General features: G+C 55.5%; 48 protein-coding genes. 24 read left to right on the forward strand and 24 right to left on the reverse strand.

Annotated features, from left to right (window positions below):
- Positions 1-1,227: 1,227 nt before the first annotated feature.
- The 5 genes from ACR0IO_RS14760 to ACR0IO_RS14780 form a co-directional block, all read right to left on the reverse strand.
- Positions 1,228-2,082 (reverse strand): glycosyltransferase family 2 protein, encoded by an 855-nt coding sequence (locus tag ACR0IO_RS14760; protein ID WP_480742364.1) that lies wholly within the window; start codon positions 2,080-2,082, stop codon positions 1,228-1,230.
- 207 nt (positions 2,083-2,289) lie between these two features.
- Complete coding sequence (locus tag ACR0IO_RS14765) at positions 2,290-3,675, reverse strand: DUF1501 domain-containing protein (protein WP_480742365.1); 1,386 nt, start codon at positions 3,673-3,675, stop codon at positions 2,290-2,292.
- 3 nt (positions 3,676-3,678) lie between these two features.
- Complete coding sequence (locus ACR0IO_RS14770) at positions 3,679-5,448, reverse strand: DUF1800 domain-containing protein (protein ID WP_480742366.1); 1,770 nt, start codon at positions 5,446-5,448, stop codon at positions 3,679-3,681.
- Positions 5,449-5,844: 396 nt separating this feature from the next.
- Positions 5,845-7,404, reverse strand: coding sequence for a class I adenylate-forming enzyme family protein (locus tag ACR0IO_RS14775; protein WP_480742367.1), 1,560 nt, complete (start codon positions 7,402-7,404; stop codon positions 5,845-5,847).
- Positions 7,405-7,585: 181 nt separating this feature from the next.
- Positions 7,586-8,083 (reverse strand): flavin reductase family protein, encoded by a 498-nt coding sequence (locus tag ACR0IO_RS14780; RefSeq protein WP_480742368.1) that lies wholly within the window; start codon positions 8,081-8,083, stop codon positions 7,586-7,588.
- Positions 8,084-8,264: 181 nt separating this feature from the next.
- On the opposite strand from ACR0IO_RS14780, the gene ACR0IO_RS14785 reads away from it, so the two are divergent.
- Positions 8,265-9,704 (forward strand): coniferyl aldehyde dehydrogenase, encoded by a 1,440-nt coding sequence (locus ACR0IO_RS14785; protein ID WP_480742369.1) that lies wholly within the window; start codon positions 8,265-8,267, stop codon positions 9,702-9,704.
- Between the two features lie 72 nt (positions 9,705-9,776).
- On the opposite strand, the gene ACR0IO_RS14790 is transcribed toward ACR0IO_RS14785, so the two are convergent.
- From ACR0IO_RS14790 to ACR0IO_RS14810, 5 genes are all read right to left on the reverse strand, one after another.
- The gene (locus ACR0IO_RS14790; RefSeq protein WP_170334817.1) at positions 9,777-10,478 is read right to left on the reverse strand and encodes an ABC transporter ATP-binding protein; all 702 of its coding nucleotides are present in this window, start codon (positions 10,476-10,478) and stop codon (positions 9,777-9,779) included.
- Complete coding sequence (locus tag ACR0IO_RS14795) at positions 10,478-11,242, reverse strand: ABC transporter ATP-binding protein (RefSeq protein ID WP_480742370.1); 765 nt, start codon at positions 11,240-11,242, stop codon at positions 10,478-10,480. The genes ACR0IO_RS14790 and ACR0IO_RS14795 overlap by 1 nt, the downstream gene beginning before the upstream one ends.
- Positions 11,239-12,525, reverse strand: coding sequence for a branched-chain amino acid ABC transporter permease (locus ACR0IO_RS14800; RefSeq protein ID WP_480742371.1), 1,287 nt, complete (start codon positions 12,523-12,525; stop codon positions 11,239-11,241). Before ACR0IO_RS14800 ends, ACR0IO_RS14795 begins: the two co-directional genes overlap by 4 nt.
- Entirely contained in the window at positions 12,522-13,478 is a 957-nt protein-coding gene (locus ACR0IO_RS14805) for a branched-chain amino acid ABC transporter permease (RefSeq protein WP_480742372.1), read from the reverse strand. Before ACR0IO_RS14805 ends, ACR0IO_RS14800 begins: the two co-directional genes overlap by 4 nt.
- A gap of 79 nt (positions 13,479-13,557) precedes the next feature.
- Positions 13,558-14,805: a branched-chain amino acid ABC transporter substrate-binding protein gene (locus tag ACR0IO_RS14810; RefSeq protein WP_480742373.1), complete on the reverse strand. Its 1,248-nt coding sequence runs from the start codon at positions 14,803-14,805 to the stop codon at positions 13,558-13,560.
- A gap of 371 nt (positions 14,806-15,176) precedes the next feature.
- On the opposite strand from ACR0IO_RS14810, the gene ACR0IO_RS14815 reads away from it, so the two are divergent.
- From ACR0IO_RS14815 to ACR0IO_RS14865, 11 genes are all read left to right on the forward strand, one after another.
- A complete protein-coding gene (locus ACR0IO_RS14815) occupies positions 15,177-16,019 on the forward strand; it encodes an FAD binding domain-containing protein (protein WP_480742374.1) in 843 nt (280 codons plus the stop codon).
- Positions 16,012-18,762, forward strand: a complete 2,751-nt coding sequence (locus ACR0IO_RS14820; RefSeq protein ID WP_480742375.1) for a molybdopterin-dependent oxidoreductase — start codon at positions 16,012-16,014, stop codon at positions 18,760-18,762. The genes ACR0IO_RS14815 and ACR0IO_RS14820 overlap by 8 nt, the downstream gene beginning before the upstream one ends.
- On the forward strand, positions 18,752-20,251 hold the full coding sequence (locus ACR0IO_RS14825; RefSeq protein ID WP_155149584.1) for a 6-hydroxynicotinate reductase: 1,500 nt from the start codon (positions 18,752-18,754) through the stop codon (positions 20,249-20,251). The genes ACR0IO_RS14820 and ACR0IO_RS14825 overlap by 11 nt, the downstream gene beginning before the upstream one ends.
- Complete coding sequence (locus ACR0IO_RS14830) at positions 20,252-21,115, forward strand: UPF0280 family protein (RefSeq protein WP_480742376.1); 864 nt, start codon at positions 20,252-20,254, stop codon at positions 21,113-21,115.
- Positions 21,108-21,689, forward strand: a complete 582-nt coding sequence (locus ACR0IO_RS14835; RefSeq protein ID WP_480742377.1) for an amino acid synthesis family protein — start codon at positions 21,108-21,110, stop codon at positions 21,687-21,689. The genes ACR0IO_RS14830 and ACR0IO_RS14835 overlap by 8 nt, the downstream gene beginning before the upstream one ends.
- Positions 21,686-22,267, forward strand: a complete 582-nt coding sequence (locus tag ACR0IO_RS14840) for an amino acid synthesis family protein (protein ID WP_480742378.1) — start codon at positions 21,686-21,688, stop codon at positions 22,265-22,267. The genes ACR0IO_RS14835 and ACR0IO_RS14840 overlap by 4 nt, the downstream gene beginning before the upstream one ends.
- An 88-nt stretch (positions 22,268-22,355) precedes the next feature.
- Positions 22,356-23,570, forward strand: a complete 1,215-nt coding sequence (locus ACR0IO_RS14845; RefSeq protein WP_480742379.1) for an ABC transporter substrate-binding protein — start codon at positions 22,356-22,358, stop codon at positions 23,568-23,570.
- Between the two features lie 67 nt (positions 23,571-23,637).
- Positions 23,638-25,482, forward strand: a complete 1,845-nt coding sequence (locus tag ACR0IO_RS14850) for an ABC transporter permease (RefSeq protein WP_155149572.1) — start codon at positions 23,638-23,640, stop codon at positions 25,480-25,482.
- On the forward strand, positions 25,479-26,252 hold the full coding sequence (locus ACR0IO_RS14855) for an ABC transporter ATP-binding protein (RefSeq protein ID WP_480742380.1): 774 nt from the start codon (positions 25,479-25,481) through the stop codon (positions 26,250-26,252). Before ACR0IO_RS14850 ends, ACR0IO_RS14855 begins: the two co-directional genes overlap by 4 nt.
- Complete coding sequence (locus tag ACR0IO_RS14860) at positions 26,245-26,946, forward strand: ABC transporter ATP-binding protein (RefSeq protein WP_480742381.1); 702 nt, start codon at positions 26,245-26,247, stop codon at positions 26,944-26,946. The genes ACR0IO_RS14855 and ACR0IO_RS14860 overlap by 8 nt, the downstream gene beginning before the upstream one ends.
- Positions 26,947-27,016: 70 nt before the next feature.
- Positions 27,017-27,442 carry a MarR family winged helix-turn-helix transcriptional regulator gene (locus ACR0IO_RS14865; protein WP_170334792.1) on the forward strand — a complete coding sequence of 142 codons (426 nt, stop codon included), beginning with the start codon at positions 27,017-27,019 and terminating at the stop codon, positions 27,440-27,442.
- Here the strand turns inward: ACR0IO_RS14865 and ACR0IO_RS14870 are convergent.
- The gene (locus tag ACR0IO_RS14870; protein ID WP_480742382.1) at positions 27,437-28,549 is read right to left on the reverse strand and encodes a CaiB/BaiF CoA transferase family protein; all 1,113 of its coding nucleotides are present in this window, start codon (positions 28,547-28,549) and stop codon (positions 27,437-27,439) included. The two genes, ACR0IO_RS14865 and ACR0IO_RS14870, sit on opposite strands and share 6 nt — an antisense overlap.
- Positions 28,550-28,604: 55 nt before the next feature.
- The gene (locus ACR0IO_RS14875; protein ID WP_170334788.1) at positions 28,605-29,771 is read right to left on the reverse strand and encodes an amidohydrolase family protein; all 1,167 of its coding nucleotides are present in this window, start codon (positions 29,769-29,771) and stop codon (positions 28,605-28,607) included.
- Positions 29,772-29,931: 160 nt separating this feature from the next.
- Here ACR0IO_RS14875 and fdxA point away from each other — a divergent pair, with 160 nt between their 5' ends.
- Positions 29,932-30,264: a ferredoxin FdxA gene (fdxA, locus tag ACR0IO_RS14880; RefSeq protein ID WP_480742383.1), complete on the forward strand. Its 333-nt coding sequence runs from the start codon at positions 29,932-29,934 to the stop codon at positions 30,262-30,264.
- Between the two features lie 9 nt (positions 30,265-30,273).
- A complete protein-coding gene (locus ACR0IO_RS14885; protein WP_480742384.1) occupies positions 30,274-31,080 on the forward strand; it encodes a ferredoxin--NADP reductase in 807 nt (268 codons plus the stop codon).
- Between the two features lie 75 nt (positions 31,081-31,155).
- On the opposite strand, the gene ACR0IO_RS14890 is transcribed toward ACR0IO_RS14885, so the two are convergent.
- On the reverse strand, positions 31,156-31,926 hold the full coding sequence (locus tag ACR0IO_RS14890) for a crotonase/enoyl-CoA hydratase family protein (protein WP_480742385.1): 771 nt from the start codon (positions 31,924-31,926) through the stop codon (positions 31,156-31,158).
- A 10-nt stretch (positions 31,927-31,936) separates the two neighbouring features.
- Positions 31,937-32,698 (reverse strand): SDR family NAD(P)-dependent oxidoreductase, encoded by a 762-nt coding sequence (locus ACR0IO_RS14895; RefSeq protein ID WP_480742386.1) that lies wholly within the window; start codon positions 32,696-32,698, stop codon positions 31,937-31,939.
- Positions 32,699-32,906: 208 nt separating this feature from the next.
- On the opposite strand from ACR0IO_RS14895, the gene ACR0IO_RS14900 reads away from it, so the two are divergent.
- The 4 genes from ACR0IO_RS14900 to ACR0IO_RS14915 are packed head-to-tail and all read left to right on the forward strand — an operon-like array spanning position 32,907 to position 37,966.
- A complete protein-coding gene (locus ACR0IO_RS14900) occupies positions 32,907-34,751 on the forward strand; it encodes a feruloyl-CoA synthase (protein WP_480742387.1) in 1,845 nt (614 codons plus the stop codon).
- A complete protein-coding gene (locus ACR0IO_RS14905) occupies positions 34,748-36,376 on the forward strand; it encodes an acyl-CoA dehydrogenase family protein (protein ID WP_480742388.1) in 1,629 nt (542 codons plus the stop codon). Before ACR0IO_RS14900 ends, ACR0IO_RS14905 begins: the two co-directional genes overlap by 4 nt.
- Positions 36,377-36,391: 15 nt before the next feature.
- Entirely contained in the window at positions 36,392-36,805 is a 414-nt protein-coding gene (locus ACR0IO_RS14910) for a Zn-ribbon domain-containing OB-fold protein (protein ID WP_480742389.1), read from the forward strand.
- A gap of 12 nt (positions 36,806-36,817) precedes the next feature.
- On the forward strand, positions 36,818-37,966 hold the full coding sequence (locus ACR0IO_RS14915; RefSeq protein WP_480742390.1) for an acetyl-CoA acetyltransferase: 1,149 nt from the start codon (positions 36,818-36,820) through the stop codon (positions 37,964-37,966).
- Positions 37,967-38,051: 85 nt separating this feature from the next.
- Here ACR0IO_RS14915 and ACR0IO_RS14920 read toward each other — a convergent pair whose 3' ends face one another.
- The 8 genes from ACR0IO_RS14920 to ACR0IO_RS14955 are packed head-to-tail and all read right to left on the reverse strand — an operon-like array spanning position 38,052 to position 48,676.
- Positions 38,052-39,821, reverse strand: coding sequence for an acyl-CoA dehydrogenase family protein (locus ACR0IO_RS14920; protein WP_480742391.1), 1,770 nt, complete (start codon positions 39,819-39,821; stop codon positions 38,052-38,054).
- A 12-nt stretch (positions 39,822-39,833) separates the two neighbouring features.
- A complete protein-coding gene (locus ACR0IO_RS14925; protein WP_480742392.1) occupies positions 39,834-42,134 on the reverse strand; it encodes a 3-hydroxyacyl-CoA dehydrogenase/enoyl-CoA hydratase family protein in 2,301 nt (766 codons plus the stop codon).
- On the reverse strand, positions 42,135-43,316 hold the full coding sequence (locus tag ACR0IO_RS14930; protein ID WP_480742393.1) for an acetyl-CoA C-acyltransferase: 1,182 nt from the start codon (positions 43,314-43,316) through the stop codon (positions 42,135-42,137).
- 23 nt (positions 43,317-43,339) lie between these two features.
- Positions 43,340-44,986 carry a long-chain-fatty-acid--CoA ligase gene (locus ACR0IO_RS14935; RefSeq protein ID WP_480742394.1) on the reverse strand — a complete coding sequence of 549 codons (1,647 nt, stop codon included), beginning with the start codon at positions 44,984-44,986 and terminating at the stop codon, positions 43,340-43,342.
- 51 nt (positions 44,987-45,037) lie between these two features.
- A complete protein-coding gene (locus ACR0IO_RS14940; RefSeq protein ID WP_480742395.1) occupies positions 45,038-46,426 on the reverse strand; it encodes an amidase family protein in 1,389 nt (462 codons plus the stop codon).
- A 33-nt stretch (positions 46,427-46,459) separates the two neighbouring features.
- Complete coding sequence (locus ACR0IO_RS14945; protein ID WP_480742396.1) at positions 46,460-46,837, reverse strand: nuclear transport factor 2 family protein; 378 nt, start codon at positions 46,835-46,837, stop codon at positions 46,460-46,462.
- 48 nt (positions 46,838-46,885) lie between these two features.
- Entirely contained in the window at positions 46,886-47,533 is a 648-nt protein-coding gene (gene ribB, locus ACR0IO_RS14950) for a 3,4-dihydroxy-2-butanone-4-phosphate synthase (protein ID WP_480742397.1), read from the reverse strand.
- Between the two features lie 9 nt (positions 47,534-47,542).
- Positions 47,543-48,676 carry an LLM class flavin-dependent oxidoreductase gene (locus ACR0IO_RS14955; protein WP_480742398.1) on the reverse strand — a complete coding sequence of 378 codons (1,134 nt, stop codon included), beginning with the start codon at positions 48,674-48,676 and terminating at the stop codon, positions 47,543-47,545.
- 180 nt (positions 48,677-48,856) lie between these two features.
- Here ACR0IO_RS14955 and ACR0IO_RS14960 point away from each other — a divergent pair, with 180 nt between their 5' ends.
- The 3 genes from ACR0IO_RS14960 to ACR0IO_RS14970 all read left to right on the forward strand — a co-directional run bounded on the left by ACR0IO_RS14960 (position 48,857) and on the right by ACR0IO_RS14970 (position 52,631).
- The gene (locus ACR0IO_RS14960) at positions 48,857-49,825 is read left to right on the forward strand and encodes a TetR/AcrR family transcriptional regulator (protein WP_480742399.1); all 969 of its coding nucleotides are present in this window, start codon (positions 48,857-48,859) and stop codon (positions 49,823-49,825) included.
- A 296-nt stretch (positions 49,826-50,121) separates the two neighbouring features.
- Positions 50,122-50,766: a GNAT family N-acetyltransferase gene (locus ACR0IO_RS14965; RefSeq protein ID WP_209016347.1), complete on the forward strand. Its 645-nt coding sequence runs from the start codon at positions 50,122-50,124 to the stop codon at positions 50,764-50,766.
- Positions 50,767-50,858: 92 nt separating this feature from the next.
- Positions 50,859-52,631, forward strand: coding sequence for an adenylate/guanylate cyclase domain-containing protein (locus ACR0IO_RS14970; protein WP_480742400.1), 1,773 nt, complete (start codon positions 50,859-50,861; stop codon positions 52,629-52,631).
- A 116-nt stretch (positions 52,632-52,747) separates the two neighbouring features.
- Here the strand turns inward: ACR0IO_RS14970 and ACR0IO_RS14975 are convergent, their stop codons facing one another.
- Positions 52,748-53,869, reverse strand: a complete 1,122-nt coding sequence (locus ACR0IO_RS14975; protein WP_480742401.1) for a pyridoxal-phosphate dependent enzyme — start codon at positions 53,867-53,869, stop codon at positions 52,748-52,750.
- On the opposite strand from ACR0IO_RS14975, the gene ACR0IO_RS14980 reads away from it, so the two are divergent.
- The gene (locus ACR0IO_RS14980; RefSeq protein WP_480742402.1) at positions 53,858-54,334 is read left to right on the forward strand and encodes an Lrp/AsnC family transcriptional regulator; all 477 of its coding nucleotides are present in this window, start codon (positions 53,858-53,860) and stop codon (positions 54,332-54,334) included. The genes ACR0IO_RS14975 and ACR0IO_RS14980 overlap by 12 nt on opposite strands.
- Before the next feature lie 34 nt (positions 54,335-54,368).
- On the opposite strand, the gene ACR0IO_RS14985 is transcribed toward ACR0IO_RS14980, so the two are convergent.
- Positions 54,369-56,036, reverse strand: coding sequence for a dipeptide ABC transporter ATP-binding protein (locus ACR0IO_RS14985; RefSeq protein ID WP_480742403.1), 1,668 nt, complete (start codon positions 56,034-56,036; stop codon positions 54,369-54,371).
- A 203-nt stretch (positions 56,037-56,239) separates the two neighbouring features.
- Here ACR0IO_RS14985 and ACR0IO_RS14990 point away from each other — a divergent pair, with 203 nt between their 5' ends.
- Complete coding sequence (locus ACR0IO_RS14990) at positions 56,240-56,740, forward strand: hypothetical protein (RefSeq protein ID WP_170334737.1); 501 nt, start codon at positions 56,240-56,242, stop codon at positions 56,738-56,740.
- Between the two features lie 288 nt (positions 56,741-57,028).
- Positions 57,029-57,514, forward strand: coding sequence for a bacterioferritin (gene bfr, locus ACR0IO_RS14995; RefSeq protein ID WP_155149524.1), 486 nt, complete (start codon positions 57,029-57,031; stop codon positions 57,512-57,514).
- Positions 57,515-57,671 lie beyond the last annotated feature (157 nt).

The following is a 57,671-nucleotide window of genomic DNA, read 5'->3' on the forward strand; positions in this document are numbered from 1 at the left end:
AGGTCGACCCTCGGGGCCGACGTTTCAACTCAGGCCCTCTGGGCATCCTATGAGTGGAAGTTCTAGGAAGAAAACTCTCAAGGGCCGCTACAAAGTACCTGCATTGAGGCAAGTTAATAGGACGATCAACTATGAGCAGATCTGCAAATTGGAGAAATGGGGTCATTTCGGCAGCGGCGTTCACCGCATGGGGCGTGTTAGCACCCCATGCCGCTGTGGCTGGAAACGATCCCGCGTGTGTAAGTGGTGATCAGAGTGTATGTGATATGCTTGGCACCATGATCAACGCACGTGGCAAAGGATGTTACCGTATGTTGTCAGTTCGCCCCTTAGGGACGGATGGATACAGGATCACGTGCATCATCAGTTCAGCCAACAATCAGCAGATAATTTATAAGCTGCAATTCTCAGCGGATCGTACTTCTTACACCCTAAATTAAGTAATTGAGGGCTAAACATGCGCAGATTTTCATTCGCGACACTTTTGACGCTCGCTGTATCGGGCTGCCAGTCAACTGTCATTCAAACAGGTGCAAGCTACCCAGCGATCTCGCCCGATTCAGTACAAGTTTCGTTTGCTTCAGCACCTACTTGCTCAGGTTCACAAGAAATCGGCTTAATACCTCAGGTGGGTTCAAACAAGTTCGCACAAGACCGGGCAATAAATGAAATCAAACGGCAGGCCGCGTCTCACGGTGCAAATTTGGTTTTACTTGACACTACAGCAACTAGTCATTTGGGAGACATGCTGATTGATGCCGTAATGTATAGGTGTCCATGACTAAAAACAGTTCGGCTTTTTTGCCGGTCTCATGCCCATCACACATCGCTTAGAACGGTTGATCGCTAGATAGAGCCAGCGATGCCCACGATCTGACTTTGAGAGTTCTTCTAGACTCAAATGGTCCAGAGCACTGCGTTCGGCCAAGGTATTTTGCTGATCAACTAAGTCCAACTAAGAGTAACTGTTCCGGTTTCCAGATCGCGAAGAGTCTCATTAGTTTTCTGTTTAACGTCGATTTGAAGCGCTTGAACCGTCGAAACATTCAAAAAGCACAAAAATCTTAAGGTGTTGAATTCAATGGGAGACGAGTCTCAATAATTCCGTCCCATTATTTACGTACTCCGACAATGGTGGGGTCAGGCGCAAATGTATCGCGTAATTATCATTATGTTAAAATTATGCAGGCCAACTCATACAGGCCCACCGAGACTCCAGTACGACTTTTAGGGTTTGAATAGCACTGGTTGAACATCCCGACTTTGCCAGATACCGCGCAGGAAAGACCACTGCTTGGCGCGTTTTCTCGCCGAAAACAACAAAACCGGAGACAGCATCTGAATTGCGGCAGACGCTATGGCCCGCCCAAGAGCGAAGGGAACGCCATGTTTGCGGGCAACGTACACCCTCGATTGCCCCATATGCCAGGCCTTCAATCCCGCGATGGCGGTGCTGCGCGGAGAGGATTGTCCTCCTGCATGGCTTACCTGAGCTTCATGTATGTAATACAAGGGACCGCATACCGCTTTCAATCGCAGGCTCAGATCATCGTCTTCATGATACATGAAGATTTCCGGATCAAACCCTCCGATCTTTTCGAACGCAACTCGTCGGACCAGCAAAGCAGATCCTACGAGAACAGGTAGCTCAATATCGGAATCGGCCTCCTTCTGGTGCAAGGCTTCACTGCGCGGCAGGATCACGCTGGAACGCCTGAACAGAGGTTTTCCGCGCCCCTTTATAATGCCGGGATTAAATGCAGATGCATCGGGGTGGCGGTCAGCCCCTTTTTGAAGTGCTTCTAGCGCACCGGGCTGAAGGCATGAATCCGGATTCAGAAACAAAAGCAAATCTGTTTGAGCCTGGGCTGCGCCAAGATTGCAGGCCCGTCCGAAACCGGCATTCTCAGAGCTTCTGATCAGAGTCGCACCCCGCGCATCGGCCATTTGCTGAATTGTTTCGACATCATCCGATGCGTTGTCGACCAGTATGACGGGCACGCCTTCGGGGATCGAACCCAGCATCTCCGGCAGAACCCGGCTGCTGTTGTAACAAACGCTTATGACGGTGATCTGCGACAAGATAAGCTTTCCAATCAATCGAATATAGACCTTATCCGTTTCTTTCTCTCAAACGCCGTTAGGGTCAACCCCCCCTTCCCCACATGCGCGATCTCAATGAGACCATTGATTTGAGGCACCCAGATAGGCAAAGCGGACCCCCGGCTTTCCGGCGGAGGTCCGCAGAGCGTTTTATTTCGTTTCTTCTGATGTCGCCAATGTCACTCGCTATCCGAACAGCTTGAGATTGCTGCTCTGCCCGGGCATCGAGAACCAATGCAAGTTCGGAAACAGCATATCCAATTGATCATGTGGCGTGCCGAACCAATGGGCCAATCCAGCATATAGCTGATCTGTCGAGGTCGTCGGGATGAGTACTCCATTTCCGACATCCAACGGATTGTCGCTATCCAGTCCAAGTTCCGGATATTCACCAAAGACCTGCCCACCATTAACCGGCGTTCCCATGACAATCGTGTTGCCGCCCCAGCCATGATCGGTGCCATTGCCATTTGACGTGAGCGTGCGGCCGAAATCCGATCCGGTAAAAGTCACGACTTGGTCGTCCAGTCCCATTTCGACCAGAGCGGCCTGAAACTCACCCAATGCCCGGCTGAGAACTCGCAACATGCCCGCTTGGGTATCCAGAAGTTCATCATGATGATCCCAGCCGATATAGCGCAGGAAGAAGGTTTGCTGCTGCAAGCCCAACTCGCTTGACGCCTTAATGGTTTGAGCAACCTTGCGCAGCTCCTGGCTGAGCGGTGTTTCCGAGAAAGCCGTGGGAACCGAAATATCCTTGGTGCCTGCTTTGAAAACCTCGTGTTGCGCCTGAGCAGTCCGGGTCAGGTTCAGGTAGGTTTCCTTGAACGGATCGCCATCGTAGCTTGCTGACATCAGCTTATCGAAACTTGCCTTGATGGTTTCGTTCAGGATCGACTGCTCTTCGGTTACGTAGAAGCCGGTGCTGCCTTTTTCGGTAATGGCGTAAGGCAGGCTGCCGTTTCCGTTCTGAACGATGTTATTGCCAGCCAGCGAGATGTTCATGGCAATCTCATGCTCGGATTTCGAGGGCTGCAGTGCATCTGCGAAATACCCGAACCAGCCCTTGTTCAGACGCTGATCCGGACGTGAGGTTTGCCAGTGTTTGAACTGATCAGCGTGGGACAACAGCCCAAGAGGAATGCGGGCCGAGCCGTTCAGAAAGCTCTCTTTTGTCACCTGCTCGATCATCGGGCCAACATTGGCAACAAAGCTGAGCTTGCGTTGATCAAACAAATCCCGGACCTCGGGCATTGCCGAATGCAGACCGAAGGTGCGGCCATTGGCATCTGTATAACCCTCAAGCGGCAAGAGTTCTTTCTTGCTGTGAGCAAGATTGGATCTGGTCTCTGCGTATTGGCGATGATGGATATCATCAATGGGCACCAGCATATTGTAGCTGTCGTTGCCGCCATCCAGCATGATGAAAACCAGTGCTTTTCGTGCGGGAGCAATCGACAGGGACGTTCCACCCGGCAGGGCAAAGGACGGCGCAGTCCGGCTCATGGACCACACACCGGCGGCAGCTCCTGTCTGAATGAATTGACGGCGGGAAAGTGCGAATTTTGCCATGGCTCAAGCCTCCTGCACGGTGAATTCGGGTGAAATCGTAATCATGAACAGGATGGTCTGAACGACCCATGCCGGTTCATTGGCATAGAGCCTGAACGCTTCTTTGATCTGCGGTTTGATCGCCAATTCCGGTCGACTGGTCAGCAATTCGGACAGCTGATCAATCAGTGCCTCATGTTGCGCCGGATCCTTTGCAATCTCGATAGCTTCACCGAGATCAAGTTTCAGATGATCCTGAGTTTCTTTCTCCAGTGCTTCGGGCCACATCTCGGGAACCATCTTGCCCTCTTCCGAGGCACCGATCTGTGTCGATACGATGGGCAACCATTCTCCGAAGAACCACTGATACATCTGGTTGATCCAAGCGATCGAAGTCGACGACGTATGCAATTCGAATTCAGGCGCAACCAGCCCCTTGTCTTCTAGCTCTCCGTGAGGAACAAAATCGGCTTTGTAGAAGTTGAACACGGTCGGTGCCGACAAAGGATGCTGCGCCAGCGCATCCTGAATATCATCGCCCAGCAGCCAGTACTTGCCACTTTCATTCCGGGCATTGAACGCCAGCATAAGCTGAGTAATGCGCTGCAGCGGCGATTTGAGCTTCTGGCTTTGCACGTACAGGTCACCATCCTGCCGGCCACCCGGCAAGACGGTGTCTGAAACCGGCGCCGCCAACGGGTAAGCCAGGATCGCATAGACCATCGAGGCCATATCACCGTTTGGTCCAAACGCCTCGGAGACGGTTCTGACATAATCTGGGCTGGGGTTCGATGTAACCAGCCGCGCAATCATGTGGCGGGCAACGAAAGGTGCGGTCGAAGGATGAGCCACAAGGCGCTGAACGACCTCCCAAACTTCTTCTTCGCCGCTTTGTCCGCCCGGCAGATCGATATGCCCATTCAGGAGCTTTTTGGGCCCGCGGTCATGATAGTCTTTGTGAAAAACCATCGGTTGCGTCATCGAGACAAACGGTACGGTCTTGTACGATTTTTCGATACCGTCGTCGAAGCCGACAGGGTAACCGTTGTAGTCATCCTGCCAGAAGCTGGTGGTCCACTCGTACCGGTAGGCTGCCGCTGACAGTCCGGTGAAAACCCGCGCCATTTCGCGGATATCGGCGTTGTCATAGGTTGGGATCGGATTTCCGGCGCTATCCAGTTTTTCACTGCCGTCTGGGTTCAGCTCAAACAGGCCGATGGAAAACAGCTGCATGATCTCACGCGCATAGTTTTCATCAGGATGGATGTGTTTCTCCGGCACTGCCTTCTGATTGTTCATATGACTCAGATAGATGCCCATCGTGGGATGCATCGACACTTCGTAGAGCATATCGGCGTAGGACCCGAACGCATGGCGGTAGAGAATATCATAGTAGCTGGCCATGCCCACCGCATCGAGTTCGAGCGACGAGTTATCCGATATCACCAGAATCTCGGACAATGCCAATGCAACGCGCTGCCGGAGCATGTCCTGTCGCTGAGACAACAAGTGCTGCCACCAAGCCATATGAAAATACCATTTATACGGCAGGGCCGGATTGTTGCCTTCGCCATTCAGCGCGGCTGCTCCGTGTTTTGCCACCATTCTCTGGCGGAAACTCTGCCAGATCTCGCGCGTTCTGGTCTCATACACGTTATTGGCAATCGGAGCGGACTTGAGTTGCTCCATCAGCCAGGGCTCCATGCCTTTGGCTTTGACCTGATCCACGAGTGCTTGATCGGCACCAAGTGTGGCTTGCATCAGAAATCGGCTGACGCGCGCGTTTTGTGACATCAGAATCTCCTGAGTTGGATTATGGGTGATGACCAGGCCCGCGGAGCGGAAATGGCATTAATTATCAATGTTGACAATTTATGTTTCGCAAGTTTATTGTCAATAATGACGATATATTTTTCTGTCGGACAGGATGAATTGTCGCGCCCTGGCAAATCGATGCGCATGTGCGGTCATTCACACGGCGTTTGAACTGGCGCTCCCGATCGGCGCCCATCGATTATGGGCAAACTAAATGATGACCGCCCGGCAGTGCCAGTTCTGCAGACAGGGGCAGCAACTGGCATCACCAAACTGGCGAATTAACAGGTTAGTGGGTGGACAAAGCGCGCAACGCCTGACGGCATCAGCACTTATCTGCTTTTGGAATGCCTCATCGGCACGCCAGATTGAACTTTAGGTATGCCAGGTCATCTCGCGGTTATCCGAACTTCCGCAGATATCGATAATCTTACGCTTCTGAATCTTCCCGGTCGGACCTTTTGGCAACGTCTCCCAAATCTCTATACGCTTGGGAATCTTGAAGTTTGCAATCTTGCCCCGGCAGTACTCGCGCAGATCAGGGCCGCTGGTGGTTTGGTCTGCATGCAGCGTAACCACCGCATGTATGCGATCACCCCATTTGGGATCCGGAAGGCCGAATACGCTGACTTCATCCACCGCGTCATGCTCAGCCAAACAGTTTTCGACTTCAACCGGGAATACGTTGTATCCGCCTGACTTGATCCGGAACTTGGCACGGTCTTTCAGGTGCACATATCCTTCGGCATCAATCAGCGCGATATCACCCGTATGCAACCAGCCGTCGCGCACAGTCTCGGAATACTCAACGGCCTGATTCCAGTAACCGGGGATGACAAAAGGCGAACGGATCAGCAACTCGCCTGCCTCACCCCGAGGCAGCTTCTGCCCGGCATCATCAACCACACGTACATCTACAAAGAACAAAGGTTTACCCGCGCTTTCAAGGCAGTCATGCCCATCCTTCAGCGCGCGCTCGTGGTCCGTGGCTGTGAGCATCATACCCATCCCCATCAGCTCGGTCGTGCCGAACATCTGCAGGAATTCACAGCCAAACGCCTTGAGCGCCTCGCGAACAGTCGCAGGAGGGATCGGTGCCGATCCATAACCAAGCTGTCGGATCGAGGAACAATTGTACCTGGTGATCTGGCCTGAGGTAAGCAATCCATTCAACATGGTCGGAACAAGAACGCAAATGGTGGCCTGTTCACGTTCAATAAGCTTCAACGCGATTTCAGCATCCCACTCGCCAATGATTGCACATTTGGAACCGTGGAACATGTTACGCAGAAGATGCATGATCGGAATACCGGAGGCCGGCATCGCATGCAGCCAAACATCATCCGGAGTAGCACCTTCGGCAAGCGCGATTGCGGCCATGGACTCCATCATCATCTGATGTGGATAGATGGCGCCTTTGGGCAATCCGGTCGATCCGGTCGTATAGCAGATCATAAGTTGATCATGCGGTGTTTGATCCAACGGCCCGGAACCTATCTCAGCACTGAGCAGCACCTCATAGTCCAGATCAAAACCATGATCGCTACCAATTCCAATCAGGATGGGCTGGCGTTTGCTGGCGTTCAGGGCCTCTTTGGCTATATCGACCATAACTGCCTGCACAAACAAAACATCGATGCCGGCGTCGTCGATAAGGGCCCCAATCTCGCACGGCGCCAAACGATAGTTTAAACCCACGCGGATCGCGCCGGTCTTTGCGCAGGCACCGATCGTCTCCACCATCTCGATGCAGTCAGGCAGGATAACACCAACGCGATCCCCTTTTCTCACATTCAAACCCTGCAAGGCGTGGGCCAGGGCATCTGTACGCTTGCCAAGATCGCCCCAACTGCGACGGCGGTCCAGTTCGACATATGCGTCGTGATCACCAAAGCGATCTGCATTTCGATCAATCAACTGGCCAAGCGTCGGCATCCGCACCTCCTATCAATACTTAAGTTAGTGAACGTTCGCTTTTTAACTATCAAGCAAGATACATTGGGCTGTCAACGAAGAACTCTTCAATCTTGGCAGGAGATTCCCAGGCTGGGCTTGACGGCGCTTACGGGAGGCTCCCAACCTCCCGCAAAAACCAACCACGCAAATAATCACTCGATCATTTGCCGAGTGGCGTCAGTTTGTGAAAACCCTTGCGCCCATAGATCAACGCCGACTTATCCGGGTTCAGATAAACCTGCCTGACCAATCCAAAGAACACCGCATGTGTTTTCGTATTGGCCCAACTTTCGACCTCACACTCGAATGAGGCAACGGCCTCTTTCAACACAGGCAGGTCCAAGTCACCCCTGCCCCAGGTTCCGGCCATCTGAAACTGCTGTTCCTTGTCTGCCTTTGAGGAGAAGGCGCCAACCACTTCAGTCATGTCGTCAGGCACGAGGTTCACAGCAAATTTTCGACTATCCATTACGGTACCATATGTGCGGGCGGTGCGATTAATGCACACCAGCAGTGCGGGCGGATCAACCGTCAGCGAACAAACAGCTGTCGCGGCCATACCATCTCTCTCGCCTTGGTATTCTGAGGTCACGATGTTCGTCGAGGCCGCAAGCAATTGCATGCCGGTTTTGAACCTGTCTTCGGTGGTCAGGGTCATTCTGCACTCTTACACTATAGTGTACGTTCACTTACTTTCACATAATTGATCCAATGTCAACGCGGCCATCGCAGCCCGGCATCATCAAATGAAAACCCATGCTGTTGATTCAGGAATTGGAACAGGCGCACCAACCAGCGATAAGGTTAACTACGCCCGCAGGACCAAACAGGAGGCCCAAGTGAACGATCACAACCCCAGCCCCTTCGAACGCCTCTCGACGCTACTGGAAACACAAAAGACCCATCAGGCCATCCATGGCGCGCCAAGCGCGTCCGAGCGGAAAGGTCGTCTGACGCGTCTGATTGATCTGATCGTGGATAGCCAGGATGACATTATCGACGCCATTTCTGCGGACTTTGGGAACCGGTCACGGCATGAGACAATCGCAGCTGATATTGTCGGCACCCTGAAAGAGATTAAGTTTGCACGGAAGAATCTGGACCGCTGGATGCGCCCTGAGAAAGCCTCGCCCGAGTTTCCCTTGGGCCTTTTGGGCGCCCGCGCGCAAATTCACTATCAACCGCTGGGCGTGATTGGCATCATCAGCCCGTGGAACTTCCCCATCATCCTGTCCATCGGACCAATGGCCGAGGCCTTCGCCGCAGGCAACTCGGTCATGCTGAAACCGTCGGAATACACACCCCGGACCTCGGACCTGATGAAATCGCTACTCGAAGCCAAGTTTGCCCCACATGAGGTTGCCATAGCCACTGGGGGCGTCGAAGTGGCTCAGGCCTTTACCGGCCTGCCATTCGATCACCTGCTGTTCACTGGCGCCAGCACCATCGGGCCACATGTCTTGCGCGCTGCGGCCGAGAACATGGTCCCGACCACACTGGAACTGGGCGGCAAGAACCCGGCCTTCATCGCCCCCAGCGCAGATATGGAAATAACAGTCGCCCGGCTGGCAGCAGGCAAGATTTTCAACGCCGGGCAGGTCTGCCTTGCGCCGGACTACATTCTGGTCCCGCGCGCCAGCATGGAGGAGTTCGCGACCGCCTTTGCCACCAAGGTCGCCGAGTCGCTTCCAACCCTGTCCGGCAACCCCGATTGCACCCACATCATCTCGGATCGGCAGTTCGAACGACTCAAAGGGCTGGTCGAACAGGCCCGGTCCGCCGGTGCGCGCATCGTCGAGGTGAATCCGGCAAACGAGGACCTTTCCGCCTCGAACGAGAAAATCCTGCCGCTGACCCTGATCATCGACGCCGACCCGGAACTTGAAGCCATGAAGGACGAGATATTTGGGCCGATCTTGCCCATCCTGCCTTATGACTCGCTGGATGAAGCGATTGCCTTTGCCAATGATCGCGCGCGCCCTCTTGCGACCTATGTGTTCGCCCGGGACAAGGCTGAGCAACAAAAGGTGGTGGAAAACACCATTTCCGGTGGTGCCACAATCAACGACACCATCATGCATATGACTCAGATGTCGCTGCCCTTCGGCGGTGTCGGCGCCAGCGGCATGGGTTCATATCACGGTATCCACGGCTTCAAACGCTTCAGTCATGCAAAAGCTGTTTTCAAGCAGATCAACATTGATGGTGTTTTCAAGGCCCTGCGACCACCCTATGGCAAGAAATTCTTCAAGGTCATAGGTCCGTTCCTGAAGAAATAATCACATGAAACGGAGCCTGGATCAGGCTCCCGTTGACCTTGTCAACTGCTCCGGCACTACAGAGCTAAATCGTCAGACCTCCAACCATTCCTGTCGGATGTCAGCATTTTCCTTCAGATCTTGTGGCGTACCCTCATAGACCATGTGGCCATGACCCATGACATAGACCCGGTTGGTCACGCGCAAGGCAATGGTCAGCTTTTGTTCAACCAACAAGATCGAAACGCCCCGCTCGGCGATCTGCACAAGCAGATCTCCGACTTGCTCAACGATCTTTGGGGCCAGACCTTCGGTTGGCTCATCGATCATGATAAAGTCGGGATCCCCCATGAGCGCGCGACAGATGGTGAGCATTTGCTTTTCACCACCCGACATGACCGATGCATCCACATCTGCGCGGCGGCGCAGGTTGGGGAACATCTCGAACATGTCCTCCATGCGCCATCGACCATCGCCGTCTTTCTGACCCGGTTTCAGGCCCAGCATCAGGTTTTGCCGGGTCGTGAGGCCAGGAAAGATATCCCTGTTTTCAGGTACATAACCGATGCCTGCCTTGGCGATTTCAAAGCTCTTGCGCCCGGCAAGTTCATCCCCGCGAAAGCGGATCGAACCATGTGGCGCGACCTCTCCCATGATGGCCTTGCAGGTGGTCGATCGCCCGACCCCGTTGCGACCCAGCAGCGAGACGATCTCACCCTCGCCCACCTCGAGGTTGACCCCCTGCAAGATGTGGCTCTTACCGTAATAGGCGTGCAAGTCAGTGACCTGAAGCATCACACCGCCTCCTCTTCCAAACTTGCGCCCAGATAGGCCTCTTTCACCTTGGCCGAGGCGCGCACGATGTCCGGCGTTTCAGACTCGATCACCTCGCCGTAGACCAGAACCGAAATCTTGTCGGCCAGATCGAAAATCACGCCCATGTCGTGCTCGACGATCATGAGTGTCTTGCCTTCGGTCACCTTGCGGATCAGGTCGACTATCAAATCGGTCTCCGAATGACTCATACCCGCGCAAGGTTCATCCAGCAGAATGATGTCAGCTCCGCCAGCAATGGTAATCCCAATCTCCAACGCGCGCTGTTCGGCATAGGCCAGCGTTTCCGCCAGTTCATTCCGGCGCTGGGTCAGATTGATCTGCTCAAGGATCTCATCAGCCTTTTCGGTTACATCATGCTGCCGCCCGATCATGTGCCAAAAGGAATAGCGATACCCCATCGTCCACAACAACCCACAGCGGATATTTTCGAATACGGTCATGTTCGGAAAGATGTTGGTGATCTGGAAAGACCGGCTGAGGCCACGGCGATTGATCTCAAACGGCTTCATACCGCTGACCTCTTCACCGTGAAGGAATACCCCACCTGAAGTTGGCGCAAAGCGACCCGTGATCAGATTGAACAGCGTGGATTTCCCGGCCCCATTTGGTCCGATAATCGCGTGCCGCTCACCTTTTGCGATCTGCAGATCCACACCCTGAATGATGCTGGCCAGGCCAAAGCTCTTCTGAAGTTTTTTCAGCTCGATTGCCGGAACGCTCATCCTCGACCTCCTGCGTGGTTTGCTTCTTCCCAGACGGCCCGGATTTCCGGCAGCACACGTGACACGAGAAACAGGGATATGGCAGCGATGAGGCCCGAAAAGGCGATGGCGTGATAGCCGCCGCTGTCAAAAGCGATCCCATACATCTCCATCCCATGATCTCCACCATAGCCGTGGCGCTTGTGAAATAGGATTTCCAGAATGGCCGCCAGCGACAAAACACTGGTGATCGAGGGGATCGCAACTTTGAAATATGGCTTGATCAGCAGGTGCAGTTTACCAAGTGAGAACGGTCGGCGGTGCATCGCGATCAGTCCGGCAAAGCCCGACGGGAAGAACATCACACAGGCAACAAACAGGATACCCAGATAGAGCGCCCAAAGCTCGGTATGCAGCCCCAGAACCGTTTGCAGCAGAGTGAAAACCACGGCACCGATGATCGGCCCGACAAAGAAGCCAGCCCCGCCAATGAACGTCACCAGCAGAATTGAACCAGAGGTGGCAAGATTCAGATTCTCTTCGGTCAGGATCTCGAAATTGATCGCAAACAGGGATCCCGCCACCCCGGCGAAAAAACCCGAAGCACAGAAGGAAATCCAGCGCACATTACGTTGAGAGTAGCCGATGAATTCGGCGCGCTCTTCATTGTCGCGTACTGCGTTGGCGATCCGACCGATAGGCGTACGCGAAAACAGATACATCAACAACGTGGCCAGCAGCAGCCAGAAGATGGTCAGGTAATAGACCTCTTGTTGAGTCAGGAACTCATAGCCAAAGACCGGCGGGCCCATGGTGCGATCACCCGAAATCCCCTCCTCACCACCAAAGAACACGACGATGATGACCGAACAGGCGGCGATCAGTTCGCCGACACCCAGTGAGATCATCGCAAATACGGTTCCGGCACGGCGCGTTGAAAAACTGCCGATGAGGAAGGCAAAGGCCAAGCCAAACAAGCCACCGACAACCGGCAGAAGCGGCAGTGGCAACCACAAACCGTCTTCGACCATGTTCATCACATGCATGGCGAAAAATCCACCAAGGCCCATATAGACCGCGTGGCCAAAGGACAGCATGCCCCCCTGCCCCAGCAACATGTTATAGCTGAGCGCAAAAACGATGGTGATGGCCATCTGGTTCATAATTGTCAGGGCCGAACTGGTCTGAAACACCAGGGGCAGGCACAAAAGAAAAAACACAGCGAAGGCCCAGGGTACCGCTGTCGACAGCGAAATCAGCCGCGTCGTACCCGCTGTCAAAGGGGTTTTACTTGCGATACTCATGACTCGCGGTTCCCCATCAAACCTTGCGGGCGAAAGACAAGTACGATGATCATCAGCAGATAGGGCAGGATGGGCCCCAGTTGTGGCAGTGTCAGGGTCCACAGATCCTGCAGCGGATGATCCCAGATCAATTCAGGCTTGGTAAAGCCAATGGCGGTCAGCACTTGTTCGGCCGTAATGTCATAAGCTGTGGCAAAGGTCTGCATCCAGCCAATAATCAGGGATGCGACCAACGCACCCCAAAGCGACCCGAGCCCGCCGATTACAATAGTGACAAAGACGATTGATCCCAGTTGCACAGCCATCCCGGGGAAAACCCCCAGAACCGGCCCTGCGATGACACCAGCCAAACCTGCCATAGCCGTGCCGACGCCAAAGACACACATGAACACCAGAGGCACGTTGTGCCCGAGATTTTGGACGGTTTCGGGATAGTTGAGCGCAGCCTGAATGGTCATGCCGATCCGGGTCTTGGTTAGGATGTAAAGCAGTGTCAGGAAGATCCCCATCGCGACAAAGATCATGAAGAGTTTGTAGGCTGGGAAAGAATTGCCGGCGATTGAAAAGGCGGCAAAGTCCAGTGCTGCAGGTTCCGAAAACGGAAGCTGGCTTTTACCCCAGAAGAACTGAACCGTCTCTTCGATCAGCAGGGCAAGACCGAAGGTGAATATCAGTTCTGGTACATGGCCATACTTATGCACTCGTCTGAGCCCGTAACGTTCGATGAAGGCTCCGATGACCCCGACAATAAGTGGCGCGATGATCAGGCCGACCCAGAATCCTGTGACCAGACTGATCTGATAGGCGAAATAGGCACCCAGCATGTAAAAACTGGCATGGGCAAAATTCAGAACGCCCATCATGGAAAAGATAAGTGTCAGACCGCTGCATAGCATGAACAGCAGTAGTCCGGTCACAAACCCATCCAACACGTTCACGAGGAACAGCGCCATTGCTTGTCTCCCTGCATTGATAGAGTGGTGACCCAGCAGCCCGCCTGAAAACAAACGGGCCGCCAGAGCGTTGAGTGGGTTAAGGGCGCTTCATCTCGCACGTTGTGGACGAGTCTGCAGAGGCCATCTCGACAACGGTTTCGGCAACCATGCCGCGGCCCGATTTGTCATATTCGAACAGGATATCGTCAGGTGTTTGGCCCTGCACCGTCACGGTCTGTATCACCTGATGATCGCTGTCGCGCATGACGGTCTTGCCGGTGACAATACTGTCGTACTCCATACCTTCCAGTGCATAGGCGATTGCTTTGATATCCGTTGCGTTGCCGACCTCGTTAATGGCAGCGGCCAGCATCGGGGCGACGTTTGCCATTTGCGGTTGGCCAAAATCGAGATCCGGGAAAGATTCATAAAACGCTGCAACGAATTCCTGGGCTTCCGGGGTTGCCGGAGGATTGACCTGACCGGCGCCAACCAGTTTTACGATGCCGTCACCCTCTTCACCAAAGGCTGCCGTTATGCCGGACGTTGCGCCATAATAGGTGTAGATGGGCTTGTCGAAGCCTGCGCCCATGACCGCTTTGCCGAGACCGACCATGTCACCGCCCCAGTTGCCGGTGATCACTGCGTCTGCGCCCGAGCCTACAATCTTGCGCGCGTAAGGTGTGAAATCCTTGACCTTGCCGATCGGGTGCAACTCATTCCCGACGATCTCGATATCAGGACGCTTCTCCTTAAGGAATCTTTGAGCCGCTGCCGCAACGGCTTTGCCGAAGGAATAGTCCTGGCCGATGATATAGACCTTTTTGATGTCCGGGTTGGCTGCAATGTCGTCAGTCAGGGCGTCCATCTTGATGTCAGCATTCGCATCAAAACGAAAATGCCAGAACTGACACTTGTCGTTTGTCAGGGCTGGATCCACAGCTGAGTGGTTGAGGAAGATGACCGGATCATCGGGGTTGCGGCGATTGTGCTTCGCTACCGCTTCGGTCAGTGCGTTGGCAACACCAGAAGATGCGCCCTGCGCAATGATGCGGATACCCTGATCCATCGCCACTTGTAGCTGGATCAATGATTCCTTGGCGCTGATCTTGTTGTCAAAGGGTACCATCTCAAATTCGGCTTGCCCCTCTAGCAAAGCACCGGGCTCGTTAACCAGCTCTTTGACGCTGTGGCGGTAGATAGCCAACCCTTGCGTGCCGGTGGTTGCGAATGGGCCGGATAGCGGATCGATGAATGCGATTCGCACCTTTTCCTGCGCAACTGAGGCGCCTGCGGTCAATGCAGTTATCGCAACGCTTGCCAGCATCAATTTGAACTTATTCATTTCTTCCTCCCTTTTGACATCAAGCGGTCGATTTTGATCCGCCAGTGGATTCACATCTAGGTGAGTGATCGATCACTATAGTTGCTAGGGAATGTTAGTGTGTCAACGAATTACTGATGAAAAGTGAGTTCCGGAATCAGCATTTCTTTGGCTCGCCCAAGTAAGAGTAGCCAGTCTGACGCAAAGACAAATGAAACGGCCGTCAGGTTCATTGAGCCTTAAAAATATGACAATCAACGGCAATTTTGGTGAATTTTCAGCCCACAGCACCAGCCTTCCACCGAAGAGCAAATGATCCTCAAACAAATCGTTGACTTTTTTTTCGATTGCCTAATATCATTAGTATACAAACAGAAAGCTCGCCATCAGGAATGACAGCATTGCGGTATCTAACACCAGGTTCATTTGACGAAGCATTCAGTATGCTCGCCTCTCAGGACCTTGCCATAATCGCCGGTGGAACAGACTTCTTTCCATCCCGGCAGCGTCACGAATTGTGTACCGATATGATGGATGTCACCCGGATTGACGGGATTGCAGGCGTCACCTTTGACCAAAAGCGCTGGAAAATAGGGGCAGCGACACGCTGGACGGACGTAGCGCGTGTAAATCTGCCCCCTGCGTTTCGCGGATTGCAAGCCGCAGCCCGTGAGGTTGGAAGCCTGCAAATTCAAAACAGTGGAACGGTTGCCGGAAACCTGTGTAATGCGTCTCCGGCAGCAGATGGCGTACCACCCCTGCTAACCTTGGATGCCAGCGTCGAAATTGGCTCGGTCCGCGGGGTTCAGGAACTTTCGCTACAGGATTTCGTTACCGGCGTGCGCCGGACTGCGCTGGCAGATGATGAGATGGTTACCGCGATCTATCTGCCCGATCCGCCAAAAGGATCCGTCGGGCATTTTGAGAAACTGGGTGCACGACGGTATCTGGTAATCTCGATCACGATGACCTCGGCGGTCATAAATCTGGATCAGGATGGCCGCATCAATCATGCACGTGTCGCAGTGGGGGCGTGTTCCGCAGTGGCGCAACGTCTGCCCGAACTCGAGCAGGAGTTAATTGGTCAACAGATCGAAGATGTCAGGGTCAGCCCGGATCATCTGAACTCTCTCAGCCCGATTGATGACGTTCGCGGCAGTGCCGAATACCGGCTGGAAGCTGCCGCAGAACAATGTGCCAGAGCGATCAAAGAGGCGGGTCAGTTCCATGGATAAGCGGGCCGATGAAATCACAACCGAATTCCTTCTGAACGGTCAGGTCGCCAGTACAGTTGCCCGGGTTGGCGAACGTCTTTCCGAAACTCTGCGCGAGCGCCTCAACGCGCGTGACGTCAAGATTGGTTGCAATGCCGGAGATTGCGGCGCGTGCACTGTACTTGTCGATGGTGATCCTGTCTGTGCTTGTCTTATGCCGGCGCAACAGGTCGCAGGTCGCTCGGTTGAAACGCTCGGCGGACTATCACAAAACGATCCGATCACGAAACAGCTTGCAACGAGTTTTCAGAACCATGGTGCCGCCCAATGTGGAATCTGCACGCCCGGAATGATGATTGCAGCTGTTGCGTTGCTTCGCGAGACGCCTCTACCAGACGTTCAACAGGTTCAGGATGCGCTTGGAGGCGTCCTCTGTCGCTGCACCGGATATCGCAAAATCATCGATGCAGTGGTTGCAGCAGGAACCGCAGCTGAACCGACACCATCCATCGGTCATGCAGGAGATGCAATCCGCCGGGTGGATGGCCATGACAAGGTGACCGGGGCTGAGCTGTTTGGCGACGATGTCGCACCTTCTGGCACGCTGGAAATCGCCGTAATCCGCTCGCCCTATCATCGGGCGGGTTTCACCTTTGGGGATTTGCAAACGTGGGTTCAGGATACTTCGGGCGTCGAGGCGGTTCTGACAGCAACCGACGTTCCGGGCCGTAACATATTTGGTGTAATCCCCGATTTCGCCGACCAGCCGGTATTTGCTGAATCCGAGGCGCGCTTTCGCGGCGAGGCGGTGGCCGCCGTTGTTGGTACACCGGAGATGATGGCGACATTTGATCCGACCACCTTCCCTGTAAGCTGGGACGAACGCACGGCTTCCCTGCTTATTCAGGATGCAATGAAACCAGAGGCGCCGCAGCTGCATGACGGGCGTGACGGCAACGTCATGTGTGGCGGATTCGTCAAATGCGGTGACGCTGATGAAGCCATCGCGCGGGCTGATGTGGTTGCCGAAGGTTACTTTCGTTCAGGTTTTGTCGAGCATGGCTATATTGAACCAGAAGCCGGATATGCCGAGATCGTGGATGGCCGCGTTGAAGTGTATGCATGTACTCAAGCGCCGGTCATGGATCTGGATTCGCTGGAAATCGTTCTGGGCATGCCCCGTGATCAAATACGCATCATACCGACGGGTGTCGGAGGAGGGTTCGGCTCCAAACTCGACCTTTCGGTTCAGCCCTATCTTGCTCTTGCGGCCTTACGAACCGGAAAACCTGTTCGTCTGACATACTCACGCACCGAGTCTATGCAATCGACAACCAAACGCCATCCGTCGGACCTTTGGGTAACGATTGGCGCTACAAACGATGGCCGGGTCAGCGGCATGACATTTGACGGTCTGTTCAACACCGGTGCTTATGCAAGTTGGGGGCCAACCGTCGCAAATCGGGTGCCGGTCCACGCTTCAGGCCCCTACAAAATTGCGGACTATCGCGCCGAGGCCAAAGGCATTCACACGCACTGTCCGCCGTCCGGGGCGTTTCGTGGATTTGGTGTTCCACAATCTGCAATTGCTCAAGAAAGCCTGTTTGACGAGCTGGCGGACAAGCTGAATATGGACCCGCTTGAGTTTCGCCTTCGAAATGCCCTTGAAAATGGAACACCTACAGTTTGCGGACAGGTCTTCGAGCAGGGTGTCGGCATTCGCGCTTGCCTCGAGGCGTTGCAGCCGGCCTGGAGAGCGGAACGTGACGCGGCAGAGGCATTCAACGCGCGCAATGATACTCTCAAGCGCGGAGTCGGTGTTTCTGCGGGCTGGTATGGGTGCGGCAACACCTCTCTGCCTAACCCTTCGACTATAAAATCCGGCATTCGGGCGGACGGCACTTTGGTTCTGCATCAGGGGGCAATGGATATCGGTCAGGGTGCAAACACGGTCATCACTCAGATCTTTGCAACGGCTTTGGGAGTTCCTGTTGAGTTAATCGAGCTGATCGGTGGCGATACGGACGTCACGCCAGACGCGGGCAAAACATCGGCATCACGTCAGACCTATGTATCGGGCAGCGCCGCACGCCTGTCAGGTCAAGCATTGCGCGCGCAGATTCTGGCTCGTGTGAATGCCGGGCCGGATGCAAAGATCACGTTTTCAACAGGTATGCTAGAGGTGAACGAAAACGGACAATCCCACCGGATCGACCTCAGCACGCTCGCCGCCGATGCAGAGGGATATGTCCTGCGGGCTGAGGAAACCTATGACCCGCCCACCAAGCCATTGGACGAAAACGGTCAGGGTGTGCCCTACGCACAATTCGGCTATGCCGCGCATCTGGCGGTGGTCGAAGTTGACACAAAGCTGGGCACCGTGAAACCTGTGAAATTCGTCGCCTCCCATGATGTCGGCAAGGCAATCAACCCGATGCTGGTCGAAGGACAGGTGCAGGGCGGCATTGCCCAGGGGCTCGGTATGACGCTGATGGAGGAATACCTCCCGGGCCGCACCGAAAACCTGCACGACTATCTTATCCCAACCATAGGTGACATTCCTCCGATCGAAACGATCATCATCGAAGAAGAAGACGCCCATGGCCCTTACGGCGCCAAAGGGTTGGGTGAGCATGTGCTTATTCCAACTGCACCCGCTCTTCTGAATGCAATTAAGCGTGCCTGCGGTGTCCGGTTGAACCGACTTCCCGCGACACCCTCCCGACTGCGCGCGGCAATCAAGGAAAACGAAAATGGCAACTGATCGTGCAAAGCCGGAGAAAATCCGATGCGACGCCTGCCCGGTGATGTGCTTCATCGCAGACGGCAAAGCCGGAGCATGCGATCGCTATGCCAACCATGGTGGAGATCTGGTACGACTCGACGCGCTGACCATCATCGAAAGTACTGAAAACACCCGGCTTGTGCCGTTCATGAAGGACAGCTCCGGCCCGAATGACTGGGACGGTGACATAGTTCAGGGTAAACGGCCATTCGTGACCGCTGTGGGTGCAGGTACGACATATCCGGACTATAAACCCGCCCCCTTCATCGTCAGCCAGGAGGTCGAAGGTGTGGACATGGTCACGGTCGTGACTGAAGGGATTTTCTCGTATTGCGGCGTGAAGGTTAAGATCGACACCGACCGTCACATCGGGCACGAGCGCGATATTGTCCGTGTTGATGGCGAACCGATCGGTCATGTAATGACCTCAGAATACGGCTCAAAAATGCTATCTCTGGGCGGGGTTGAACATCTCACCGGCGGCAGCAAGAAAGAGGGGCGGGTCACCTGCGACGCTCTGCTGCGGCTGTGCAACCGCGAGGCTGTCGAGATGGTGATCGGCGATGAGGGCCACGAAACCACCGTCGTGGTTCAGGCAGGTAAGGCTCCCATTATCAACGGGGTCGAGGAAAAGCTGATGCGGGTCGGCTGCGGATCCGCCACGATCGGCATGTTTGCCAAGCAGTGGGTCGATCACGTGGATGATGTTGTGGTGGTGGATGATCACATCACCGGGGTACTATCCGAGCATCAGGCAGGCAAACTGCTGGATGTCGAACCGACCGGCATCAAAATTAACGGACGCCGCTCGACGCCCGGGCGCTATTTCAATGTGGCCGAACCGGGGACTGGCTGGGGTGGCACGGATATTGAGGATCCGCTCACGATTCTGGGTGATTTCAACGCGAAGTTTGCGCGGGAAGGCCTGAAGCTGTTGATGGTCTCGACCACAGGTGAGCAATACGGATATTATGAACTCGATGCTGATCTGAAACCACAGTCTGCGGATATCCCTCCAGCGCTCAAGGCATCGGCTGAACTGATTGCGGAGAATTGCGAACCTTCGGTCTGTTCGGTTCTGTTCATGGGAGGTGCGGGCGGAAGCCTGCGCGCCGGTGTCACCGAAAACCCTGTGCGGCTTACAAAATCCGTCAAGGATTCACTGACATTCGTCTCCTGTGGTGGGGCCGAAGCCTTTGTCTGGCCTGGTGGTGGGATTACCGTGATGGTGGATGTCCTGGATATGCCCACGGGCTCGTTCGGATATGTGCCGACCCCTGCCCTTGTTGCTCCGATCGAGTTCACCATGCGCGTCAGTGACTATGGGACACTGGGTGGGCACATGAACGAAATCAAGCCCGTTGCGGATGTTGTCTCAGACGAGACCCGCAAGGTAGATCAGTTCCAAAACCAGCCAGACCCGATGGCCTCTGCCAACTACAGATGGGCGAAAGGTACTTCGGGCTAGATGAAACCTGTTTCCGCCATACTTCCTTGTGGACAGCGGCTGCATCTGCAGCATGGGCCGATCGACCTGATCGTCGACGCCCAAGGTGAGCGGGAACATGCGTTTGAGGCCGCGCACTGCCGGTTCCAATCGGTGCTGCAGGAACTGGTGGAAGAGCTTGAACTACTTCGACAACCCCTGACCTCGGACTGCCCATACCCGAATGGCCAGATCGCCCGACGCATGGACAAGGCCGCGCGCGCGCATGCACGTGTTTTTGTCACTCGCATGGCCGCTGTCGCAGGGGCAGTTGCCGACGACGTGCTTAGCGCGATGCGCGATGCCGCATCTCTGAACCGTGCATCCGTCAACAACGGCGGCGATATAGCCATTTTTCTCGGGCCGGGCCAGACCTTCAACATTTCGATGAGCGGTCTTGAAGGACAGGAATTAGGGCGCATCACTCTTCGCGCCGAGGATAATATCGGCGGGGTAGCCACATCCGGTCGCGGTGGGCGCAGTCTGAGCCTGGGTATTGCTGACAGCGTGACCGTGCTTGCACAAAGCGCGGCGCAAGCAGATGTGGCGGCAACCTTGATCGCCAATGCCGTCGATCTTCCCGATCACCCCGCAATCCATCGCGTCCCGGCCATTGAGCTACGAGATGACACCGATCTGGGTACGCGCTTGGTCCCGGTTTCATTTGGCGCGCTCACTGCACCAGTAATCCGCGACGCCCTGCAGCGCGGTCTTGATGCAGCCGAAGACATGAGAGCCAGGGGCCTGATCAGCGCCGCTCATCTTTCGCTTCAGGGTCATAGCTGCCAGACCGGGCCGACCCGGATGGTATCTTCTTCAATACAAAGGATTCCCGAATATGCCTGACGTTCGACTGCGAAAAACGGTTTTTTCGCTGGAAGAGGTTTTTCACGAAGGCGGCCCTGCCCCGGACAAACCTCTATACCGCGCATCGGCACTCGCTACTATCTCCAACCCGTTCGCGGGGCGCTATGAGCCTGAAATCACGGGCTTCATGGAAGACCTGAAGCCACTGGGACTGGAAATGGCACAAAAGCTCATCGACATGCTGGGCGGACCCGACAACATCGAGGGCTATGGCAAGGGTTCTCTTGTGGGTGAAGCCGGAGAGTTGGAGCATGGCGCGCTGTGGCACGCTCCCGGTGGCTACGCGATGCGGCAATTGTTGGGCCAGGCAAATGCAATCGTCCCGTCCTCAAAGAAAGTGGGTGGCGTCGGTGCGCGGCTGGATGTGCCAATCACTCACATCAACGCTTCTTACGTTCGTAGTCATTTCGACAGCATGGAGGTCGGAAGCAACGACGCGCCGCGCGCAGGAGAGCTTGCATTCGCTCTGGTCATGACCACCGGGCCGCGTGTTCATTCGCGTTCGGGCGGGCTTGAAGCTTGGGATATCAAAGGAGAGGATGGGCTGCGATGACCAAAATTCGCAAGATTGCCGTCAACATCGAAGAAACACACATCGAGGCAGGACGGCAGATATCACCTGCCACCCGCAAGGCAGTGGCCGTCGCAGTAATCGAAAACCCGTTCGCTGGACAGTATGTCGAGGATCTGACGCCGTTAATGGAGACAGGTGCGGAACTGGGCGCGCTACTTGGCCGCCGCTGCGTCGAAGCCCTGGGTATCACACCGGAACAGGCCGAAAGTTATGGCAAATCGGCGATGGTCGGTGAAAACGGCGAGTTGGAGCATGCCGCTGCGATCCTGCATCCGAAACTGGGCGCCCCGTTGCGCAAAGAGGTCGAGAAAGGTGCCGCTCTGGTTCCGTCGTCAAAGAAGATGGGCAGTCCCGGACAAGTGCTGGACGTACCTCTGGGCCACAAGGATGCGGCCTATGTACGTTCTCATTTTGATGGGATCGAAGTGCAGCTGAACGACGCTCCTCGGGCCAATGAAATCATGGTGGCCGTCGCGGTCACAGACAGTGGCCGCCCGTTGCCACGCGTTGGAGGGCTGACCTCTGAAGAGGCAGAAGGCAAGGACGGGCTACGCTAAAAATGTAATTGACCTCAATCTGGCACTGACAACGACCAAGAAGCCGGGCACAACTGGCCGTGAAAAATGATCATAGGGAGGACTAGATATGAATCTGATCAGACGCACGGTACTTGGCGCGCTCGCCGCGTTGCCTTTGGCCGGCTTAACAGCCGGCAGCGGCTTGGCCCAAGACACCATTGTGCTGGGCGAAGTCAACAGCTACACCCGGCTTCCGGCTTTTACGGAGCCTTACAAAAAAGGCTGGCAACTGGCTGTTGAACAGATCAACGCCGCAGGTGGCGTCAACGGCAAACAACTTGAAGTCATCAGCCGCGACGATACCGGAGATCCCGCGACCGCAATCCGCATCGCTGAAGAATTGGTTTCGAAAGACGGAGCCGTGCTGATTTTTGGTACATTCCTGTCCAATATCGGCCTGGCCGTATCGGATTTCGCCAAACAGAAAGAGGTTCTGTTCCTCGCCTCCGAACCTCTGTCAGACGCGATCGTTTGGTCCAAGGGGAACAAATACACCTACCGGCTGCGCCCCTCGACCCACATGCAGGCTGCAATGCTGGCCGAACAAGCCGCCAAGCTGGACGCTGTGAAATGGGCCACCGTCGCGCCGAACTATGCCTATGGGCAGGATGCGGTGAAGGCATTCAAATCAGAGCTGACCAAACTGCGCCCTGATGTGGAGTTTGTCGAAGAACAGTGGCCCCCATTATTCAAGATCGACGCTGGATCAACCGTACGCGCATTGGAGGCGGCCAAACCGGATGCGATCTACAACGTCACATTTGGTGGTGATCTGGCAAAATTCGTCCGTGAAGGGTCATTGCGCTTCCTCTTCGAAGACCGCGATGTGGCGTCTCTTCTGACTGGTGAGCCCGAGTATCTTGCTCCGTTGGGGGATGAAGCGCCCGAGGGTTGGATCGTAACCGGGTATCCATCAACAGATATCGAGACCGACGACCACAAAGCCTTTGCCGATGCCTATATCGCGAAATTTGGCGAAGCACCCAAGACGGGTTCGATAGTCGGCTACAACTCAGTTCTGGCGATTGCTGCTGCACTGGAGAAAGCCGGTTCAACAGACACCGAGGCATTGCTGGCTGCAATGGAGGGACTGACCGTTGACACCAGCCCCACCGGCCCATTCACTTTCCGCGCGGCTGACCACCAGTCCACGATGGGTGCCTATGTCGGCAAGACCGGTATGGTGGATGGTAACCCTGTGATGGTCGACTGGGCCTATGCTGATGGGGCCGATTATCTGCCCAGTGAAGAAGACGCAACAGCCCTGCGTCCGGCGGAATAAGCCGAAATCGGCGGGGCATATGTTGCCCCGCCCCACAATAAGAACACGAACAAGGGACGGTGGCCCGATGGGGTTCTATTTTGCTCAGCTACTGACTGGATTGGCGAATGCGTCTTCGCTGTTTCTCATCGCTTCCGGGCTTTCGATCATCTTCGGCGTTACGCGGATCGTGAATTTCGCACATGGCTCGTTCTATATGATCGGCGCGTATCTCGCATATACGCTGGTCTCAATCTGGAGCGGCAGCATCATCGGATTTTGGGGCAGTGTGATTCTGGCTGCAATGATTGTCGGATTGATCGGCCTCGTGATCGAGCTGACCATCCTGCGCCGCATCTATCATGCGCCCGAGTTGTTCCAGCTGGTTGCAACCTTTGGGGTCGTTCTGATCTTTCAGGATGCGACTTTGGCGATTTGGGGGGCTGAGGACCTGCTGGGGCCGCGCGCGCCTGGACTTGATCGAGCGGTCCGGATCATGGGAGAGCCAATCCCTGAATATGATCTCGCCCTGATTGCGATCGGACCTGTCGTGCTGCTGGCGATCTGGTTGCTGTTCCACAAGACGCGCTGGGGTGTGCTGGTCCGTGCAGCCACACAGGACCGCGAAATGGTCGGCGCACTTGGCGTCAATCAGGCCTGGTTGTTCTCGGCGGCCTTTGTGCTGGGTTCATTCCTGGCCGGGCTGGGCGGTGCGCTTCAAATTCCACGTGAAGCGGTGTCGCTGCAAATGGACCTTTCGATCATCGGTGAAGCCTTCGTTGTCGTCGTTATCGGCGGTATGGGCAGTGTTTCAGGGGCATTTGTCGCCGCAGTTCTCATCTCGGTTCTCAATGCGTTTGCGATCCTGATTTTCCCCCAAATCTCGATTGTCCTGCCCTTTATCGTGATGGCGATCGTCCTGATCTTCCGGCCTCATGGGTTATTCGGAAAACCGGGCAGCGAGAAAGGCGCGCCAGAAGAACCCGAGCGGCCTCTGGCGCTGATGGACCAGAAATCGGCTATGGTTCTTTTTGCGGCTTTGGGCGTACTTGCACTCAGCCCGTTCTTCACCGCCGATTTCACGACGGTCCTGATGGTGGATGTGATGGTGGCAACGCTGTTTGCAGTGTCATTGCATTTCATGATGGGCGTCGGAGGCATGGTCAGCTTCGGGCATGCCGCTTACTTTGGTGTCGGGGCGTATGCTGCGGCGATGGCCGTCAAGTTTCTCGGATTTGGAATGCTCCCGGCGATGATCTTTGGCCCGATCTGCGCCGCTATGGCGGCCCTGTTCTTTGGCTGGTTCTGCGTACGGCTTTCTGGCGTATATCTGGCGATGCTCACGCTGGCCGCCGCTCAGATCCTATGGGGGGTCACCTTCCAATGGCAGGAGTTTACCGGAGGCGATGATGGAATCCTTGGGGTATGGCCTGCCAAGTGGGCCAGTTCGGACAAGGTCTTTTTCTATATCGCTTTTGTTTTGTGTGTTGGCGGTATTTGGATGTTGCGCCGCGCGGCATTCTCGCCCTTCGGTTACGTGCTGCGCGGCATACGCGACAGCCAGACCCGGGCCGAAGCGATCGGTGTCGATACCCGCTTCCACCAATGGATGGGCTTTGTTCTGGCCGGAGGTTTTGCAGGTTTGGCCGGCGTCGTATTTGCCTTTTCCAAAGGCAGCGTCTTTCCTGACAGTCTGGGGATTGCGCAGAGTATCGACGGCCTGATCATGGTGTTGCTGGGCGGTATTCACGCCTTGGCTGGACCAATCCTGGGTGCCGGTGCCTTTGTTCTGATTGAGGACTGGGTCACACGGCTGGATTACTGGCGGTTTATCTTCGGCGCCATCATTCTGGTCGTCGTTTTGCTGGCTCCGGATGGGATCGCAGGCGGCATTCAGCGACTGTTGCGCATGCTGAAGGGAGAGCGGGCATGACTCGGGTGCTTGAGGTACGTGACCTTTCCAAACGCTTTGGAGGCGTGCAGGCGGTCAAAGATGTCAGCTTCGATCTGAACGAAGGTGAGTATCTGGCCCTGATCGGCCCAAACGGTGCAGGCAAGACAACCTGTTTCAACATGCTGAACGGGTATTTGAAACCTGATAGTGGCTCGGTTTTGCTGCGTGGCCAGGCCCTGATCGGCCATCCACCGCGGAAAATCTGGAGAATGGGCGTAGGCCGCACGTTCCAAATCACGGCGACTTTCCTTTCGATGACAGTTGTCGAAAACGTGCAGATGGCGCTGATCTCGCATCATCGTCGGGTGTTTGACCTGTTTTCTCGTGCGACACATTTGTACGTGGATGAGGCGATGGCATTGCTGGAGCTCGTCTCGATGCAGGATCAGGCCGGGCGCGCCTGTTCGGAACTGGCCTACGGTGACCTCAAGCGGCTGGAACTGGCGATCGCACTCGCCCACGAACCCGCCTTATTGCTGATGGATGAGCCAACCGCTGGTATGGCACCTTCCGAGCGGCTCGCGCTAATGTCCCTGACCGCAGAAATCGTTGCAAAGGGAGGGGTCAGCGTCGTCTTCACTGAACATGACATGGATGTGGTTTTTGCCCATGCCCACCGCATACTTGTCCTGAATCGGGGTGAGTTGATCGCTGAAGGCACCGGCTCGGAAATCCGAGCAAACCCAACGGTACAGGAAGTTTATCTGGGTGGCGGCAGCGTTTTCGAAGCGGAGGGTGCCTATGCTTGAAGTCACCAACCTCGGTGCATGGTATGGCCGCGCACAGATTCTAAACGGCGTATCTCTGAATATCCAAGAGAACGAAGTTGTCGCGCTGATGGGGCGCAATGGCGCCGGAAAATCTACGACAATGAAATCAATCATGGGGCTGGTACGCCACACAGCAGGTACAGTTCACTATGACGAACGCAGCATCCTGGGTGGCACGCCCCATGCCATTTGCCGCGCAGGCATCGGCTATGTTCCCGAAGAACGGCGGATATTTGGTGACCTGACAGTTGAAGAAAATCTGGAGGTCGGTCGTCGCCCACCCCGCCCGGGTGCCCCGGAATGGACGCTGGAACATCTGTTCGAGCTGTTCCCAAACCTTGATGAGCGTCGGAAAAACCTCGGCAAGCAGTTGTCTGGGGGTGAACAGCAGATGCTGACCATAGCCCGCACCCTGATGGGCAACCCCAAACTGGTCTTGCTGGATGAACCATCCGAGGGGATCGCTCCGGTAATCGTCGAACAGATGGCGCGTGTCATAGCCGAATTGAAACGCGAAGGTTTGTCGGTACTGATCAGTGAACAGAACCTGCATTTTGCAAGGCTGGTCTCGGACCGGTCATATATCATAGAAAAAGGAGAGATGAGGTTCGAAGGTAGTTTCGCGGATCTGGACGAAAATCCTGAGATTTCCAGTTCCTACCTTGCGGTATGACCCCTGGCTATTGTAGCGGTTGCCCGGACGTTTATTATAACACAAACGAAAATACCGGTCAGGAGCAACCATGACAGACTCAGACGACAGCTATCTGCTCGACAGTCAGGTCGGTTATTTGTTGCGTCTGGCCAATCAGCGTCACGCTTCGATTTTTCAGTCGCACACCCTGGAAGGCCTGACGCCCACTCAATTTGCAGCTTTGGTGCGAATTGCCGAGCTCGGCAAATGTTCGCAAAACCGCTTGGGCCGGTTGGCCGCCATGGATGTCGCGACGATCAAAGGTGTTGTGGACCGCTTGAAGCAAAAGGGCTTCACGATTACCGAGGCCGATCCGGACGATAAACGCCGCACTTTGATATCGCTTTCGCCGGCCGGAGAGGCGCTGGTTGAACGGATGAAAGAAGTCGGCCAGAAGATCACGGGCGAAACGCTGAAACCCCTGACCGCCGCCGAGCAACGCAACCTGATCAAAATCCTGCGCAAAATCTCATGATCTGACCGGCCGTTTGGGCGATGCTTTGTCCAGACGCAATGCCGACCGTGAAAACCGGATTGGTGTGCGCAGCCCCGGCACACCTTCCGGCTCGATCTGCATAACACGATGATGAATTTGCGGATCACTCAGCGCTTCGGCGACCGTATTGATCGGCCCCCCTGGCACTCCACCGTGTTCGAGCGCTGCCAACAGGTCAGCCTTGGTCCATTTCTGGCAGGCTTCGCTCAGCATGTCGCTCAGTTCAGAGCGGTTCGCCACACGATCCGGGTTGGTTGCAAACCGCAAATCATCAACCAGTTCGGAACACCCCAGAATCCCGCAAAGCGTTGCAAACTGACGGTCATTTCCACTCGCGATGATGATATGGCCGTCCGCAACCGAGAACACCTGATACGGGACAATGTTTGGATGCGCATTCCCCAGTCGGGTCGGGCAATTCCCCGAAGCCAAATAGTTCATTGCCTGGTTGGCCAACACTCCTGTCATGCAATCGAGCAAGCTCAGATCCACATGTTGCCCCTGCCCCGATCTTTCTCGTTCCGCCAGCGCAGCCTGAATTCCGATCACTCCGTAAAGCCCGGTGAATATGTCCGCAAAAGCCACACCGATTTTTTGCGGTTCGCCCTGTGGATCGCCGGTCAGATCCATGATTCCGCTCATGCCCTGGATCAGAAAGTCATAACCGGCACGATGTGCATATGGCCCGTCCTGACCAAACCCCGTAACAGAGGCGTAGATCAGGCGGGGATTGATTTCTTTGACACTGTTATAGTCCAGGCCAAACTTTTGCAGGCCGCCGACTTTGAAGTTTTCGACCACAACATCCGCCTCGCGGATCAGGTCGAGCAGTTTTGACCGGTCCTCCACATCCGCAAAGTCCAGCGCCATGCTATCCTTTCCTCGGTTTGCGGCGTGAAAATATGCGGCCGTCCGATCTCCGTCACGCTCGATAAATGGCGGCCCCCATTTGCGGGTGTCATCACCATCCGGGCTTTCGATCTTGAGAACTTCGGCCCCCAGATCGGCCAATGTCTGACCGATCCACGGACCCGCCAGAATCCTGGCTAGCTCAACCACTTTCAGGCCCTGCAAAGGTGCGCTCATCTTACCTCCCAGTCTCGCTTTGCCCCAATGCCTTCAACATCCTGAAGTGATCTGTTCAGCTAACAATCTGCGGCAATCGCGTTGCCGGAGGCGTATTGCGACTGCGTTCTGAACGCACGACACCATCGATGATGGTCATACCGACACCCGGAAGATTTCCTAACTGAACAGATTCTAGAATCGTCTTACCTGGTGCGTGCTGCGCCTGATCCATCAGCACGAAATCTGCACAATACCCCTTTTCGATCAGACCCGTATCCAGTTCGCGCTGACGTGCGGTATTTCCGTTCGCAAAGCAAAACGCGATCTCGGCGGGAACGTTGCCCAAAGCTGACAGCATCGCGACCATCCGCATGATACCCAGTGGCTGCACACCAGAGCCAGCTGGTCCATCCGTACCCAGTATGATCCGATCCATCTGCTTGAGCTCACGCGCGGTGTTCAGAGTCAGAAGTGCGGCGCGTTCGTTCCCGTTGTGCACAATCTCCAACCCGGCGGTACAGCTTTCGCAAAGGCAGGTGATCTGATCGTCAGGCAACGCGGAATGCCCGCCATTGATATGCCCAATCACATCGGTTCCGGTTTCCAGAACCATATCCGCATCAATCAGGCCGGACCCCGGAATCGACGGCCCTCCAGTATGGATTGTTGACTGGATACCGTACTTTCGCGCCCAGTCGACCATCTGTTTGGCAGTCTTGCCGTCCTTGACCGTACCCAGCCCGACCTCACCCAGCAGCTTGACGCCGGCGTCAGCCATCTCTTTGAAGTCTTCCTCGACCATACCATGTTCGATTACCGGTGCTCCGGCATGAACCTTTACGCCAGAAGGTCGGAAATTCTCATACCAACGCTGCGCTGCAATCGCCATCGCCTTCAGGCCCACCACGTCCTTAGGCCGACCCGGCATATGCACTTCACCCGCGGAAATCAGTGTGGTCACGCCGCCGTGCAACGTGGAATCGATCCAGTGAAGCTGTTGTTGTCTGGGGGTATAGTCGCCAACGACCGGATGAATATGGCTGTCGATAAGGCCCGGTGCCAGAGTCACACCATTGGCGTCCACCACGGTGTCAGCATCGTCACAATCGAGGTCCTTTTCGTATCCCCAGTCCGAAATCTTGCCGTCTATGGCGATCACGCAGTCCGCATCGAGAATCGGGTTCTCCATCTTTCCTGATAGCAGAAGTCCGATGTTTTTCACGACCAGTTTATCAGCCATCTGTCCCTCTCGAAGATTTGGATATTTCGTTAGTATACTAATTATATTGGCCTCTAGGTCAAGCACGAAGCACTCTAAATAATCGTTAGTACAAAAACGTGTTGACAGGCGACGCCGTTCAGAAATATTCATTCGTACACTAACGACAAGGATAGCCACGTTGACCTATGTAGTGACGGATAGCTGCATCAACTGTAAATTTACAGATTGCGTCGAAGTCTGCCCGGTTGACTGCTTCTACGAAGGCGAAAACACATTGGTCATCCATCCTGATGAGTGCATTGATTGCGGCGTTTGCGAACCGGAATGCCCTGCAGATGCAATCCGCCCGGATACCGATGACGGAATGGAAGACTGGGTCGATCTGAACCGTAAATATGCAGAACGGTGGCCCGTCATTACGGAAAAAAAAGACCCTTTGCCCGACGCCGATGACTGGAACGGCAAGGACAGCAAACTGGAGCTTCTGTCCGAAGCTCCCGCGGACGCATAGGAGAGCATGATGTCGCTGGACACCCAATCAAAGACGGATTTTCCCATACCGGCAGGCGTGTTTGCCCAAACGGTGACCGAAGTTCAGCATTATACGGACAGCCTGTTCAGATTCCGTATCACCCGCCCATCGACCTTTCGATTCCGGTCCGGTGAATTCGTGATGATAGGTCTGCCGAATGCCGAAAAGCCGGTGTTCCGTGCCTATTCTATCGCCTCACCCAGCTGGGATGAAGAACTCGAGTTCTATTCGATCAAAGTACCAAATGGTCCGCTAACCGAGCATCTGCAGAAGATCCGCGAAGGTGACACCGTTTTGATGCGCAAAAAGCCGACAGGTACGCTGGTTAACGACGCGCTGCTGCCAGGCAAGCGGCTGTGGATGTTCTCAACCGGCACCGGCATCGCACCTTTTGCGTCCCTGATCCGCGATCCCGAAACCTATGAGAAATTCGATGAAGTTATCCTGACTCATACCTGTCGGGAGGCAGCGGAACTGCAATACGGCAAAAACTTGGTCACAGCACTGAAATCCGACCCGCTGGTGGGTGAGATGGCCCAGAACCTGCGCCACTATTGCACCGTCACGCGTGAGGATTATGCATTTCAGGGCAGGATCACCGATCTGATGGCGTCAGGCAAAGTGTTCGATGATCTGGGCGTACCCGCGATCTCTCCGGAACATGATCGCGGAATGATCTGCGGCTCGATGGCAATGCTTCAGGATACCAAGGCCGCGCTGGAAGGGTTCGGACTGGAAGAGGGTGCCAACAACAAACCTGCAACATTTGTCGTCGAACGCGCCTTCGTCGACTAACCACCGGGGCTCTGCCCCGCCCGACACCGGGATCTGGTGAACCGCTCTCACGCCAGATCCCGCGTGTCTCGGACCTCACTGATTGTCCCGCTTCCCCGTTTTAGTCAGAAACGCCTCCATCCCCGCCCGCGCTTCGGGAGAGGATTGAGCAATCGCCGCCGCCAGACTCTCTGCAAAGAATCCATCGCTGGCCGACATGTCGTTGATGCGCGTGATCGCCTGCATCATCATGTAGTTGGACAAAGGCGCGTTTTCAGTAACGCGCCGGGCCAGTTCCATCGCTTTGTCAAAGGCTGTATCATTCAGCTCGACATAATGGGCCAAACCCAGCTGCAACCCTTGCTCGGCCCCATAGCGACGTCCAGTCAGCATCATCTCCATCATCCTGCTGGCACCAATGATCCGCCCCACGCGCACGGTAGCGCCGCCGCCTACAAAAATCGCGCGGCGACCTTCGGGTAATTCGTAGAATGTGTCCTGCTGCGAGACCCGGATATGGGCTGTCATCGCCAGTTCCATCCCTCCGCCCAGAACACCGCCATTCATCGCGGCGACAACCGGCACTCTGCCATACTCGATCTTGTCGAAAATTCTGTGCCACAGGCGACATTCATGCATGGCCCCTGCGGCATCGCGCATCGAATGCTCTAACAAATCCAGACCAGCGCAAAAATGCTGGCCCGAGCTGCGGATCACAACTGCGCCAATTTCGTCAGGCAATGTATCAAAGTAGTGCTCGATCTCAAACAACAGCCCGTGATTGATCGCATTGAACTTCGCAGGCCGGTCCAGGGTCAGGATGCCGACATTCCCATCAGTCTCGGGTTTGATATGCGTGTATTCCATTCCAACAGCCTCACTTGGGTTCAAGACGGATTGCCCCATCCAGACGGACACATTCGCCATTCAGCATCGTATTTTCGATCATATGACCCGCCAGACGGGCGAACTCGGATGGCTGTCCCAGACGTGTCGGGAACGGAACCTTGGCGCCCAGGCTATCTTGTATCTCCTGAGACAACAGATCCATCATCGGGGTTGAGAAAATGCCGGGCGCGATAGCCATGACACGCACCCCCGAGCGTGCAAACTCTCGGGCCGCCGGCAAAGTCAGACTCGCAACCCCACCCTTTGAGGCCGCATAGGCCGCTTGCCCGATCTGACCTTCGAACGCTGCAGCTGAGGCTGTGTTGATAATGATCCCCCGCTCTTGGTCCTCAAGCGGATCATTTTGCATAATCTGCTCTGCGGACAGCCGCATGACATTGAACGTTCCGATCAGATTGATCTGTATGGTGCGTGCAAACCCCTCAAGCGATGCCGGACCGTTACGACCCACAATCCGCTCACCATGTGTCACCCCGGCGCAGTTCACCACGATCCGCGGAAGGCCATTCGCCGCAATGGCCACTTGCAAAGCGTCGGCAACCTCTGCTTCGCTGGTCACATCACATGCGGCGGCAGTTGCTCCGAGCTGAGCCGCCGAAGCATCAAGTTTGTCCCCCGGAAGGTCGAACAAAGCCACCCGGCCGCCGCGCGCCGCCAGATATTCGGCCGTGGCAAATCCTAAACCTGACGCGCCTCCGGTGACGATTACTGATGCGTTTTCGATTTTCATATCTTGCCTCCATTTGCGGCCAGGGCACTGCGATCTGACGAACGCTGCTTGGATTCTTGCGCTGAATTTCGGTGCGTTATACCCATGTATTCGAGCTTTAGTGAACGATCAATAATTTATTTGCATACTAACATAATATTGGTTAGCGTGAATTTCGAAATACCGATGCACTTTACCCGTTCCCTCGGTGGATTCAGGAAGACAGGACATGAGCAACACTGCCCCAAAGGACGATGAACTTAAGGCACCGGCTGCCAAATTCGCACCAGCCGAAGTGCTGCGCGAAGATCTGGGCGACGGTGCGTTTGTGCTCCGCAGCCCGCACGGGCTTGAGTTCACGGAGCAATGCCTGTCCAGCTATCTGGATCAGTGGGCGAAACAAGCGCCAAACCGACCGTTTCTGATGGAACGCGGGCCAGACGGTAAGTGGCAGGGCGTTACATATGCACAGGCAAAAGCACAGGTAGATTCGCTTGCCGCCTTTTTGCTGCAACAAGGGCTTGGACCAGATCGACCGTTGCTGATCCTGTCCGGAAACTCGATTCGGCATGGCGTTCTTATGTTGGCAGCGATGCATGTCGGAATACCGGTCGTGCCCGTTTCGGTGCCCTATTCACTGTTTGATGAATCGCTCGCCAAACTGCGCCACATCGTGGATACAACAAAACCCGGCATGGCCTATGCTGATGATGCCCAGGCGTTTGCAAAGGCGTTTGCGATGCTGTCTGCATCGGATGTCGCTTGTCTGTCCGACAACGGGGACTTGACCTTCGATGGCGCACTTAAGGCCGATGTCAGCGGCGCAGTTTCCGATGCACACGCATTGGTTAGTCTCGACACAACGGGGAAAATCCTGTTCACCTCTGGCTCGACCGGCCTGCCGAAGGGCGTCATCGTGACTCAGCGCATGATGTTGGCCACGCAAGAGGCGGTTGTTCAAATCTGGCCTTTTCTGGAATCCGCACCCCCCGTGGTCGTGGACTGGTTGCCTTGGAACCACACCTTTGGAGGCAATTTCAATTTTAACATGATCCTGCGCAATGGCGGCAGTCTCTATTTGGACGACGGCAAGCCCGTCCCTGGCAAAATCGAAAAGACCATTCGCAATGTACGCGAGGTGTCGCCAACCTTGTTCTTCAACGTCCCGCGCGGCTTTGACATGCTGCTGCCGGTCCTGCGCGAAGATGATGAGTTTCGCCAAGCGTTCTTCAAACGACTTGATCTGATCTTTTTCTCCGGTGCCGGCCTGCCAGATCACCTTTGGAAAGGGCTGGAACAGCTGGGGATCCAAGAGCGGGGCGAGAAAGTACCCTTTGTCAGCGCCTGGGGTCTGACAGAGGCAATGATGGCAACCTGCGTTCACTTCCCAATCGACAAAGCGGGTGTGATCGGGGTGCCCGGCCCGGGATCAGAACTCAAGTTCCTACCCAATGGTGGCAAGCTGGAAATGCGAGTCCGCGGTCCGCACGTGACGACCGGTTATCTGAATAATCCCGAAAAGACCGCCGAAGCCTTCGACGAAGAAGGGTATTTCCTGACCGGCGATGCCGGGCGGTTGGAGGATCCTAAGGATCCATCCAGAGGCATCGTGTTCGATGGGCGCATTTCCGAGAATTTCAAGCTGATGACCGGCACATGGGTTGCTGTTGGAAATTTACGCGTGGCTCTGCTGCAAGCACTGAGTCCAATAGCATCTGACGCGGTCATTACCGGCCATGACCGGGCCGAGATTGGCGCTCTGCTGTTCCTGAACACGGATGAATGCAAAACGCTGACCGGGCGTGACGATACTCAGGCAGGATATGCAGACGATCCAGCTGTACGTGCCTTCATCACTAAACAACTGGCTGCTTATAACGCCGGTCAAACCGGTAGTGCGACACGCGTTGGACGGGTGCGGATCGAACGCGATGCGCCATCGGTGGAAAGAAACGAAATCACGGACAAGGGCTATATCAACCAGCGTCTTGCGCTGGAGCTGCGCGCCGATGCGGTAACCGAACTTTATGAAGGCTCAGATGTCGTCATCGTCACAGGCCGGGGAAACACATGATCGACTACACTGCATCCGAGGCTGACATCGCCTTTGTACTGAAACATGTTGGCCAACCCGACCGCTTGCCGGATTGGAGCGACGATCTGGCCGACGCGGTGATCCCGGCCCTTGGAAAGTTCGTCAATGCCGAGATCGCACCGCTGGATCTGATTGGTGAAGATACCGGCGCTCGCCTGCAAAACGGTCGCGTAAGAATGCCTCCGCAAATGATCTCGGCCTACAAGCGCTACGCCGAGGCTGGATGGCCAGGACTTTGCGCGCCCGAAGAATTCGGCGGTCAGGATTTGCCGCACGTTCTCGGAGCCGTGCTGGCGGACATGCTGGCCGGGGCGTGCATTTCTTACGAGATGGTGCTGAGCCTCGCGCAGGGCTGCATCCGTACGTTGAAAGCATCCGGAAGCGATGACCAAAAGGCGCGTCTGTTGCCCCCGCTTGTATCAGGTGAGTGGATGGCCTCGATGTGCCTGACTGAACCTGATGCGGGCTCGGATCTTGGGCGGATCAAAACACTCGCAACACCCACCGCCGATGGACACGCACTCAGCGGAACCAAGATTTTCATTTCAGGTGGCGATCACGATTACACCGATAACGTGCTGCACCTGGTACTGGCGCGCACGCCGAATTCAGCGCCAGGAGTGCGGGGACTGAGCCTGTTTGCCTGTCCGGCCGTTCTGCCGAACGGCACCCGCAACACAGTTCAGACAGTGCGCATCGAGGAAAAGATGGGCATGCATGCTTCGCCCACCTGTCAGATGGCTTTTGATCGGGCGCAAGCCGAGCTGTTAGGTGAAGAAGGCAAGGGCCTTGCCGCAATGTTCACCATGATGAATGCCGAACGCCTGGATGTGTCGCTGCAAGCGGTTGGTCAGATGGATGTCGCCTTTCAGCGCGCGCGCACCCACGCAGCGGCACGGCGACAAGGAACCACGTCCGAAGGCACGGCCCTGATTACAGAGCACGGTGACGTGCAGCGGATGCTGTTGGACATTTACGCCCAAGCAATGGGCTGCCGGGCAATGGTTTACCGGACATTTGTAGATATGGATCTGGGGACCGATCAGGGACTGCTGGATATCCTGACCCCGACATGCAAGGCGTTTGCAACCGACGCGGTCAACATGGCCGCCAGCCAGGCAGTTCAAATCCACGGCGGCTACGGTTTCTGCAAGGAATACCGGGTCGAGCAGATCATGCGCGATGCGCGGATCATGGCAATCTACGAAGGCACCAATGGTGTGCTGGCCACAGGGATTGCCCGCCGCGCAATCCGCGCGAAAGAAGGCGCCGCGGCTCAGGCCTTTACCGAACTTGTCTCGGATGGTCCTACCTCGATGGAACTGGCTGATGCAATCGAGGCATGGAGTGCGGCCACCAGGGAAATGCAGACCCGTTCTGATATCGGGCCCTCGGTTGCCGACTACACGCGTTTGACTGGTCTCGTCTATTTTGGGCGTGTCTGGGCCGACATGGAAGCCGTTGCTGCACAAGCTCCCGAGCCGGATCTGCTAGGCGCAGCGGCAGGCCACGTGCGTACACGCATCCTGCCCGAGGCCGCCTTGCTACGACAACGTATTCTCAATCCCCAACCCACTCACGATGCAGCTATTTTCGCTGCGTGAAACCAAGGAAGACATATGACTGACTTTGCCCTTCCCGAAGCCAGGCCACAGGCAGACACGACTTTTCGCGCCGGTTTGGCGGCCGGAAAATTCCTGATTCAGCGCTCTACCAAAACGGGAGAGTACGTTTTCTATCCTCGCGCTCTGTCACCAACAACTGGTGCGGATGATCTGGAATGGGTCGAAGCATCTGGCCGCGGAACGGTCTACGCCTCGACGATCATCCGGCGGCCCGCGAAATTCGGTGGCGATATCAACAATGTACTGATCGATCTGGATGAAGGACCCCGGATGTTCAGTCGTGTTATCGACGTCGACAACGAAGCGATTGAAATCGGGATGAAGGTCCAGGCCGTCGTTATGACCCCTGACTTCGGACCCAACACAAAATCCGGCGAACCGGCTGTTTTCTTCAGACCCGCGGAATAAGGAGACCACATCATGGCACATTCTCTTCGCGGGAAATCCGCCATCGTCGGCAAAGGCTATTGGGGTCTGGGCAAAACGCCAGATACATCACCCATGGAACTGATCGCCAAGGCCACACAAAACGCACTGACCGATGCAGGTATGGATTTGTCCGAAATCGACGGGATCTGTGGCGGCACGTTCTATCACTTCTTCCCGACGCTTTCGATTGCGGAGTATCTGGGCATAAATCCAACTTGGGCGAATTCGGACATGGTGGGGGGATCATCCTTCATGTCCTACCTACTTGAAGCAACGATGGCGATTCAGGCAGGCCTGTGTAAGAACGTTCTGATCTGCTACGGCTCAAACGCTAAATCCGCACGGGACCTGAACGGCCTGATTGAAACCCCGCAATGGGAACGTGCCTATGAACCTATGGTCCCGGTCCCGGGTTATGCCTTCACCGCGCAGCGCTATATGCATGAATTCAATGTACCGAAGGAGCATCTTGGTCATGTGGCGATCTCGGCCCGCAAATGGGCACAGCTGAACCCGGATGCCACAATGCGCACGGACCTGACCATGGATGAGTATCTGGCTTCTCCCATGGTTGCGGATCCGCTTGCAGTTCTGGACTGCTGCTTGATGTCAGATGGCGGGGCCGCGATCATCGTGACTTCGGCAGAGCGTGCCACAGACTATCAGGAAAAACCTGCCTACTTCCTTGGCGGCGGCAACGCGATTTCTCACCGCGAAATCAGCCAGGCGACAACGCTCACTACCACCTGTGCAATGGACAGCTCAAAACGCGCCTTTGAAATGGCTGGCATCACGACCAAGGACGTGGACGTGGTCGAGCTGTACGACGCTTTCACCATCAACACGCTGCTGTTCCTAGAAGACATGGGTTTTGTCAAAAAGGGTGAGGCCGGGGCATTTGTCGCAGATGGCAATATCGCGCCCGGCGGCAGCCTGCCTGTCAACACCAACGGCGGCGGACTCAGCTGCGTGCATCCCGGCATGTACGGCCTGTTCTGCCTGATCGAAGCCGCCACCCAGATCCGCGGGGATGGCGGTGATCGACAGATCAATGACGTCAACATTGCCATTGCTCATGGCAACGGCGGCACGTTCTCGAACGAGTTCACCACCGTTTTGGGCAGCGAAGCTGCTCTCTGATCCGAAACTCTATCGCGACAATTGCAAAAAAGGGCGCTCTGAATTCAGAGCGCCCTGTCGCGTCGCTGTCTGGGGAGAAGGAGGGTCAGAGACAGCGATCTGCCCGGCTGATAACGCCGGGCTCACCCGTTTGCATGATCAGTTCGTGGCTTACAGCGCGCGGCAGCGCACGCGTCATGAATGCCTGTGCGGCATCCAGACGATCTGCATAATAGTCCGATGACTGGCTGCCGGTAGCGGCACTTGCTGCGCGGGCGATCCGGGCTGACATCCAAGCCGACAGGCTAAGCGCTACGATTTCCAGATAGTCGCAGGCACCGGACAAGACCTCACCCTGCGACGCATCCAACACCCAATCAGTTGAACGATCCAACCGCTCGGCCGCGCCTCGCAGACTCCGCTGCGTATCGGAAAGCTCTGCAGGCAGATTGCTCGCCTCCTCCAGCATGTCTGCCACCAGACTTTTGATTATTTCCCCCTGATCGCCGCGCACCTTGCGCATCACCAGATCACGGGCCTGAATCGCATTTGTGCCTTCATAAATCGCGGTGATACGTACATCCCGCATCAATTGCTCGACACCGTAATCCTTGATGTATCCGTGCCCGCCATGCATTTGGACAGCTTCGCTTGCCAGGCGAGATCCCATGTCCGAGAGGTAGGATTTGATCACCGGTGTCAACAGCGACAACCGGGCATCGGCAGCCTTGCGCTGCTCGGGCGTAGCCGCGCGATGGGCCTCATCCAGCAGGCTTGCGGCGTAGTAGGCCAGCGCACGGGCCGCATCCATCTCACCCTGGGCGGTTAACAAACGACGACGCACATCGGCATGGGCGATCAGGGGATCGGCAACGCCGGTCGGGTTCAGTTGCTCATCAAGTGCCCGGCCCTGCAGACGTTCGTGTGCGTAAGCGTTGGCAGACTGTAACGCTACTTCTGCCACACCAAGACCCTGCAAACCTACCGACAGACGCGCAGCGTTCATCATAACGAACATTGCGGCCAGCCCTTTGCCCTCTTCGCCAACAATCCAGGCTTTGGCCCCTTCGAACGAAATGGCGCAAGTGGGCGATCCATGGATGCCCATCTTATTCTCAATCCCCGCAATGGTGATCGCGTTGCGCTGGTCCGTTGTGTTGTTGTCCCCATCCAGCATGTATTTCGGTGCAAGAAACAACGATAGACCACGCGGACCGGGTTGCGCCCCCTCGACCCGTGCTAGGATCAGGTGGGCGACGTTTTCTGACATGTCATGATCGCCCCACGTGATGAATATCTTGTTGCCCGTGATGGCATAGGATCCGTCACCATTGCGAACGGCCTTGGTTCGGATAAGCCCCAGATCCGTGCCACAATGCGGCTCGGTCAGGTTCATGGTTCCGGCCCAGTTGCCGCTTGTCAGATGCGGGCAATAGATGGCCTTTTGCTCTTCCGAGCCATAAGCCATCAGCGCCTCGACCACGCCGAAGTTCAGCTCGTGGATCAGGGCAAACGCCAAATTGGTTCCGGCCATGCCTTCGCGCAGCGTTGCGTGCAAAACAAAGGGCAGTTGCTGGCCGCCATACTCTTCATCCAGCGCCAGCGCATTCCAGCCGTCTTCGCAGAACACCTTGTAGGCATCGCCAAACCCGGGGGCAGCATAGACCTGACCATTTACCAGCCGAGCGCCGGGGCTGTCGCCGGCCTCGTTGCAGGTGGCGAGATTGTCCCGCACGAGGGAATTGATTGCGTCAACGACGGCAAAGAACGTGTCCTTGTCACAATGCTTGTAACCCGGCAGTGCCAGAGTTTTATCAAGGTCCAGCACCTCATCCAGAAGAAACGCGATATCCCGCTGAGGGAGTTGATAGTCCATACTGTGTTTCCCTCAGTTTTTCAGCGGCTTGCCGGTGTTCATGGTGTGCCGCATCCGTTCGATGGTCTTATCCTGTCGGATCAGGCGCATCATGCCTTCGGCTTCCAACTTGTGCAGTGCCACTTCATCCAGAGTGCCACCGTCACCCCCTGCAAGAACATGCGCCGTCTCGCGAGCTATCTCGACCGTATAGGGCGCATCCGCAGTTGCTTCGGCCAGCGCGGCCAGCTTGGGCTCAAGCGCAGTGTTGATCGCAGCGGCGTCCGGCGTGATTTCGACCTTGGCCGGAGCGGCATAGCCATTGGCCAGTTCCAAGGCGGCCGATTTCGCGTCCGCCAACAACCGGTCCCGGTTCATCACCACACCATCGTCTTTACGCAGATAGCCAGCATGTTGCGCCATAGGAGCAGATCCCACCATCAGCGCCGTCGAGATGACATCAAATGCTGCTTCGGCCCCTTTAACCGGATCGCCCAATTCCGCTGTCTTGCGCAGCAACAGGGCCGTTGTTCCGCCCCATGCGGGCAACAGGCCCACATTGGCCTCGACCAGACCGATATTGCTTTCCAGCGTCGCCATGACTCGGTCCGAATGCATCAGGATCTCACACCCGCCGCCCAAGGCCAGACCACAGGCAGCCGAGACCACCGGAAACGGTGCGTATTTCATCTTGCGTAAGGTGGCCTGACCGATTGCCAATTGCCCAGCGACCAGATCCAATTCGCCAGCGTCTGCGCGGTCCAGCGCCTTCTTCAAGTTGGCGCCGACCGAGAAGTGACTGCCGTCGGAGCCGATAACCATCGCGCGGAAATCGCATTCCACGACATCCAGTGCATCGGAAATCCCCTGCATCACCAGATCATCCAAGGCGGCGTTGGGTGAAGTGATGGACAGCAACGCAACTCCATCGCCCATGTCGCGCAGGGCAACGGCCTCGGAGGTGAAAACCGGATCATCCGTGAAGTCCGAGGCAAAGATCACTCCGGGTCCGCGCGGTGTATCCGCCTGCTCACCCGAGGGCAGCAGCACCTTACAATCACGACCCCGCCCCGAATAGAAACCGCCGCGTTCCGCCGCCAAGGCCAGCAAAGGCGGTACATCCTGACCTTCTTCAACAAGACGGGCAGCGATCTTGGCCACGCCGATCTTATCCATCAGGCGGAACGGGCCCATGCGCCAGTTGTATCCCAGCTCCATGCCCGCATCTACGGCCGCCGGACTATCGGTGATTTCGGGCACGCAGTAGGCCGCATAGGACAGAGTCGCACTCATCACCGCCCAGGCGTAGTCGGCCAGCTTGTCGCCCTTTTGATCGATGAAATCTGTTCCAAAGGTTTTTGCCAGTTCCGGCGTCTTGGCACGCGAGCGGTAAACCAGTGACTCAAGGTCGATGGCTTCGGCAATAGTTTTGCACGCTTCGTCCTTGGACCGGCGATAGAAACCCGATCCATCACCCTTGCGCCCGACATAGCCTTTTGCGGCCATCCGGTCGAATGTATCGACACCCTCGGTGTGGATCTGTTGCGGGTCGTCAGCCTCAAGCAGCGACCGCATCGACAGGCGCGACTTGCCCATCAGGTCGATGCCCACCAGATCGAGCAGACCAAAAATGCCAGTTCCCGGAACACCAAAGGGGCGCGACAGAACGGCGTCGGCCTCTTCGACCGTGATGCCACGTGCAACGGCCTCGCGCACGGCCACGTTCATCCAAAGGCCGCCCAGACGGTTGGCAATAAATCCGGGCCGGTCGTTGCAGAGCACCATGGTCTTGCCCAGACGCTCGTCACCGTAGGCGCGGACGCGTTCGACCACATCCGGATCGGTTTTCGGTCCGGTGACAAGTTCGAGCAGCCGCAAATATCGCGGCGGGTTGAAGAAATGGGTAATGACAAAACGTTTGCACAGAACTTCGTCCATTTCGGCCATCAGGTCCGCCAGCGGGATTGTCGAAGTGTTCGAGCTCAGGATCGCATCATCCCGCATATGCGGAGCGAGCTTGGTATAGAGGTCTCGCTTGACGCCAAGATCCTCCAACACAACCTCAACCACCCAATCGCAATCAGACAGCAAAGCCAGATCGTCTTCGAGGTTCCCGCCAGTCAGCCGTATGGCATAAGCAGGATCGGCCAGTTGAGGCGCGCGGCCCTTGGTCATACGGGCAATAGCGTCCTTAGCGAGCGCCGAGCGATCCGCAGTTCCATCTGGCACGATGTCCAGCAAAAGCACCTGCGCCCCGGCGTTGGCGAAATGAGCGGCAATGCCTGCTCCCATCACGCCGGAACCGATGACGGCAACCTTGTTGATCGCGCCCATTTACAGAACCTCGAACAGGCCGGCCGCGCCCATACCACCGCCGATGCACATGGTGGCCACAACGTATTTCGCTCTGCGCTTCTTGCCCTCGATCAGCGCGTGGCCAACCATGCGGGTGCCCGACATGCCATAGGGGTGACCCACCGAGATCGCACCGCCATCGACGTTCAGGATCTCGTCGGAAATGCCCAGTTTCTGCTGACAATACAGCGCTTGGCTGGCGAACGCTTCGTTCAGTTCCCACAGGCCGATATCGTCCATCTTCAGCCCGTTGCGCTCCAGCAACTTCGGCACCGCAAAGATCGGACCAATGCCCATCTCGTCGGGTTCGCAACCGGCAACCACATAGCCCACATAGCGTCCCAGAGGCTCAAGCCCGCGCTTTTCGGCCAGCTTCTCTTCCATCACGACCTGCGCCGACCCACCATCCGACAACTGCGAGGCATTACCGGCGGTGATCCACTTGTCCCCACCCATTACCGGGGCCAGATCCTGCAGGCTTTCCAGCGTGGTCGAGGGGCGGTTGCACTCGTCGCGGGTCAGCGTGACCTCTTCTTGGGTGACTTCACCGGTTTCCTTGTCCTTATTCATCTTAGTGACCGTGATCGGAACGATCTCATCGTCGAACCTGCCAGCCTCTTGTGCAGCAGCGGTACGCTGTTGCGATTGCAGGGCGAATGCGTCCTGTGCCTCGCGGCTGATACCGTAGCGTTCGGCCACGGTATCTGCGGTCTTGATCATCGGATCGTAGAAACCCCGGATGTTGTTCTCGATCCACTCTTCCTTCAGCCGATAAGTGTTGTCGCGCCCCATCACCAGCGAGATGCTTTCCGCACCGCCGCCGACAACCACGTCACAGCCATCGACCATGACCCGCGAACAGGCCCGGGTCAGCGCTTCAAGCCCCGAAGAACAGAACCGGTTGATCGTCTGTCCCGACGCCGTCACCGGCAGGCCCGCACGCATAGCGATCTGACGGCCCAGATTGCCACCATTTGCGCCTTCGGGCACAGCGTTACCGATGATCACGTCCTCAATCTCGGCCGGATCGACCCCAGCCCGCTTGACCGCCTCGGCGACTACACGGCCGCCAAAAACAGCGGGGTGTGTGTCATTGAAGGCACCGCGAAAGGCTTTGCCAATAGCTGTACGGGCGGTCGAGACGATAACGGCAGAACGCATGGGAGTGATCCTCAGAAACAGAATTAGTTGTCGGTGGGCAGCTTGTGGTCTGCGTATTGCTCACGCAGATGCAGTTTCGAAACCTTACCGGTTGCGGTGTGCGGTAGCTCGGCCTGAAACACCACGTCATCAGGCGTCCACCACTTGGCGATTTGGCCATCGTAGAGCGCAAGAACGTCGGCGCGACTGACATCTGACCCTTCGCGCCTGACGGCCACAATCATCGGGCGCTCGTCCCATTTGCGATGTTTCGCGGCAATACAGGCGGCCTCAAGAATGTCCGGATGGCTCATGGCGATGGTTTCCAGATCAATGGAGGAAATCCACTCGCCGCCCGACTTAATGACATCCTTGGTCCGATCGGTCAGGCGCAGATATCCCTTTGGGTCGATCGCAGCGACGTCGCCCGTCGAAAACCAGCCGTCTGCGGTAAAGGCGTCGGCTCCGGCCCCACCCCAATAGCTGCTGGCAACCCAATGCCCCCGCACTTGTAACATGCCTGAGGCAACCCCATCATGCGGCAAGGTCTGCTCATCATCGTTCACGATACGCAGTTCGATCCCATAGAGCGCCCGGCCCTGTTTGGTCTTGAGCTCGATACGGTCGTCATCCGGCAGCTTGTCTTCGCCCCATTTAGGAACAGACAATGTACCGACAGGGCTCAACTCGGTCATACCCCAGCCGTGGACAACATCGATGCCATGACCCAGTTCAATCTGTTCGATCAGTGACCGCGGCGCCGCCGACCCGCCCATCATTGCGCGTTTTACTGTCTTCAGCTTTTCGCCGCGTTGATCGAGATATTCGAACAGACCCAGCCAGACAGTTGGCACGCCTGAAATCATAGTGACCTCTTCGCCATCCATCAGCTCTTGCAACGGTGCCGGATCCATGCCCGGGCCAGGCATAACCAGCTTGGTGCCATTCATCAGGGCGGCATAAGGAATACCCCAGGCACAGGCATGAAACATCGGCACAACCGGCAACGACGCATCCTTGGAGCTTAACGCTAACCAATCGCCACCCGACACGCCCATGGCATGCAGCACGGTTCCCCGGTGAGAATAGAGAATCCCCTTGGGGTTACCAGTGGTGCCAGAGGTATAGCACAGCGCCATCGCTGCATTTTCGTCAAGTTCCGGCCAGGTGTACGTTTCTGGCCGACCTGAGATCAGCGTTTCGTAGTCGATGACCTCAGTATTCATCTCCGGCACCCGATCAGGTCCGGTCAGGGTATACCAGCCCTGCACAGATGGGCAGCGTCCCGACACGGCATCGACTAGCGACGCGAATGTTGTATCGAAGAACAGACGGGTATCCTGCGCATCGTTGATGATGAATGCAATCTGATCCGGGTGCAGGCGCGGGTTGATCGTGTGGCAGATGGCCCCGATGCAAGCCAAGGCATAGTAGAGTTCCAGATGCTGGTTGTTGTTCCAGGCTAGTGTCGCCACCCTGTCACCGGGTCCCACACCCAGCCCAGTCAAGGCGTGGGCCAGTTGCTGAGTACGTCGCCCCATATCGGCATAGGTATAGCGATCAATCGACATGTCCGAATTGCGCCAGACAATCTCTGCTTCGGGATGTGCACGCATCGCATGACAAAATATGCTGGTCACGGTCAGCGGCATGGTCATGATTTGGCCGGGGATTGTGCTCTTTTCGGTCACTTCAACCTCCTGAAACTCGCGCATAACTGTTGGAAGTATTGTTTGCTGTTATTAGAGCGGGGCTTGGGGCATCTCGCCGATTTCCTGCTCGATCCTCCAGGCAACCTGCAAAACGCCCAGATCATCATATCTGCGCCCGACAAGCTGAACGCCAATCGGCAAGTGGCTGTGATCCAGCCCGGCCGGGATACTCGCAGCCGGCTGTTCGGTCAGATTGAACAGGAAGGTATTGGCCCAGCTTTCAAAGGGCCTTTCAGGATCCGATCCGGGCAGTTCGGCCGCAAACGCGGTGTCCGGCGTCGACGGAAGCAGTACAAAGTCATGCACTCCCATCATTGCCAGAGCGCGCTCGCGCAAGGTTTGCGTATGATCGAAGTTACGTTGATGCTGAACCGCAGTCAGACTACGGGCATCATTGGACCAGTCACGAATGTAGGGTGTTTTGGCCTGTTCAGCCTCAGGCTGGCGCATCAACTCTGACAAAGTGCGGATCTTATAGAACGCTTCGGCCGGTTCCCGGTCGACACGGCTGAAAGGTGCGGTTTCGCAATAGGTGACCTCTGCCCCCAAATCACGCAACACTTGTGCAACCTTCAGGACGGCTACGCGCACATCATCAGCTACCGGTTCACCCAGACCGAGTTCGGGAACGACCAGAACTGATTTTGTCTTGAAATCTGAACGGGACAACCGGGAAACATAGTTGATGCCATCGCGTTCCAACGCAGTGAAATCGCGTGTGTCCTCGCCCGTCAAGACATTCATGTGAAGCGCAACGTCGCCAAAGTTACGCGCCAGAGGGCCGGCTGTCAGGGCCGGGCTGTTACACCTGTAATATGGCACACGCCCCTGACTGGGTTTGAAGCCCGCCAATCCGCAATAAGAGGCAGGCAGACGGATTGAACCCACAATATCTGTGCCAATTGAAACGGGCTCGATCCCCGCGGCAACACTGGCCGATGCGCCAGAGGATGACGCGCCGGTCGTGCGTGACAGGTTCCAGGGGTTACGGGTGACCCCGTGTTTCGAACTGACGCCCCCGGCAAGGATACCGTAGTCGCACATAGTGTTCTTGCCTAGGATGACTGATCCGGCCTCGCGCATCCGCGCGACTGTCGGATGATCGGTGGTGCTGATCGTCTCGGATCCGGCGGCTGACCCGCGAAAAGCAGGCATGCCAATACAATCCAATGCATCCTTGATCGTTGTTGGAACACCGTCCAACGAGCCTTGTGGCTCGTTATCATACCAGCGTTGTTCAGAGGCGCGTGCCGCATCTAACGCGGGCTCTGCCTCCAGATGGTATATGGCATTGATCTTTGAGTTGACCTGAGCGATCCGGTCCAAAGCGGCCTGCGTCACCTCGACCGGAGACAGCTCCAGTCGGGCATAGGCCTGCACCAACGCACGCGCCGAAAGTTGAGAATAAGGGGCCGTCATGTGCGAAAATTCTGGCTCGGTCAGATTGAGGGATCAGTCTTCGGTGCGCTGGACGTAATAAACCTTGGCCGCAATTTTCCAGCCCTCGCCCGTACGGACCAGTGACAGGTAGTCGATGAAATATCGGGGTTGCACGGCACAGTCGATTTTGACCATGGCGGTATTCGGGCCGGACTGGTCGATCGAGATTGTGTGGCCGTATACCGGATAACCTTTGGATTTCGGGCTTTCACGCCCGCCAATGACCTCTTTATACTTATCCAACGTCATATGGACGTAGCTACCGTCTTCATTGGCGCAGCACAGGTCACATTCCGGCAGGAACATCTGATCTGTCTTGCTGATGTCCCCATCATGCAGATTCTCGATGTAAGCTTGCATCAGGGCTTCGATTTCGGCGAATGCGGTCATGGGATGTCCTCGGTCGTGAGTGTGTTGAGACGCTGTGGGAGTTTGCCGTCACGCGGCCTTGCTGGCGGGCAACCTCTGACGATATCGTCTGAGGTCTTCGATCGTACCCACCTTGAGACCATGACGAGCCCCAAATTCCAGAAGGTCGGGCAGCCGCGCCATTTCACCGTTGTCCTTCATGATCTCACAGATCACGCCGGCATCGCCCTGCCCTGACAATCGGGCCAGATCGACCGCGGCTTCGGTATGACCTTCGCGTTCAAGGACACCACCAGACTTTGCCACCAGCGGGAACATGTGTCCGGGTGAAACCAGATCGGCAGCCAACCCATCATCTGACGCCAGCAACGCAATTGTTCGCGCGCGATCGCTGGCGGAAATACCTGTGGTGGTACCTTCTTTGGCGTCCACGGAAATGGTGAACGCTGTGTGGTGAGGGTCGGTGTTTAATGCTGCCATAGGCCCTAGGCTGAACTGCTGGGCCCGTTCGGGGCTGATCGCCATGCAAATCAGACCCCGACCAAAACGCGCCATGAAGTTTATGGCCGCCGCATCTGCGCAGACGGCAGGGATTACCAGATCTCCCTCGTTTTCACGGCTCTCATCATCGACGAGGATTACCATGCGTCCCAGAGCGCAGTCCGCGATAATGTCTTCGATAGGCGACAGCCTATAAACTTCATGCAGATCGAACATGATTTTTCCTTACCCGTTCAGCGGCTTGATGACGCCTTCGGCAAATTCGATCAGTGCTTCCTGTTCGATCTCGTCACCAAAGTAGTTCACGTGGTGCCAGACAAAGAACTCGTCGATCTGATAGCGTTCGGCCAGCTCACCGACCTGATCGAGAACCTGCTGATGCGAGCCATCCCAGACACGTCCAAGCGGCACATGGTATGGCGGCGCGTCGTAGGCCGAGAACCACAGCTTATCGAACATCTCGCGATACTGTTTGGTCTTGGCGGGGGTCTTGCCCATCATCAGATGTGCGCCCAAAGCCAGAACATCGTTATTGGTCGTGTCTTTGAGACCCTTTTCATGCGCTGCCTGCAGGCAGTTCTCAAGGATCACCGGCATGAACTCTTCTTTGTCGGCGGTCACAAAGGACACCATCTTTGCGCCTTCCGAAGCCCAGAATTTTGCGGTTTCCATCGAATACGAGAACGGCGCATAGACTTTAGGGTGCGGCTTTTGCAACGGGCGAGGAACGATCCCCGACTTGCGCAGGATTTTGTTGTCATCGACAGGACTGTCACCGCCCCACAGCTTCGTCGGGTTGAACTCCCATTCCACATTGGACGGAAAATTCCAGAACTCGCCCTGATGCTCGGTCAGATCATCGGTCCAGAGCGACTTGATCAGACGCCAGTTCTCATACAGGGCGCGGCGATTGCGCTGGTCGGCCTCGGATTTGTCGGACTCGGCCGAGGTGATATCCAAATGTTGACCCATAGTTGCGGTCCAGCGCGGTGTGTTCCCACGCGAAAAGCCTGCAAAGACGCGACCTCCAGTCATGTGATCTAGTAAGGCTATGTCCTCAGCCGTCTTTATCGGGTTCATCGCGGTCAGGTTCATCCCCAACTGACCCACCTTAAAATCCTTAGTGTGCTGGGCGATGTACATGTTCCAGAACAGCGGGTTGGTGGTGCATTCCACCCCTTCGACCTGCATGTGGTGTTCGGTCAGACAGAAACCTTCGTAACCAAGCTCCTCGGCCAAAATCATCTGATCCCGCAACGTGGTCATCATCATGTTGAATCGCGCGGGGTCGCGACCGGCAAGCTGAACATCTTCGCCGTGCTGACGGGCGAAAGGAATGGCGAGAATCTTGAACTTCATGCGGGTGTTCTCTCGGATTTTTATTGAACGTTCACTAACTGTCACACACAGCATCTCATTGCGTCAAGTCTTGAATCACCTTCCCCTGCGTCTTGTGCGTATTGCAGATTTTTCTAACTGGACATCTGGTAGGGATTTCAAGATGTTGACCACGGGTCAGATCCAAAGGAGGCAGGCCGCGTGTTTTTGTATTCCGCATCGCAAGTAGAGGAATTTCTTGAGAAATCCCAATTGGATACCGTATGCCTGACTTTGGCGATCGATGCTGCACGCGATGAATTAAAGAGCCTGGGAAACACGACGCGATCAACAATGATCAATGCATCAGCGACCAATTTGGCAGCAGCTGGTCAGGGTCAGATCGAGGCGCAGGCAGCCCGAATTTCACCCGACGATTCGCCACTGAACTCGTTTCGCGTTTCTATTGTTCAAACCGACCAGAACCTTGGCAGTTCTTCTGTCATCATGGAGGTGATCTGTACCTTTTCCGTAGAGACTGCTGTTGGCACAGCTCCCATCACAGTACCGCCAGAAAAACCTGCACGGCCGCTGTCTGATACAGCCGAAGAGCGGCGCCGTCAGATCTTTGAAGGCGCCTGCAAAGTAATTGCAAAACACGGTTTCGGAAACGCATCCATGCGCGAGATCGCAAAGGAATCCGGACTGTCGGTTCCCCTGATGTACAAATACATCAAGGACAAGGACGAAATCCTGCATCTGATTACGACCATGTGCATGCAGGGTATTATCGACTTTTTCGACACAGGCGAGTTGTTTAAAGGCCCCGCAGACCAGAACCTGATTAGAGCCGTGGATCGCTATATCGATTACATCGGTGAAAATCGTCGCTACATTAATCTGGTTTATTCGGAGACTCGTTCAATGTCGGCCGAAAACCGGGCCCGCGTATTCGACATGGAGCGCAAATTCATGGGGCGTTGGCAAACAATTCTGGATCAGGGCGTTGATCAGCAGATTTTCCGCCCGATGAATACGGAACTCATGGCCAACTATCTGTACTTTCTGTGTACGGTATGGTCATTGCGGCACTGGAGCATCGGCAAGTTCCCCGAACAAGAAATACGCGATAGCCTGAAAATGCTTATCCTCGACGGCGTATTGTCGCCTAGCGGCAAGAGCGACCATTAAACTTCGCACCAGGTGAAGCGTTCAAATCAAAGCGGGCGTCAACTTTTCGTTGCAAAACCTGCCCATGCGCCCATTCATGATTGCTCAATACGTTCTATTTTTGAAGATTTGTTGACATCCTGTTTCAACAAAAAACAGAATTGATACATTACCTAATGTGTTCTGAGAAAGCGCTGCATCAGAGCTGGATTGCGATCGAGCCGATTTTAGATTACCAGTTTCGTATTCAAGAATTTTTTGTGTTATTGTTGCACGAATAGTTAATTGTAAATCGAGTTTTGAGGGTAGTCATTTCTGTGTCCAAACCCCCGACCAGCGCATTCAGACTGCGCCCGTTAACGAAATCGGATCTGGAGATCATCACATACTGGTTTCAGGATGTGGAAGATCTCGCTCGTTTTGACAGAAAATCTCGCATCCCGCTCAACCAGTGCCAGATGGAGGAGCACTGGAGTAATATTGTTGGAACACCTATCGACCATAGTACATGCTGGTTCATGATCGAATCCGACAGTGGCGAAGCGCTTGGGGCGATAGGACTAGAGGCAATATCACAGATCAACCGAGATGCTGTCGTCGCGCTGTTCATCGATAAATCAATCCGGCGATGCGGCGTCGGGATCAGAGCACTGTGTCTGGTGCTGGATTTTGCTTTCAGACAATTGGGCTTGAATCGCGTAACATCGTACTATCGAGCTGATAACCACAACAGCCGCGATCTGGTCAGCCGGGTAGGATGTCAGGTCGAAGGCAAAATGCGAGAAGCCTGGTTTGCAAACGGACAGTTTCACGACATGGTGGCTGTTGGTATTCTGCAGGAGGAATGGAGGGTTAAGCGTCAGGAATTGACGCATGAATTGGGTTCGGAAACAATAATCACCATTGGGCCGGACGCGTCAGCGGCCTGGTCCTGGCCGCCGCAATGTGCCGAGCGCGAATAAACGACTGAAACTTGCAGTCCATCTTGGGGGAACAGCGTGCAGCCATACCGTAGCCTATATGATCGAAGCAAAGTGCTAATCGAGTACCGACCGTGAACGACACCAATTCTGGACCATTGATCAGACAACGACTTGGCGCCGTATTGTTTGCCGATGTCGTCGGTTACTCAAGGCTCATGAGTCAAAATGAACTGGACACCTACAGTTCATTGAAGTCCCTCCTGTCACAGCTCGAAGCCACCTGTACGCACTATCAGGGCAATGTCATAGAAATTCGGGGCGATGGCATTCTTGCCCTGTTTGAAACGGCCACGAGCGCCGTCAAATTTGCGATCGAACTGCACAGAATTGCTGCACAGCACAACAGGACACGCACGGAAAATGACAAGATCAAGTTCCGCGCCGGTATTCACCTTGGGGAAATCCTGATCGACGAACGCGGTATCCATGGTGACAACGTTAACATCGCAGCAAGGCTGCAGGAGATCGCAGAACCCGAGCGTGTCTATGTCAGTGCAGCGGTATATGAACAGGTCTGCAATCGGCTGCGTTATGGCTATGAGTTCCTCGGACCGAAACAGCTCAAGAACATATTGTCGCCAATTTCGACCTATTGCGTGCGCAGCGAGGCCGAGGGGGCGACCATGGCCGCAACCTTGCGCCCTGATTCACCAGTAGAATTGATGGATCGTCCGGACATCCCTTCCGTAGCGATCCTGCCCTTCACCAGCGCCGGTAATGACGAGGCAGACAGTTGGATCGCAGATGGGCTGACCGATGACATCATTATGAACCTGTCCAAATTCCGGAACTTGTTCGTTATCGCCCGCAACTCATCATTCTTCTTCAAAACCCAATCTATGTCACCGAAAGAGGCCGCGCGCCGGCTAAACGTGCGTTACATCGCGCGAGGCAGCGTTCGCAGATCGGACAGTCGCATCCGTATCACTGCCGAACTGATCGATGCGATGTCCGAAAGGACAATTTGGGGTGAGCGTTTTGACCGCAAGATCGACGACGTTTTCGACATTCTGGATGAAGTGACCGAATGCATTGTTGCCTCCACCGCCGTGATGATTGAATCCCATGAGCGCAAGAGGATGGTCCAAGCCACGCCTAGTAACCTCGCAGCTTACGGAGAGGTCCTCAAGGGGCAGCACTATATTTTCAGATATACGCGCAACGACAACCGGATGGCTCAAAGCTGCTACGAATCCGCCTTGGAGCGCGACGACAGATACGCGCGCGCCGCAGCCGCTTTGTCACGAACCCTGAACATCGACTGGCGCTACTCCTGGACCACTGACCCCGACACCGCGCTCGACAAGGCACTGGTTTATGCGCAGCGCGCGGTAGAGTTGGACCCCACGGATGCCAGAGGCTTTGGCGAGCTGGGCTACGTGCATCTCTATCGCAAAGAACACGACGCAGCGATCGAATCTTACAAGCGGGCATTGTCTCTCAACCCCAATGACGCGGACATGCACTCAGACTATGCTGATGCGATGGCACATTCGGGGCAAAATGAAACGGCAATTGAATATCTGCAGCGAGCCATGCGGCTCAATCCCTACTTTCCGGATCAATATCTGTGGCATCTTGCCGGGGCATATTTCAATCTTCAGGAATACTCTCAGACTGTTCAGCATGTAAGCAAGATGAACAACCCGACCGAGGGGCAGCGCCTTCTGGCGGCCAGTTTCGCACATATGGGCAAGTTGGACGCGGCCCGGGATATTGCCGACAGGCACCGCAAGGCGCATCCGAATTTTTCGCTCAAGCGTTGGGAGAACGTGCAGCCGGATCGACGCCCTGAGGACACCCAGCACTTTGTCGAAGGCCTCAAGAAGGCTGGTTTCCAGTAAGGCACAACCGAGATGATTACTGACCGAACACGCTTTCGCCGTTAACCTGGCAGTGGTTCAAGATGCCGGTACAGTAGTGGTCGCATTTGCGTCCGTCGCAGCCGGACGGCGTCAAATCAGTCGTCATCCAATCCACGCTCTGACAAGATCACCAAAGGATGAGGGGCGTCACCAGCCAGACATGCGGTTAATCCTGCTGCACCGGAAGGCGTTGTAGAGTACCCCATCTCCCTTGCTTTCCCCACGGCCTCTTCGGCCTCGGCATCTGTCACAATCAACCATTCATCTGCTGCATCACGCAAAATCTCGTAAGCAAGCATCGAAGGCGTCTTGCAATCCAGACGGCCCATGTTCGAAGTCGGCCCCGAAACCGTCACCAACTGGCCTGCCCGCGCACTTTCGCGCAGACACGGCGCGGCATCGGGTTCAACGACTAGAATACGTGGTTGTACTGCCCATGATGAGCGGATCATGTAAGCGACTGCCGCAGCCAGCCCACCAACACCAGCCTGCAGATACACATGGCTGGGCCAACTGCCTGTTGCCTCAAAGGTTTCGCGCATCTCCTCAGCCATAACGGTATAGCCCTCCATCACCAGACGGGGCGGTTCGGTATATCCGGTCCACGATCCGTCAGCCAAATGAACGGCACCACTGGCCTCGGAATCCTCGATCGCGGCGGCGATGCTGGCTTCATAATCTGCGCCTGATCTAACAACCTCGGCACCTTTTTCGCGCAGCCGAGTTGCAAAGGCCTCGGGTACTGTCTCCGCGAGGTGAATACGCGCTTTGGCACCAAACATCGCGGCACCTGCTGCGACCGCCATCCCGTGATTACCTGCGCTGGCACACACGAAAGTCATCGCTTCAGCGGTTCGAAGAAAGTCGTCACTGCTATAGCCTTCGGGCGCGACCGAGATACCCGCCTTGTCCGCAATCATTCGCGCCACGGCATAGATCCCACCCAGCGCCTTGAACGCGCCCAGCCCCATACGTGCGGTCTCATCTTTGACCAAAAGTGTTCTGCCGCCGTATTCAAAACTGTCCAACGGGGTCGGCCTGTAAACGGAGTTCATCCGCCAAAGAGCACGCGGTTTTTCGGGGTCTAGTGTGATTCTCTGTTCCATGAACACGACGGTATCGAATAGTTCTGATATTATCTGATCACCATTGACGTATTTTGCGAGAATTTTTCTCGACAATTCGTCAAATACCGGAGCCTCTCGATGGACAAGCATGACGCACAGCTTTTGGATTTGATGCAGACCGACTCGAGGCGTGGGCTGGAAGCGATGGCAGCCGAAGCCGGATTGTCTGTAGCTTCGGTGCAGCGACGGCTGCGATCTTTGCGCGACAGGGGCATGATCACGAAAGAAGTTGCTGTGATCGATCCCAAAAAGATCGGCGTTCATATGACATTTGTAGTGATGGTCGAACTTGAACGCGAACGCCAAGATCAAATCGATGCGTTCACCCGATGCATTCAGACCGAGCCGATGGTTCAGCAATGCTACTACGTAACGGGTGAGGCCGATTTCTGCCTGATCTGCACAGCAATCGACATGGAAGATTTTGAAGCGCTGACAAAACGTCTTTTCTTCAACAACTCAAATGTCCGACGCTTTCGAACCTCCGTCGTGATGGGGCGCAAGAAAATAGGTCTGGAATTGCCGATCCCAACCGCCGACCTCAACGATCTCTAACTTCGCAAAAACAATATACTCAACTCGGAAAGGGTCACACTCTTTCGATACTCTGCGCGATCTGCGTTGCCTCTTCAACGCTCAGGCGTGGGGGGTGCCAATCGCGACCAGGCGCTGCATCAAGCAGCTTCTTGGTATATTCATGTTTGGGCGCGTTAAATACCTCATCTGCAGTGCCAAACTCGACCATCACGCCCTTCTCCATCACAGTGATATAGTCAGAGATTTGCGCAGCGACCCTCAGATCATGGGTGATAAAAATGATGGCCATCTGATACTTTTTTTGCAGATCGTTCATCAGGCGCAGTACCTGCTTTTGAATCGACAGGTCCAGCGCTGAGACAGATTCATCAGCAATCACAACATCCGGGTTCATCGACAGCGCGCGGGCAATGCCAATGCGCTGACGCTGACCACCCGAGAAATTGCGCGGGGTGCGATAATACGCTTCGGGCTTCAAACCGACGAGGCCCAGCAACTCCATCGCTTTGGCTTTGGCCTCCCGCTGACTCATGCCCTGCAGGGTCGGTCCACGCGTGATAATGTTCCCAACGGTTTGCGTGGGATTAAGCGACCCGTACGGATCCTGAAAAATCATCTGTATTTCGCGTCGCGCCTGTTGAAGTGACTGGTCCTGCAAGGCGAGAAAATCGTGTTCGTTGACTATGACCGCCCCTTCAGTCGGCTCAACCAATCGGATCAGAGCCTTGGCAAGCGTGGATTTTCCCGACCCGCTTTCACCGACAACCCCCAGTGTTTCGCCACGTCGCAAAGCAAAGCTGGCATCGTTGAGCGCATGGACCTGCTTGGATCCAGTACCATAAAGCTTGTGCAGTGACTTCACTTCAACAATAGCGGAGTCGTTTCTCGTCAGATCAGGAGATCGAACAGTCTCCAGCAGCGGCATCGCATCAACCAGAAGCCTTGTGTAATCCTCTTTGGGGTGCATCAGGATTTCTTGTGTGGTCCCCTGTTCGATAATCTTGCCCCAACACATGACAGCAACGCGGTCGGCTACATCTGCCACCACACCAAAATCATGCGTGATAAAGACGGTCGCGTTATCATAAACCTCTTTCAGATCATTGATCAGGTTCAGTATTTCCTTTTGCGTCGTGACATCCAGCGCCGTGGTCGGTTCATCGGCAATCAAAATGTCTGGCTTGCACGCCAAGGCCATGGCGATGACGATCCGCTGACATTGCCCGCCCGAGACTTGGTGGGGGTAACTATCGTAGATCCGGCGCGGTGAGGGCAGCTTCATCTGCTCAAGCAGTTTCAGGGTCTCTGCTTTGCGCTGCGCTCTGGAAACCTCGGGCCTGTGCAGCTTGAAAACTTCGTCTACCTGCGCGCCGATTTTGATCGACGGATTCAGCGCTGCCATGGGTTCCTGATAGATCATCGAGATTCGTGCGCCGCGGATTTCATTCAGCTCGGACTGACCAAAATGCAGCACATTGCGCCCGTCGAACAGAACCTCACCAGCACTCACGCGCAGACGGGGCGGCACATCGTTCATGATGGCACTGGTCATCACCGACTTGCCTGATCCGCTTTCACCGACAATACAGGTAACTTCACCGCGTTTCAGCGTCAGCGTCACATCCTCGACCGCGTATCTTCGGTCGGCACCCTTTGGCAATTCAATCGACAGGCTCTTGATTTCCAGGATCGGATCGTTGGAACGGCTGGCGTCAGACATGGCGGCTTCCCTGTTAGTATCTTTCTGCTAGCTGGGAAAACCTGGCCTTGTCGTTCACAGCCAAGCAGTAATTTCGGCTTTACACAAGCCTCATGATCCATTCCCCTTGACATATTCCTACTATTATAGTCAGGAAATACGCGCCCAGCTTTTCCTCGGTTTCCCTGCCAGGCGACTTTTCATGGTTTGGCAAGGAAGCGCACATGGAGCCAATTTCACAACCATCGCGCGGACCTCAGCGTAACAAAGCTTCGCGGATGGCTAAGCAGCAAACGGTTTCAAGCTGCGGTTTCGATGAATTTGAAGAACATGTGCTGCACGTTTCACGCTACTTCTTTCTGGCGTTTTCCGAACCGCAGAGCGAAGCATGGATCGACGCATTCCGTCACGCGGAACAGGTGTTTCCCGTCCCTTTTGGTGCAACTATCGCAAACGCAGTGCTGATTGCCTTGAATGATATGCGTCAAAGCCGGATTCGGGCATTCAGTTACACAAACCCACACTGCGTGAACTGCGCACAGGGTATAACAGATGAAGAACGCTATCTGATATTGGCTCTGCAGAGCATCCGCCGCGGAATCCGGGGGGTTGCAGAAACCAATTGCATGCTCTTGTGCGAAGGCGGCCACAACACAAAGCTCTTGGCATCACTTGAGCGTATCGCAATCATAACCGGCGATGTCTCAAAGCCACGATACAACTGATCCTGATCCCGGGCAGTAGCCCCTCCGTTCAGACGGTGTAAACGCGTCAACTGAAACGCACGTGTTTCCATGTCCCCAGCGCCCGTAGTTTCGGCAAGTTGCGCACAATTTAAGGTCGCTGCCTGCTTCATGCCAACTGGCTGAAAACATACGAGAATCGTCAGAAAAAGGGGTAAGCCTTTGAACACATCAGGAAATTGCTGACTTTTTGAGAGTGTTGCAAATGATGATACCATTCAAACCATAGACTCTACCTCAAGCCACTAAAGTCAGCCAGGGAGAAGCACTATGAAGGGCGACAAGAAGGTATTGGAATATCTCAACAAAGCACTGCGTCACGAGTTAACAGCCGTCAGCCAGTATTGGCTCCACTATCGGCTGCAGGATGACTGGGGCCTCGGCAGCATGGCCAAGAAAAGCCGCGAAGAATCCATTGAAGAGATGGAGCACGCAGACAAACTGATCGAGAGGATCATCTTTCTGGAAGGCCATCCAAACCTGCAGAAACTTGACCCTTTGCGCATCGGACAAAACCCACGTGAAACTCTGGAATGCGACCTCGCTGCCGAACAGAGTGCGCGCAAGCTCTACAAAGAGGCACGCGATGTCTGCAAGGATGCCGGCGACTATGTCTCGATGAGCTTGTTTGAAAGTCTGATGTCAGACGAAGAAGGTCATATCGATTTTCTGGAAACGCAACTGGAGTTGCACGACCGGGTCGGTGCCGAACACTTTGCGCAACTCAATGCCACCAAGATGGAAGATGCCGACTAAACTAAACGTTTGTGAACAGCGGTTCAGACCCAGCGTTCTTATACGTCAATATTAGTCGTCCACATGGCAACACAGCTATCACAACTCCACGCAGCAAGATCGCTATGGATCATCAACGAACCCGTACGCTGCTAACTACTAAATGGAACGGAATGGC

This window comes from Ruegeria sp. CE12 (assembly GCF_056537525.1).

What these genes read in the sequence shown, in the direction of transcription:
- ACR0IO_RS14765 (WP_480742365.1), bottom strand. Translation starts at nt 3,675, where the DNA reads ATGGCAAAATTCGCACTTTCCCGCCGTCAATTCATTCAGACAGGAGCT.
- ACR0IO_RS14770 (WP_480742366.1), bottom strand. Translation starts at nt 5,448, where the DNA reads ATGTCACAAAACGCGCGCGTCAGCCGATTTCTGATGCAAGCCACACTT.
- ACR0IO_RS14775 (WP_480742367.1), bottom strand. Translation starts at nt 7,404, where the DNA reads ATGCCGACGCTTGGCCAGTTGATTGATCGAAATGCAGATCGCTTTGGT.
- ACR0IO_RS14780 (WP_480742368.1), bottom strand. Translation starts at nt 8,083, where the DNA reads ATGACCCTGACCACCGAAGACAGGTTCAAAACCGGCATGCAATTGCTT.
- ACR0IO_RS14790 (WP_170334817.1), bottom strand. Translation starts at nt 10,478, where the DNA reads ATGCTTCAGGTCACTGACTTGCACGCCTATTACGGTAAGAGCCACATC.
- ACR0IO_RS14795 (WP_480742370.1), bottom strand. Translation starts at nt 11,242, where the DNA reads ATGAGCGTTCCGGCAATCGAGCTGAAAAAACTTCAGAAGAGCTTTGGC.
- ACR0IO_RS14800 (WP_480742371.1), bottom strand. Translation starts at nt 12,525, where the DNA reads ATGAGTATCGCAAGTAAAACCCCTTTGACAGCGGGTACGACGCGGCTG.
- ACR0IO_RS14805 (WP_480742372.1), bottom strand. Translation starts at nt 13,478, where the DNA reads ATGGCGCTGTTCCTCGTGAACGTGTTGGATGGGTTTGTGACCGGACTA.
- ACR0IO_RS14810 (WP_480742373.1), bottom strand. Translation starts at nt 14,805, where the DNA reads ATGAATAAGTTCAAATTGATGCTGGCAAGCGTTGCGATAACTGCATTG.
- ACR0IO_RS14815 (WP_480742374.1), top strand. Translation starts at nt 15,177, where the DNA reads ATGACAGCATTGCGGTATCTAACACCAGGTTCATTTGACGAAGCATTC.
- ACR0IO_RS14820 (WP_480742375.1), top strand. Translation starts at nt 16,012, where the DNA reads ATGGATAAGCGGGCCGATGAAATCACAACCGAATTCCTTCTGAACGGT.
- ACR0IO_RS14825 (WP_155149584.1), top strand. Translation starts at nt 18,752, where the DNA reads ATGGCAACTGATCGTGCAAAGCCGGAGAAAATCCGATGCGACGCCTGC.
- ACR0IO_RS14830 (WP_480742376.1), top strand. Translation starts at nt 20,252, where the DNA reads ATGAAACCTGTTTCCGCCATACTTCCTTGTGGACAGCGGCTGCATCTG.
- ACR0IO_RS14835 (WP_480742377.1), top strand. Translation starts at nt 21,108, where the DNA reads ATGCCTGACGTTCGACTGCGAAAAACGGTTTTTTCGCTGGAAGAGGTT.
- ACR0IO_RS14840 (WP_480742378.1), top strand. Translation starts at nt 21,686, where the DNA reads ATGACCAAAATTCGCAAGATTGCCGTCAACATCGAAGAAACACACATC.
- ACR0IO_RS14845 (WP_480742379.1), top strand. Translation starts at nt 22,356, where the DNA reads ATGAATCTGATCAGACGCACGGTACTTGGCGCGCTCGCCGCGTTGCCT.
- ACR0IO_RS14850 (WP_155149572.1), top strand. Translation starts at nt 23,638, where the DNA reads ATGGGGTTCTATTTTGCTCAGCTACTGACTGGATTGGCGAATGCGTCT.
- ACR0IO_RS14855 (WP_480742380.1), top strand. Translation starts at nt 25,479, where the DNA reads ATGACTCGGGTGCTTGAGGTACGTGACCTTTCCAAACGCTTTGGAGGC.
- ACR0IO_RS14860 (WP_480742381.1), top strand. Translation starts at nt 26,245, where the DNA reads ATGCTTGAAGTCACCAACCTCGGTGCATGGTATGGCCGCGCACAGATT.
- ACR0IO_RS14865 (WP_170334792.1), top strand. Translation starts at nt 27,017, where the DNA reads ATGACAGACTCAGACGACAGCTATCTGCTCGACAGTCAGGTCGGTTAT.
- ACR0IO_RS14870 (WP_480742382.1), bottom strand. Translation starts at nt 28,549, where the DNA reads ATGAGCGCACCTTTGCAGGGCCTGAAAGTGGTTGAGCTAGCCAGGATT.
- ACR0IO_RS14875 (WP_170334788.1), bottom strand. Translation starts at nt 29,771, where the DNA reads ATGGCTGATAAACTGGTCGTGAAAAACATCGGACTTCTGCTATCAGGA.
- ACR0IO_RS14885 (WP_480742384.1), top strand. Translation starts at nt 30,274, where the DNA reads ATGTCGCTGGACACCCAATCAAAGACGGATTTTCCCATACCGGCAGGC.
- ACR0IO_RS14890 (WP_480742385.1), bottom strand. Translation starts at nt 31,926, where the DNA reads ATGGAATACACGCATATCAAACCCGAGACTGATGGGAATGTCGGCATC.
- ACR0IO_RS14895 (WP_480742386.1), bottom strand. Translation starts at nt 32,698, where the DNA reads ATGAAAATCGAAAACGCATCAGTAATCGTCACCGGAGGCGCGTCAGGT.
- ACR0IO_RS14900 (WP_480742387.1), top strand. Translation starts at nt 32,907, where the DNA reads ATGAGCAACACTGCCCCAAAGGACGATGAACTTAAGGCACCGGCTGCC.
- ACR0IO_RS14905 (WP_480742388.1), top strand. Translation starts at nt 34,748, where the DNA reads ATGATCGACTACACTGCATCCGAGGCTGACATCGCCTTTGTACTGAAA.
- ACR0IO_RS14910 (WP_480742389.1), top strand. Translation starts at nt 36,392, where the DNA reads ATGACTGACTTTGCCCTTCCCGAAGCCAGGCCACAGGCAGACACGACT.
- ACR0IO_RS14915 (WP_480742390.1), top strand. Translation starts at nt 36,818, where the DNA reads ATGGCACATTCTCTTCGCGGGAAATCCGCCATCGTCGGCAAAGGCTAT.
- ACR0IO_RS14920 (WP_480742391.1), bottom strand. Translation starts at nt 39,821, where the DNA reads ATGGACTATCAACTCCCTCAGCGGGATATCGCGTTTCTTCTGGATGAG.
- ACR0IO_RS14925 (WP_480742392.1), bottom strand. Translation starts at nt 42,134, where the DNA reads ATGGGCGCGATCAACAAGGTTGCCGTCATCGGTTCCGGCGTGATGGGA.
- ACR0IO_RS14930 (WP_480742393.1), bottom strand. Translation starts at nt 43,316, where the DNA reads ATGCGTTCTGCCGTTATCGTCTCGACCGCCCGTACAGCTATTGGCAAA.
- ACR0IO_RS14940 (WP_480742395.1), bottom strand. Translation starts at nt 46,426, where the DNA reads ATGACGGCCCCTTATTCTCAACTTTCGGCGCGTGCGTTGGTGCAGGCC.
- ACR0IO_RS14945 (WP_480742396.1), bottom strand. Translation starts at nt 46,837, where the DNA reads ATGACCGCATTCGCCGAAATCGAAGCCCTGATGCAAGCTTACATCGAG.
- ribB (WP_480742397.1), bottom strand. Translation starts at nt 47,533, where the DNA reads ATGTTCGATCTGCATGAAGTTTATAGGCTGTCGCCTATCGAAGACATT.
- ACR0IO_RS14955 (WP_480742398.1), bottom strand. Translation starts at nt 48,676, where the DNA reads ATGAAGTTCAAGATTCTCGCCATTCCTTTCGCCCGTCAGCACGGCGAA.
- ACR0IO_RS14980 (WP_480742402.1), top strand. Translation starts at nt 53,858, where the DNA reads ATGGACAAGCATGACGCACAGCTTTTGGATTTGATGCAGACCGACTCG.
- ACR0IO_RS14975 (WP_480742401.1), bottom strand. Translation starts at nt 53,869, where the DNA reads ATGCTTGTCCATCGAGAGGCTCCGGTATTTGACGAATTGTCGAGAAAA.
- ACR0IO_RS14985 (WP_480742403.1), bottom strand. Translation starts at nt 56,036, where the DNA reads ATGTCTGACGCCAGCCGTTCCAACGATCCGATCCTGGAAATCAAGAGC.
- ACR0IO_RS14990 (WP_170334737.1), top strand. Translation starts at nt 56,240, where the DNA reads ATGGAGCCAATTTCACAACCATCGCGCGGACCTCAGCGTAACAAAGCT.
- bfr (WP_155149524.1), top strand. Translation starts at nt 57,029, where the DNA reads ATGAAGGGCGACAAGAAGGTATTGGAATATCTCAACAAAGCACTGCGT.